General features: G+C 73.9%; 48 protein-coding genes (2 of these 48 running past the window's edge). 26 read left to right on the top strand and 22 right to left on the bottom strand.

Going from position 1 to position 57,388, the window contains the following annotated elements; genetic code table 11:
• The 6 genes from ABD948_RS00260 to ABD948_RS00285 form a co-directional block, all read left to right on the top strand.
• A protein-coding gene (locus ABD948_RS00260) for a TSUP family transporter (RefSeq protein ID WP_345262030.1) crosses the window boundary here: on the top strand, window positions 1–1,034 show its 3' portion. 184 nt of this gene lie to the left of the window's left edge; the window shows 1,034 of its 1,218 coding nt (coding positions 185–1,218); its start codon lies beyond the left edge, outside the window; the stop codon is at window positions 1,032–1,034.
• Between the two features lie 224 nt (window positions 1,035–1,258).
• Window positions 1,259–1,921: a class I SAM-dependent methyltransferase gene (locus ABD948_RS00265; protein ID WP_345262031.1), complete on the top strand. Its 663-nt coding sequence runs from the start codon at window positions 1,259–1,261 to the stop codon at window positions 1,919–1,921.
• A 40-nt stretch (window positions 1,922–1,961) separates the two neighbouring features.
• Window positions 1,962–3,008, top strand: a complete 1,047-nt coding sequence (locus tag ABD948_RS00270) for a WD40 repeat domain-containing protein (RefSeq protein WP_345262032.1) — start codon at window positions 1,962–1,964, stop codon at window positions 3,006–3,008.
• 221 nt (window positions 3,009–3,229) lie between these two features.
• Window positions 3,230–3,895 (top strand): SDR family NAD(P)-dependent oxidoreductase, encoded by a 666-nt coding sequence (locus ABD948_RS00275; protein WP_345262033.1) that lies wholly within the window; start codon window positions 3,230–3,232, stop codon window positions 3,893–3,895.
• A gap of 218 nt (window positions 3,896–4,113) precedes the next feature.
• Window positions 4,114–15,051 (top strand): calcium-binding protein, encoded by a 10,938-nt coding sequence (locus ABD948_RS00280; protein WP_345262034.1) that lies wholly within the window; start codon window positions 4,114–4,116, stop codon window positions 15,049–15,051.
• On the top strand, window positions 15,048–16,592 hold the full coding sequence (locus ABD948_RS00285) for an Ig-like domain-containing protein (RefSeq protein ID WP_345262035.1): 1,545 nt from the start codon (window positions 15,048–15,050) through the stop codon (window positions 16,590–16,592). Before ABD948_RS00280 ends, ABD948_RS00285 begins: the two co-directional genes overlap by 4 nt.
• A 128-nt stretch (window positions 16,593–16,720) precedes the next feature.
• Here ABD948_RS00285 and ABD948_RS00290 read toward each other — a convergent pair whose 3' ends face one another.
• From ABD948_RS00290 to ABD948_RS00305, 4 genes are all read right to left on the bottom strand, one after another.
• Complete coding sequence (locus ABD948_RS00290; protein WP_345262036.1) at window positions 16,721–17,476, bottom strand: hypothetical protein; 756 nt, start codon at window positions 17,474–17,476, stop codon at window positions 16,721–16,723.
• Between the two features lies 1 nt (window position 17,477).
• Window positions 17,478–18,542, bottom strand: coding sequence for a GSCFA domain-containing protein (locus ABD948_RS00295; RefSeq protein WP_345262037.1), 1,065 nt, complete (start codon window positions 18,540–18,542; stop codon window positions 17,478–17,480).
• 46 nt (window positions 18,543–18,588) lie between these two features.
• Window positions 18,589–19,290 carry a hypothetical protein gene (locus ABD948_RS00300; protein WP_345262038.1) on the bottom strand — a complete coding sequence of 234 codons (702 nt, stop codon included), beginning with the start codon at window positions 19,288–19,290 and terminating at the stop codon, window positions 18,589–18,591.
• 79 nt (window positions 19,291–19,369) lie between these two features.
• Window positions 19,370–20,311, bottom strand: coding sequence for an NAD(P)-dependent alcohol dehydrogenase (locus ABD948_RS00305; protein ID WP_345262039.1), 942 nt, complete (start codon window positions 20,309–20,311; stop codon window positions 19,370–19,372).
• Between the two features lie 74 nt (window positions 20,312–20,385).
• On the opposite strand from ABD948_RS00305, the gene ABD948_RS00310 reads away from it, so the two are divergent.
• Complete coding sequence (locus ABD948_RS00310) at window positions 20,386–21,048, top strand: TetR/AcrR family transcriptional regulator (RefSeq protein WP_345262040.1); 663 nt, start codon at window positions 20,386–20,388, stop codon at window positions 21,046–21,048.
• Between the two features lie 29 nt (window positions 21,049–21,077).
• Window positions 21,078–21,992, top strand: a complete 915-nt coding sequence (locus ABD948_RS00315) for an alpha/beta fold hydrolase (RefSeq protein WP_345262041.1) — start codon at window positions 21,078–21,080, stop codon at window positions 21,990–21,992.
• On the opposite strand, the gene ABD948_RS00320 is transcribed toward ABD948_RS00315, so the two are convergent.
• Window positions 21,968–22,828, bottom strand: coding sequence for a phospholipase A2 (locus ABD948_RS00320; RefSeq protein WP_345262042.1), 861 nt, complete (start codon window positions 22,826–22,828; stop codon window positions 21,968–21,970). The genes ABD948_RS00315 and ABD948_RS00320 overlap by 25 nt on opposite strands.
• Window positions 22,829–23,036: 208 nt before the next feature.
• Between ABD948_RS00320 and ABD948_RS00325 the strand changes: the two genes are divergently transcribed.
• Window positions 23,037–23,813, top strand: a complete 777-nt coding sequence (locus ABD948_RS00325; protein WP_345262043.1) for a hypothetical protein — start codon at window positions 23,037–23,039, stop codon at window positions 23,811–23,813.
• 273 nt (window positions 23,814–24,086) lie between these two features.
• On the opposite strand, the gene ABD948_RS00330 is transcribed toward ABD948_RS00325, so the two are convergent.
• Window positions 24,087–25,193 (bottom strand): DNA glycosylase AlkZ-like family protein, encoded by a 1,107-nt coding sequence (locus tag ABD948_RS00330; RefSeq protein WP_345262044.1) that lies wholly within the window; start codon window positions 25,191–25,193, stop codon window positions 24,087–24,089.
• A 129-nt stretch (window positions 25,194–25,322) separates the two neighbouring features.
• Here ABD948_RS00330 and ABD948_RS00335 point away from each other — a divergent pair, with 129 nt between their 5' ends.
• Window positions 25,323–28,544 carry a M14 family metallopeptidase gene (locus tag ABD948_RS00335; protein WP_345262045.1) on the top strand — a complete coding sequence of 1,074 codons (3,222 nt, stop codon included), beginning with the start codon at window positions 25,323–25,325 and terminating at the stop codon, window positions 28,542–28,544.
• A gap of 116 nt (window positions 28,545–28,660) precedes the next feature.
• Window positions 28,661–29,185, top strand: coding sequence for a hypothetical protein (locus tag ABD948_RS00340; protein ID WP_345262046.1), 525 nt, complete (start codon window positions 28,661–28,663; stop codon window positions 29,183–29,185).
• Window positions 29,186–29,188: 3 nt separating this feature from the next.
• On the opposite strand, the gene ABD948_RS00345 is transcribed toward ABD948_RS00340, so the two are convergent.
• The gene (locus ABD948_RS00345) at window positions 29,189–30,568 is read right to left on the bottom strand and encodes an FAD-binding oxidoreductase (RefSeq protein WP_345262047.1); all 1,380 of its coding nucleotides are present in this window, start codon (window positions 30,566–30,568) and stop codon (window positions 29,189–29,191) included.
• 53 nt (window positions 30,569–30,621) lie between these two features.
• A complete protein-coding gene (locus ABD948_RS00350; protein ID WP_345262048.1) occupies window positions 30,622–31,473 on the bottom strand; it encodes an IclR family transcriptional regulator in 852 nt (283 codons plus the stop codon).
• Window positions 31,474–31,553: 80 nt separating this feature from the next.
• Here ABD948_RS00350 and ABD948_RS00355 point away from each other — a divergent pair, with 80 nt between their 5' ends.
• From ABD948_RS00355 to ABD948_RS00370, 4 genes are all read left to right on the top strand, one after another.
• A complete protein-coding gene (locus ABD948_RS00355) occupies window positions 31,554–33,728 on the top strand; it encodes a malate synthase G (protein ID WP_345262049.1) in 2,175 nt (724 codons plus the stop codon).
• Between the two features lie 54 nt (window positions 33,729–33,782).
• A complete protein-coding gene (locus ABD948_RS00360) occupies window positions 33,783–34,211 on the top strand; it encodes a GlcG/HbpS family heme-binding protein (RefSeq protein WP_345262050.1) in 429 nt (142 codons plus the stop codon).
• Between the two features lie 128 nt (window positions 34,212–34,339).
• Window positions 34,340–35,734, top strand: coding sequence for an MFS transporter (locus ABD948_RS00365; protein ID WP_345262051.1), 1,395 nt, complete (start codon window positions 34,340–34,342; stop codon window positions 35,732–35,734).
• The gene (locus ABD948_RS00370) at window positions 35,731–36,333 is read left to right on the top strand and encodes a hypothetical protein (protein ID WP_345262052.1); all 603 of its coding nucleotides are present in this window, start codon (window positions 35,731–35,733) and stop codon (window positions 36,331–36,333) included. The genes ABD948_RS00365 and ABD948_RS00370 overlap by 4 nt, the downstream gene beginning before the upstream one ends.
• A 72-nt stretch (window positions 36,334–36,405) precedes the next feature.
• Here ABD948_RS00370 and ABD948_RS00375 read toward each other — a convergent pair whose 3' ends face one another.
• The 3 genes from ABD948_RS00375 to ABD948_RS00385 form a co-directional block, all read right to left on the bottom strand.
• A complete protein-coding gene (locus ABD948_RS00375) occupies window positions 36,406–37,155 on the bottom strand; it encodes a DinB family protein (protein ID WP_345262053.1) in 750 nt (249 codons plus the stop codon).
• Between the two features lie 65 nt (window positions 37,156–37,220).
• Complete coding sequence (locus ABD948_RS00380; protein WP_345262054.1) at window positions 37,221–37,712, bottom strand: DUF2510 domain-containing protein; 492 nt, start codon at window positions 37,710–37,712, stop codon at window positions 37,221–37,223.
• Between the two features lie 208 nt (window positions 37,713–37,920).
• Window positions 37,921–38,556, bottom strand: coding sequence for a maleylpyruvate isomerase family mycothiol-dependent enzyme (locus ABD948_RS00385; protein WP_345262055.1), 636 nt, complete (start codon window positions 38,554–38,556; stop codon window positions 37,921–37,923).
• Window positions 38,557–38,603: 47 nt separating this feature from the next.
• Between ABD948_RS00385 and ABD948_RS00390 the strand changes: the two genes are divergently transcribed.
• Window positions 38,604–39,512, top strand: coding sequence for a DNA polymerase beta superfamily protein (locus tag ABD948_RS00390; protein ID WP_345262056.1), 909 nt, complete (start codon window positions 38,604–38,606; stop codon window positions 39,510–39,512).
• 48 nt (window positions 39,513–39,560) lie between these two features.
• Window positions 39,561–40,100 carry a YaeQ family protein gene (locus ABD948_RS00395; RefSeq protein ID WP_345262057.1) on the top strand — a complete coding sequence of 180 codons (540 nt, stop codon included), beginning with the start codon at window positions 39,561–39,563 and terminating at the stop codon, window positions 40,098–40,100.
• Window positions 40,101–40,222: 122 nt separating this feature from the next.
• On the opposite strand, the gene arr is transcribed toward ABD948_RS00395, so the two are convergent.
• The 6 genes from arr to ABD948_RS00425 form a co-directional block, all read right to left on the bottom strand.
• On the bottom strand, window positions 40,223–40,687 hold the full coding sequence (gene arr, locus ABD948_RS00400; protein WP_345262058.1) for an NAD(+)--rifampin ADP-ribosyltransferase: 465 nt from the start codon (window positions 40,685–40,687) through the stop codon (window positions 40,223–40,225).
• A gap of 39 nt (window positions 40,688–40,726) precedes the next feature.
• Window positions 40,727–41,218, bottom strand: a complete 492-nt coding sequence (locus ABD948_RS00405) for an HNH endonuclease (RefSeq protein WP_345262059.1) — start codon at window positions 41,216–41,218, stop codon at window positions 40,727–40,729.
• 57 nt (window positions 41,219–41,275) lie between these two features.
• Window positions 41,276–42,532: an HNH endonuclease signature motif containing protein gene (locus tag ABD948_RS00410; RefSeq protein ID WP_345262060.1), complete on the bottom strand. Its 1,257-nt coding sequence runs from the start codon at window positions 42,530–42,532 to the stop codon at window positions 41,276–41,278.
• 595 nt (window positions 42,533–43,127) lie between these two features.
• Entirely contained in the window at window positions 43,128–43,586 is a 459-nt protein-coding gene (locus ABD948_RS00415; RefSeq protein ID WP_345262061.1) for a MarR family winged helix-turn-helix transcriptional regulator, read from the bottom strand.
• Window positions 43,587–43,791: 205 nt separating this feature from the next.
• Window positions 43,792–44,478 (bottom strand): response regulator, encoded by a 687-nt coding sequence (locus ABD948_RS00420; RefSeq protein WP_345262062.1) that lies wholly within the window; start codon window positions 44,476–44,478, stop codon window positions 43,792–43,794.
• Window positions 44,475–46,232 carry a sensor histidine kinase gene (locus tag ABD948_RS00425; RefSeq protein WP_345262063.1) on the bottom strand — a complete coding sequence of 586 codons (1,758 nt, stop codon included), beginning with the start codon at window positions 46,230–46,232 and terminating at the stop codon, window positions 44,475–44,477. Before ABD948_RS00425 ends, ABD948_RS00420 begins: the two co-directional genes overlap by 4 nt.
• Before the next feature lie 119 nt (window positions 46,233–46,351).
• Here ABD948_RS00425 and ABD948_RS00430 point away from each other — a divergent pair, with 119 nt between their 5' ends.
• The 7 genes from ABD948_RS00430 to ABD948_RS00460 all read left to right on the top strand — a co-directional run bounded on the left by ABD948_RS00430 (window position 46,352) and on the right by ABD948_RS00460 (window position 51,417).
• Window positions 46,352–47,332 carry a Bug family tripartite tricarboxylate transporter substrate binding protein gene (locus tag ABD948_RS00430; RefSeq protein ID WP_345262064.1) on the top strand — a complete coding sequence of 327 codons (981 nt, stop codon included), beginning with the start codon at window positions 46,352–46,354 and terminating at the stop codon, window positions 47,330–47,332.
• Window positions 47,329–47,856, top strand: a complete 528-nt coding sequence (locus tag ABD948_RS00435; protein ID WP_345262065.1) for a tripartite tricarboxylate transporter TctB family protein — start codon at window positions 47,329–47,331, stop codon at window positions 47,854–47,856. The genes ABD948_RS00430 and ABD948_RS00435 overlap by 4 nt, the downstream gene beginning before the upstream one ends.
• Window position 47,857: 1 nt before the next feature.
• Complete coding sequence (locus tag ABD948_RS00440; RefSeq protein WP_345262066.1) at window positions 47,858–49,402, top strand: tripartite tricarboxylate transporter permease; 1,545 nt, start codon at window positions 47,858–47,860, stop codon at window positions 49,400–49,402.
• Window positions 49,402–49,812: a universal stress protein gene (locus ABD948_RS00445; RefSeq protein WP_345262067.1), complete on the top strand. Its 411-nt coding sequence runs from the start codon at window positions 49,402–49,404 to the stop codon at window positions 49,810–49,812. Before ABD948_RS00440 ends, ABD948_RS00445 begins: the two co-directional genes overlap by 1 nt.
• A 79-nt stretch (window positions 49,813–49,891) precedes the next feature.
• Entirely contained in the window at window positions 49,892–50,290 is a 399-nt protein-coding gene (locus tag ABD948_RS00450; RefSeq protein ID WP_345262068.1) for a LapA family protein, read from the top strand.
• Between the two features lie 112 nt (window positions 50,291–50,402).
• A complete protein-coding gene (locus ABD948_RS00455; RefSeq protein WP_345262069.1) occupies window positions 50,403–50,933 on the top strand; it encodes a Dps family protein in 531 nt (176 codons plus the stop codon).
• 124 nt (window positions 50,934–51,057) lie between these two features.
• Window positions 51,058–51,417 carry a hypothetical protein gene (locus tag ABD948_RS00460; RefSeq protein ID WP_345262070.1) on the top strand — a complete coding sequence of 120 codons (360 nt, stop codon included), beginning with the start codon at window positions 51,058–51,060 and terminating at the stop codon, window positions 51,415–51,417.
• Between the two features lie 23 nt (window positions 51,418–51,440).
• On the opposite strand, the gene ABD948_RS00465 is transcribed toward ABD948_RS00460, so the two are convergent.
• Window positions 51,441–51,734: a putative quinol monooxygenase gene (locus tag ABD948_RS00465; protein WP_345262071.1), complete on the bottom strand. Its 294-nt coding sequence runs from the start codon at window positions 51,732–51,734 to the stop codon at window positions 51,441–51,443.
• A gap of 125 nt (window positions 51,735–51,859) precedes the next feature.
• Between ABD948_RS00465 and ABD948_RS00470 the strand changes: the two genes are divergently transcribed.
• Window positions 51,860–53,158: a cytochrome P450 gene (locus ABD948_RS00470; protein ID WP_345262072.1), complete on the top strand. Its 1,299-nt coding sequence runs from the start codon at window positions 51,860–51,862 to the stop codon at window positions 53,156–53,158.
• A 24-nt stretch (window positions 53,159–53,182) separates the two neighbouring features.
• Here ABD948_RS00470 and ABD948_RS00475 read toward each other — a convergent pair whose 3' ends face one another.
• The 3 genes from ABD948_RS00475 to ABD948_RS00485 are packed head-to-tail and all read right to left on the bottom strand — an operon-like array spanning window position 53,183 to window position 55,555.
• Window positions 53,183–54,076, bottom strand: coding sequence for a 5-oxoprolinase subunit C family protein (locus tag ABD948_RS00475; RefSeq protein WP_345262073.1), 894 nt, complete (start codon window positions 54,074–54,076; stop codon window positions 53,183–53,185).
• A 31-nt stretch (window positions 54,077–54,107) separates the two neighbouring features.
• Entirely contained in the window at window positions 54,108–54,776 is a 669-nt protein-coding gene (locus ABD948_RS00480; RefSeq protein WP_345262074.1) for a 5-oxoprolinase subunit B family protein, read from the bottom strand.
• On the bottom strand, window positions 54,773–55,555 hold the full coding sequence (locus ABD948_RS00485; RefSeq protein ID WP_345262075.1) for a LamB/YcsF family protein: 783 nt from the start codon (window positions 55,553–55,555) through the stop codon (window positions 54,773–54,775). The genes ABD948_RS00480 and ABD948_RS00485 overlap by 4 nt, the downstream gene beginning before the upstream one ends.
• Before the next feature lie 77 nt (window positions 55,556–55,632).
• On the opposite strand from ABD948_RS00485, the gene ABD948_RS00490 reads away from it, so the two are divergent.
• Window positions 55,633–56,847, top strand: coding sequence for a PQQ-dependent sugar dehydrogenase (locus ABD948_RS00490; RefSeq protein ID WP_345262076.1), 1,215 nt, complete (start codon window positions 55,633–55,635; stop codon window positions 56,845–56,847).
• A 7-nt stretch (window positions 56,848–56,854) separates the two neighbouring features.
• On the opposite strand, the gene ABD948_RS00495 is transcribed toward ABD948_RS00490, so the two are convergent.
• Window positions 56,855–57,388, bottom strand: partial view of an ABC transporter permease gene (locus tag ABD948_RS00495; protein WP_345262077.1) — the 3' portion only. It continues 273 nt past the right edge of the window; the window shows 534 of its 807 coding nt (coding positions 274–807); its start codon lies beyond the right edge, outside the window; its stop codon occupies window positions 56,855–56,857.

A 57,388-nucleotide genomic window follows, 5' to 3' on the forward strand; every position in this document is an offset into this window, starting at 1 on the left:
ACCTCGCCGCCGGCCGGGTGCGCCGGGGCACCGGCCTGGTCTTCGGGCTGGTCGGGCTGCCCGCCGCACTCCTGGGCAGCTGGGCCAACCACCGCGTCGACGCCGACCTGCTGCTGCTCGGCTTCGCGGCGCTGATGCTCGTGGCTGCCGCGGCGATGCTCGGTGGTCGCCCGACGCCCGCGGACGACGTGCCGGGCGGTGCCACCCCGGTCCCGCACCCGGCCGCCGGCGGTGCGGGTCCGCGTGGTGCCGTCGCCCCGGTCCTCGAGCGCACCGAGGTGCAGTCCGGGTCCCGGACCCGGGCCTCGCGGACCGCGGTCGTGGCCGCGGCGGCCGGCGTCGGCCTGCTCACCGGCTTCTTCGGCGTCGGCGGCGGTTTCGTGATCCTGCCCGCGCTCGTGCTGGTGCTCCGCCTGCCCATGCAGGTGGCGGTCGGCACCTCGCTCCTGGTGGTCGCCCTCAACTCCGCCAGCTCCCTGCTGGCGCGCGTCGGCGCGGGCATCCACCTGGACTGGGGCGTGGTCGTGCCGTTCACCCTGGCGGCCATGATCGCCACCCTGGTCGGCAAGCGGGTGGCCGACCGGCTGCCCGCCCGGCAGCTCACGCGCGGGTTCGCGGTGCTGCTGGTGCTGGTGGCCGCCTACACCACGTGGCAGAGCGCCTCCGGGCTGCTGGGTGGTGGCGACGAGGCGGGCACCGCCACGGCCAGCAGCCCCGCCGCCGACGGCGCGGCTGTCGTCGTCACGCCGGCGCAGGCCGCCGCGGCGGTGGCCGACGGCGCCGTGCTGCTCGACGTCCGCACCCCCGAGGAGTTCGCGGCGGGGCACCTGGCCGAAGCGGTGAACATCGACTCGGCCTCCACCGACCTCACGGTCCGGCTGGACGCCCTGGACCCCGAGGCCGCCTACGTCGTCTACTGCGCCTCCGGACGGCGCGCGGCAGGTGTGGTGCAGCAGCTGGCTGACCTCGGCGTCACCGACGTGGTCAACGGCGGCGGCTTCACCGACCTCGCGCCGGTGCTGCCCACCAGCTGACCCCACCCCGCCCTCATCAGCCCGCATCGCCGCGCACCGGCCGGGATGCGTCGTAGAAGTGGGGACACGTCTGCCTCCGGGGGACAGGAGCCAGGCGTGGCGCGGTGGCTCGCGGACCGAACGTGTCCCCACTTCTACGGACGACCGAGCCGACCGAGCCCAGCCTGCCGCCGACGCCGTGCGTGGCGATGACACCGGCGCCTGGTCCTGGGAGAGTGCCGGGCATGCCGTCCACGCCCCGGCGCCGACCGACACCGCGCCAGCTCTCCGAGGCGACCGAGAAACAGCGCGAGGTCTGGGACGCCGCGGCACCGCGCTACGACCGCTCGATGGCGCTCCTCGAGCGCCGCCTCTTCGACGGCGGCCGCCCGTGGCTGGCGCAGCGTGCTCGCGGCCGGGTGCTCGAGGTGGCCGTGGGCACCGGCGCCAACCTGCCGCTCTACCCCGGCGACGTGCAGCTGGTCGGCGTCGACCTCAGCCCACGGATGCTGGGGCTCGCGCGCGAGCGTGCCGCCGAGCTCGGCCGCGAGGTCGAGCTGCTCGAGGGTGACGCGGCTGCGCTGCCGCTGCCCGACGCCAGCGTCGACACCGCGGTGTGCGCGCTGGGCCTGTGCAGCATCCCCGACCCGGCGGCGGCCCTGGCCGAGATGCACCGGGTACTGCGCCCGGGCGGCAGCCTGCTGCTGCTCGACCACGTCGTCAGCACCTGGCCGCCGGTGCGCGCGGTGCAGTGGCTCGTGGAGCGGGTCACCGTGCGGGTGGCCGGCGAGTGGTTCACCCGCCGCCAGCTGCCGCTGGTGCGCGCCGCCGGCTTCGAGGTCGTGGAGACCGAGCGCCTGCGCCTGGGCATCGTCGAGCGCGTGCACGCCCGTCGTCCGGCACCCTGACGGCGTTTCCACCGGTCCGCTGACGGGCACACCAGGGGGCATGGCCACCCTGCGAGCACGGACCGCGTGCAGCGCCCTGCTGACGGCGCTGCTGACTGCGTGCAGCGGAGGACCCGACGCCACCACCACCGCCCCCGGTGAGGTTGCCGTGCCGACCCCCGGCGAGGTGCTGGACCCCGCCGGCGCCTCGGTCGACGCCGCAGGCTTCCGGGTGGCCGTGCCCTGCCACACCGAGTGGGTCTGCCTGTGGCGCAACGACGATCTCGAGGGCGTGCTGCCCGGCAGCACTGCCACGGCGTGGGTTCCACGCGGCGCCGACCACCTGCTGGTCACGCCCACGTCGCCCTCCGACGACGAGCAGGGCCTGCTGCTGCAGGACCCCGACACGGGTCGCGAGGTCGAGCGGCTGCGCACCGAGGCCCCCGTGGAGTCGCTCGCGACGTCCGCGGACGGCTCGACGCTCGTGGTCGTCACCGCCGACGCGACGCTGGTGCTGGAGGCCCGCACCCTGGCGCAGCGGCACGCGGTCGTCTCGCCGGGCGAGGTCCTCGACGTCGCGGTCTCCCCTGACGGCGCGCAACTGCTGGTCGCCGCCGAGGGGTCGGCCCCGACGCTGGTGGACGTGCGGACCGGGCGCACCGTGCTCGTGCTGGGCGAGGAGCCGGCCACCGAGGACGAGCAGGTGAGCCGGGTGGCGTGGTCACCGGCGGGCACGCGCGTGGTGACCGTGAGCGCGGAGCAGGTGCAGGTCCGGGAGGCGGGGGACGGGACGCTCTCGGCCGAGCGTCCCGTGCCGGCTCGGCCGACCGCGCTCACCTACGGGCCGGACGAGGTGAGGCTCGCGCTCGCCGCCGAGCCGGGCGAGGCCGTGCTGGTGTGGAGCTGGGCGGGCGACGGAGAGCTGGTCCTCGACGAGCACGCCACCTATCCGGCCGAGCGGTTGCTGTGGAACGACGGCGCCCCGGGGTGGCTGTACGCCGTCGGCTCCACCGAGCTGCGGCTGTTCGACCTCGACGTCCCCACCGAGCAGGCCGTGGACGACCCCCCGTTCCCCGAGGAGCTGCCCGACCTCGACCTGCGCCGCTGAGCCTGGATCCGCCGATTCTCGCCTGCTGCGCGCCACCATGAGGGCGCGCTGACGGCGTTGCCACCGCTTGAGAGACGCCCAGTCTGCCGAGCGCGATGGCGCCTTGCCATCACACCCTCCTGGCGGCGCTCGCGACGCCGACAATCGGTGGATCCCGGCTGAGTCGACGCCCACATCGATGGCGCGCGATGAATCACCGCCGCACCGGGTAACGGCCCACCATGACGACGATCGCGATCATCGGTGCCGGCAAGGGTCTGGGAGCCGCCGTGGCACGGCGCTTCGGAAAGGAGGGCTTCGCCGTGGCGCTGCTCTCGCGCCACCAGGGGCGACTCGACGCGCTGGCAGCCGACCTGGAGGCCGACGGCGTCCAGGCGCGCGGCTTCGCGGCCGACGTGCGCGACCCCGACTCGCTCGCGCGGGCGCTGGAGCGCGCCACCCAGGAGCTCGGCCCGATCGAGGTGCTGCAGTACAGCCCGCTCCCCCAGAAGGACTTCATGCGGCCGGTGCTGGAGACCACGCCCGCCGACCTGGTGGGCCCGGTGGAGTTCTCCATCTACGGCCCGGTTGCGGCCGTGCACGCCGTCGTGCCCGGCATGCGCTTCCTGGGCGAGAACCGCGGGACCATCCTGTTCGTCAACGGCGGCTCGGCCGTCACGCCGGGCCGCAACGTCACCGGCACGTCGATCGCCTTCGCCGGCCAGGCCGCCTACGCCGAGCTGCTGCACGAGGTGCTGGGCGAGGAGGGCATCGCCGTCTCGCAGCTGATCATCGGCGGGCAGATCATCGAGGGCGACGACGAGAAGGACCCCGCCGTGCTGGCCGACCACCTGTGGGAGCTGCACGAGAAGCGCACCGAGTTCCGCCGCCAGATCTCTGCGGACTGAGCGCGGGCCGAGCCGAGGAACGGGCCGAGGAGCCTGACACCCGGGCACCCCGACAGACCAATCCACGAGGCTCCGGCGACGGATGGTCTAGCCCACCCTGATCATTTTGTGCCCCCCGGGTAGCCATTTCGCAAGATCTGGCGCGAAGCGTCGCGCGCCATGCACTAGACACCTGCCCCGGGGGGCATCGCGCCAGGCGAGGTCCGGGGAAGGAACTCGTGAGCAGCGGCATCGCCCGTCGTGGTCGTCGCGCCGTCATCGGCGCGCTCAGCGGAGCACTCGTGGTGGTCGGCGTGGTGGGCAGTGGCGGCACTGCGGCCGTCGCAGCCCCCGCCGCGGCCGCCGCCCCGGTGAGCGACGCGACCGCCATGCGGCAGGGCGTCATCGCCCTGGCCGGCGCCATCTCCGCGGTCGGCCAGACCCCGCAGCTGGCCTCGCGGCTGCCGCTCACCACCGTCTCGCCCGCCGACGTGCTCGACCTCGAGGGCACCCTCGTGGAGGGCGTCGACGCGGCGCTGAGCGGCACCGGCGACCTGCGCTCCGCGCTGGACCGGATCGAGGGCGTCACCGTCGCCCCCGGCAGCACCGCCCAGCGCATCAAGTTCTCCTTCGAGGCCGAGGGCGAGCGGGACCTGACCCTCACCCATGACGACGGCGACCTGCGCCTGGGCGGGGGCGCCTCGGCCGGGCGCCTCACGGTCTCGTTGCGCACCACGAAGCCCTTCGTCGTCTCGGTCGACCCCAGCCAGGACGACCCGCTGCTGCGCACCGCGCTCACCAGCCAGCCCGTCATGGAGCTCGTCGTCGACGTGCGCAAGCCCGAGGTGGACCCGTTCGGTGCCCGCAAGGGCTTCACCGAGCTCGAGGTCACGGGCGGCACCTACGCGGTGCACCGCGAGCAGACGATCACGATGCGCGACCCCGATGGCCGCAGCCTGCTGACCCTCGAGGACCTGCGCTACTCCACGCTCCCCGACCTCTTCCGCGTCGAGACCGACGCCGACGCCGACCGTCTGGACGTCGACCTCGACGTCGAGCTGCCGGACTCCCTCCCGAGCCCCGACAGCCCGGACGCCGCCCGCACCGGCACCCTGACCACCGAGACCGACCCGGCCGACCCCGGCCAGGCGTGGCCCGCCAAGCCCGTGCTCGAGGACGCCGGCGCTGCGCTGACCCAGGCGACGAGCCTGACCGTCGTGGACGGTATCTCGGCGCTGGCGCAGTACACCGGCACCGTGCTGGCCCTCCAAGACGCTGCCGACGTGCCCTTCCCCTCGGTCTCGGGCGGCACCTCGGACGTGTTCGCCCCCGGCGACCGGCTGCTCGAGGTGCTGACGTCGGCCGCGGCCGCCCAGGTGACCTGCGGTGTCTCGCCCGGAAGCCCGCCCAGCGGCGTGGCCGCGCCCGGCGACACCGTCTACTGCCAGGCCGTCACCGCGCCGGGTACCTCACCCACCAACGTCGACTGGACGCTGCTCGACGGCGGCGACCTCGCCTCCACCCCGGCCGGCGCGATCGGCCCCGAGCCCACCGACTCGGTCGTGGTCACGGGCGGCGACGGCGAGCCGGACCTGCAGGTCACCTTCGACCTCAAGAGGCAGCCGATGGCCGGGCGCACGCTGCCCCGCACGGTCCAGGACGTGGTGCGCCGCCTCGACGGCCTGGCCGACTCCGAGGCCTCCGCCTCGCTCGAGACCGGTCAGCTGCGGGTCGCCGTCGACATCTCCGACGACTCCGCCACCGCCCGGCTCCCGATCGGCAACCCCGGCACCGTGGGCGCGCTCGTGGGCCTCACCGGCCTGGACGCCGAGCCCCCGACCGCGCCGGGTGCCCCCGAGCCCGAGCCGGTGCGCGCCGAGGTCGAGGCCACCGACGCCTCCTTCGACGTCGGCTTCGGCATCAGCACCGACACCCCCGCGCCCGGCGAGCCGCGCGAGACCGTGCTGCTGCCCGCCGACGCCTCCCTGCTGCGCATCGGCGGCCTGGGCGCCACGCCCCCTGCCACCGTCACCGACCTGCCCGCCCGCGTGGGCTTCCTCGGCGTCGAGGCCGACCTCACCGAGCTGGACCTGGGCGTTGCCTCCGGCGGCCCCGCCGTCGAGCTGACCCGCGTCGTGCCCGGCGGCGGCTCGCCCACCGCGGCGTTGCCGCTGGGCGACCTGGTGGCCGAGGACGGCACCGTCGACGCCGACCAGCTGAGCCTGGACTCCCGCGTCACCGGCGCCCTGGGCCTGGAGGCCACCGAGCAGCCGCTGCCCGACGGCGGCTTCGCCGTCAGCACGGGCACCGAGGGGGCCTCCGGCACCGTCAGCGTGCGCTGGGGACCCGCCGGCCTGCCCACCGTGGAGGCCGACGCCGGCTACACCGCGCTGCGCGTCTTCGACCCCGTGCCCGCGGGCTTCGTCTCCGGCACCGCGCGCGTCACCGGCAGCGGCGACACCACCCAGGTGCACCTCGACGTCGCCGGGCTCGGCGGCACCACCCTCTACGAGCTCCTCAACGCCGCCGCCCCGCAGAACGCCGGCGACCCCGTCGAGGTGCTGCGCCAGGTCACCGGCCAGGGCGCCGCGTGCCCCTCGGTCGTGATCGAGGACACCGACACCCTCACCTGCACCGGCCTGGTGGCCGACGGCACGCCGATCTGGGCCGACGGCGAGCAGGTGCAGGCCGTCGTCGACGGCGACCCGTACGCCGTCCGCGACTCCGTGGTGGAGGGCTTCGCCTCCGCCCTCTCGCGCCTGGACCGCCAGGCCGACGACGGCCTCACCGGCCAGCGCGCGCTGGACGCCGACCAGCTGACCACCAGCCTGCCGCTGGTCGACCTCGTCCCCGCCCAGCTCTCGACCGAGCGCGAGGCGCTGCGCCAGGGCGTCGCCGCGCTCGACGCGGCGGCGACCGAGGACGAGCAGCTGCAGGGCGGCGGCACCCTGCCTCCCGTCTCGAGCGCGCAGGAGATGAGCCGCGCCGTCGGCTCCCTCGTCAAGACCGGCGACGGCCGCAGCTGGGCGCCCGCGCTGGGCTTCGAGCTGGGCGACCAGCTGGAGGTCTCGCTCGGTGCCACGAGGCCCGGCGGCACGCAGGAGGCCGGCCTGCGTCTCGACGACGACACCCGTGGCCTCGTCGCCAGCGGCACCAACGCCGCCGGCAAGCAGGACACCCTCGACGTCACCGTCGGGTCCACCACCGTCCTCGGCGTCGAGATCGACCCCGCCACCGCCCGCAGCGCGCTGGGCACCGACACCGGCACCACCTCCACCGCGACCCTCGACCTCGGCCCCGCCGGCGTCGAGAACCGCCCGCTGCAGGCCGGCGTCGCCGCGCTGCGCGTGCAGGCCGACGACGCCGGCGACCCCGCCACCACCAGCGAGGCCCGCCTGGGCGTCCAGGTCACCACGACCACGAACGACGACGGCACCCTCGAGACCATCCGCACCGGCACCCGCGGCCAGCAGAAGGCCGCCGTGGCCGTGCTCGCCGTCGGCACCGACGACGTCATCACCTACGAGGCCGACGCCACCGAGACCTCCGGCGGCGCGGGCACCGCCGCAGCCGCTCCGGACCCGATGCAAGTGCGCTTCCTGGCCGAGGGCCTCGACGGCCTGGCCGCGGCGATCGGCTCGGCGCAGGACGGCGCCGCGGTGCGCAACCTCGACCCGGTCGAGCGCACCCCGATCTCCGCCCCGCTCATCGGCACCGACCTCGACGCCGGCGCCGAGGTGCCCGAGACGCTCACCACCCTGACCAGCGAGCTGCGCACCAGCCTGCGCGCCATCCCCGCCACCGTGACCGAGGGCGACAAGCTGGACGAGGCGCTCCAGGGCGCCGTCGTGACCGCCGTGAACAAGACCGACGAGCTCGTGGATGTCGCGGTCGCCGACGTGACGGCCGAGGTCACCTGCAACGGCGTCGCGTGCGTGCCTTGCCCCGCCCCGGCCGCCGGCGCCCCGGCGACGCCCTGCCTCACCGACACCAGCACCGGCTGGGACCAGGTGCGCGTCGACGTCACCCTGACCGGCGAGCGCGTCGAGGGCTCCGTGCCCTTCCAGACCGGCCTGGCCGGCCTCGAGGTGCGCTCGGACAAGCCGATCGCGACGGTCGTCCCCGAGTGGACGCTGCCGATCAGCCTGCAGCTGACCCGCGGCGTCGGGCCGCAGGTCGTCGTCGAGGCCGGAGACACGCTCTCCACCACCGTCGAGGCCGAGATGCCCAGCGCCGGCATCGAGGCGATCGTCGGCTACCTGCCCGCGACCATCAAGCCCACCAGTGCCGCCGCGGGCTCGCTGAACACCACCATCGAGATCGCGCCCGCCGAGGGCACCTACGACCTCTTCCAGCTCTACGACGGGGAGCTCACCGCCACGCCGTCCTTCGCCGACACCCCCGGCCAGGACCCCGAGGAGGGCCTGGAGCTCACCTTCGAGACCCTCGACCTCGACGGCCTGCTCGGCCTCGACGGCGCCCTCGGCCTGCCCTGGACGCCCGGGGCCGACGGCGGTGGCGAGTTCGACACCGTCACCTACGGCGAGGTCCGGCTCGACGTCGGCAAGGTGCTCTCCACGATCGCCACGCCGTTCGCCGTCGTCGACCCCTACCTGGCGCCGGTGCGCGACGTCGTCGACGTGCTGCGCAGCCCGATCCCGGTGATCTCCGACCTCTCCGAGCTCGCGGGCGGGGGCGAGGTCTCGCTGCTGACCCTGCTCGAGACCGCCTCGAAGGCCACCAAGAAGCCCCAGCTGGAGCTGGCGCACCGCGTGATCGGCCTGATCGGCGGCGCCACCGACGTGATCTCCGGCGTCGCGGGCCTCGCCCAGCCCGAGGGCAAGGTCCCGCTCGAGGCGGTGGCCGGCGCGGCCTCGCTGATCGAGGTCGAGCCCGAGGACGTGGCGCTCTACGAGAAGTGCACCCAGGTCACCCGCACCACCACCTCGCGGCCCACCGGCTCCACCACCACGGTCGGCAAGCCGCAGCCGTGCGAGGACGAGGACGAGGCCGCCGGCGGCGGCGCCGCCGGCCAGACCGCGCAGGAGACCCAGCAGGGCAAGCGCAACAACAAGAAGTCGGTCAACATCAGCCAGACCACCAAGAGCGTGACCGGTCAGCTGCCGGGCTTCTCGCTGCCCTTCCTCACCGACACCGACCAGATCATGAACCTGCTGACCGGCGAGGGCGAGGCCTCCTACTTCCGGCTCGACCTCGGCACCCTGACCGCGTCGGTCTCCTACAGCCGCAAGTTCGGCCCGATCATGGCCGGCCCCGTGCCGATCGTCCCGTTCGTCGGCGGGTCCATCTCGCTCGAGGGCCGCCTGGCCATGGGCTTCGACTCCTACCCCCAGACCCTCGCCGCGCAGGGCGTCAACCCCGGCGACGTCAAGGCGCTCAAGACCGCCTACGGCGACTTCGACGGCGGCGTCATCACCGAGGGCTTCTACCTCGACGACCTCGACGCGGACGGCGAGGACGTGCCCGAGGTCCAGCTGGTCACCACCATCGAGGCCGGCGCGAGCGTCTCGATCGGCATCGTCTCGGCCGGGCTCAAGGGCGGCGTCACGCTCACGATCGGGCTCGACCTCAACGACCCCGACGACAGCGGGCGCCTGCGCACCGCCGAGATCCGCGACCGCCTCAACGGCGACGCCTCCTGCATCTTCGACGCCAGCGGCGACATCGAGGCCTTCATCGCGGTCTTCGTGGAGATCGAGCTGCTCTTCACCTCCCTCGAGTACGAGTTCGACATCCTGCGGCTGGGCCCCTACGCCCTGTTCCGCTACGGCTGCGAGGACGTCACCCCCGCGCTGGTGACGGCGAACGGCGACGGCTCGGTGCTCACGCTCACCAGCGGTGAGGCGGCCGGCAGCCGGTACGCCGGCGCGAGCGACGTGGCCGACGAGTACGAGGTGCGCCAGTTCAAGCGTGGCGGCACCACCCGCTACGAGGTGAGCGCCTTCGGCCGCGTGCAGAACGTCGACGTGACGCCGAGCGGCGGGAGCTGGCAGGTGCAGGTCTACGACTCCGCCACCGGTGCCTCCGCGACGCCGAAGGGTCTCCCGCTCTCCTCGCCGACGCGACCCGTCTTCCGGGCCGACGGCGGCGAGCTGGACGACACCCTCTCCTTCCTCACCGGCGAGGACTTCGCCGAGAACGCCCAGGGCGAGCTCGAGCTCGAGACGACGCCCTTCGACACCGACGTCGCCCTGCTCACCGGCGGCCCCGGCAAGGACGTGCTGGTCACCGGTGCCGGTGACGACTCCGGCGTCGACGGCGAGGGCGAGGCCGACAGCATCGACGTCGGCGCGGGCGACGACTCCGCCACCGGCGGAGCCGGCGACGACTCCGTGGTCGGAGGCAGCGGTAGCGACGACGTGCTCGGCGGCGAGGGTGCCGACGACGTCTCCGGTGGCGCGGGCCCCGACCGGGTGCGCGGGGAGGGCGGCGCCGACCGGTTGGCCGGCGGCCCCGGGATCGACGTCCGCAAGCTGCTGGTGCAGACCAGGGCGGGCGGCGAGGCCGACGTCCTGCGCCAGGCGCGCGAGGGCTTCGACAGCGGCGACGTCGTGATCGGCGGCGCCGACGCCGACCTGGTCGACGGCGGCGACGGCTCCGACACCGTCGTGGGCGGTGAGCCCACCGCAGCGCTCACCGGCCCCATGGCCGACCTGTTCGTCGACGGCACCCGCACGGTGGACGTCCTCGTCCAGGGCGACGCCGTCGGCCAGGCGCCCACGTTCGTGACGCGCGACCTGACGCTGCCCACGGCCCGGGTGCCCGGCGAGGCGCAGCTCGACGCGCTGTGCACCTCCGGCACCGAGCTCACCGGTGCCGCGCAGACCGACGTCGTGACCGGCGGCCCCGAGGCCGACGTGGTCGTGGGCAGCAACGGTGCCGACGTCCTGGACGGCGGCGCCGGCCCGGACGAGGTCTGCGGCCGCGCGGGCGACGACGCCATCTCCGGCGACGGCCCGGGCGCCGAGCTGCTCGGCGAGGACCAGACCGCACCGGTCGAGCCCGTGGACGGCGCCGAGAACGCCGACGTGGTGCGCGGCGGCAGCGGCGACGACCAGGTCGACGCGGGCCTGGGCGACGACGTCGTCTTCGGTGACGACGTCGACCTCGCGGCGGCGAGCGGACCGCGGGTCCTCGACGGCTCGCTGCGCGGCTCCGGCAGCACCGCTGCCGAGGGTGCCGGCGACGACTTCCTCGACGGCGCCGAGGGCGACGACGTGCTCGCCGGCGGCGACGGCTCGGACCTGCTCGTGGGCAGCGAGGGCGACGACCTGGCCTACGGCGAGGGCCGCGACACCCCGGCCTCCGGCGGCACCGCCCCCTCGGTCTCCGAGCGGCTGCTGGCCTGCAACCCCACCACGCGTGCGGTGCGCGGCCTGGTCGACCTCAACGGCGACCTCGCCGTGGCCGACACCACCACCACCGAGGCGCTCGACCCCGACACCGGCCAGCTGGCCGGCCTGCGGGTGGTCGAGGGTCGGGTGCGGGCGCTCGGCTCGAGCGACTTCTTCACCGGCCTCGTGGCGGGCGAGGTCGTCGTCAAGGACGGCTACCTCGACCTCGACCGCGACGGCGTGGTGGGCGGCGACGCCGACGACACCGGCCCGGTGCCGCTGGCCTCGATGATCGACGACGCGGGCAACGCCGACGGCGACTGCGTGTTGGCCGGCGACGGCGACGACGACGTGCGCGGCGGCAACGGCTCGGACCACCTGGCGCTGGGCGACGGCGTCGACCTGGCCGACGGCGGCGACGGCAACGACCTGGTGCTGGGCGACGGCGGCACCGACGTGCTGCTCGGCGGCCCGCACCACGACGTGCTGGTGGGCGGCCTGGGCGCCGACCACCTGGCCGGGGGCGACGGCGACGACCGCCTGCGCGGCAACGAGGGCGCCGACGACCTGGTCGGCGGCGGCGAGACCCCGGGTGCCACCGACGGGCAGGACGTGCTTCTCGGTGGCCCCTCCTCCGACGTGCTGGTCGCCGAGAACGGCGTGGCGGTCTCCACGGAGGTCGTCGGTGCCGTGGCCGGCGCGACGCCCTCGTGGGCGGGCGACCCCGTGCTGCCGCAGGCCGTCGAGGCCGGCACGGGCAGCACGTGGCGCTTCGCCGGCAGCGCGATGCTGTGCGGCGTCGCCGCCGGTGCGGAGCCCACCCGCTGGGTGACCCTGGCCCGCGAGGACGGCGCCCCGGGCACCCCCGTGGCCTCGCCCGGCACCCCCCTCGCCTACGACGAGCTCTACGGTGGCGCGGACTGCGACCTGGTGCTCGGCTCCCAGGGTGACGACGTGGTGCGCGGCGGGCCGGACGACGACCTGGTGGAGGGCGGCCCCGGTGCCGACCTCGGCTGGGGCGACGACGGCGACGACGTCGTGGTCGGTGGCTCCAGCTACGACCGCACGGCGCGGCTCGTGCCGTTCACGACCACCCGCACCGGCGGCGCCGGGCAGCCCGACGGCGCCGACGCGCTGCGCGGTGACGGGGGTCCGGACGCCGTCGACGGCGACGACCTGGTGTCGGGCGACAACGCGCTGCCCACCTACGTCCCCGCTCGCGGGGACTACGAGCTGACCCTCCACGACGTCGCGAGTGCCACCTCGACGCCCGCGGCCGGCACCAGCGCCGGCGACACGATCAGCGGCGACGGCGGCGACGACCTCCTCTTCGGGCAGGGCGGCGGCGACGTGGTCGGCGGCGGCACGGGTGAGGACTACCTCGAGGGCGGCAGCGGCGCGGACCGGATGGCCGGCTCCGACGGCGACGACGACCTCGTCGGCGGCTCCTCCTCGCAGGGGCGCCCGCAGGGCACCGACGGCCTGCGTCTCACCCAGACGCTGGCTGCCGGCCCGGTGGACTCCTCGGCAGCCGGTCTGCTCGACGGTGCCGACGAGATCGACGGCGGCAGCGGCGCGGACTGGGCGCTCGGCGACAACGGCCGGATCACCCGGCCCACGGGCCAGCGGCACCTCGCGCGGGCCGCGGAGGCGACCGCCAGCGGCGCCGGGGTCTTCGGCGACGACGACCTCACGGGCGGCAGCGGTGAGGACCGACTCCTCGGCCAGCTGGGCGAGGACGACCTCGCCGGTGACGCCGGCGCGGACCACCTCGAGGGCAACGAGGGCGACGACGACCTGGTCGGCGGCTCCGCGGCCGACGTCGTCATCGGCGGATCCTCGCTGAGCCCCGACGGTCGTGGCACGCTCGCGGGCCTGCTCGACCTCGGCCGCACGCAGCCCGACGGCGACGACGTCATCGACGGTGACGACGCCTCCGCCTCCTCGGCGTCGCCCGACCTGCTGCTGGGCGACAACGCCACCGTGCTGGTGGTCGCGGGCCGACCGGTCGTGCAGCTGCACGACCTGGCCACGACCCTGGGCGACCCGGCGGCCGGCACGAGCGGTGACGACGAGATCGTCGGTGGCCCCGCCACCGGCAGCGCCGAGGGCACCGGCGACCGGGTCTTCGGCCAGGGCGGCGACGACGAGGTCGTGACCGGTCCCGGCGAGGACCACCTCGAGGGCGGCGCGGGTGGCGACACCCTGACCGCGGGCGGGGGCGACGACGACGTGCTGGGCGGCGGCTCCGCGGTCGACGGCCGGCCCCTGGGTGCCGACGGCACCCGCCTGGTCGGTTCCGGCCAGCTGGTGTTCTCCCTCGGGGTGCGCCTGCTCGACGGCACCGACCGGATCGAGGGCGCCGAGGGCGACGACGTCCTGCTCGGCGACAACGGCGTGCTGACCCGGCCGGCCGATGCGCCGGACGAGCGTGCCGACGGCACCACCCTGCGCACGGTGCGCCTGCTCGACCCGGTCACCGGGGAGGGCCAGGTGCCCGTCACGGTGGGCGCCGGCGACACGATCCTGGCCGGCGAGGGCCGCGACCTGGCGTTCGGCCAGGCCGGCGACGACGAGCTGCAGGGTCAGGACGGCGAGGACTACCTCGAGGGCAACGTGGGCGCCGACCTGCTCGACGGCGGCGCCGACGAGGACGACCTCGTGGGTGGCGGCTCGGTGGCCGACGGCGTCGTGGTCTCCAGCTCGGGCGGCGGCACGGTCACCGACCGGATCTCCACCCCGCTCGCCGGGATGCTCGACCGCAGCGCGGCGGGCCTGCTCGACGGCGGCGACACGCTGCGCGGCGGAGACGCCCGCGACGTCGTGCTCGGCGACAACGGCCGGATCACCCGCGAGGGGATCGGCCGCGTGCTCGACGGCGGCGCCTCCGGCCCGCACCGGGTGCGCCAGGTGGCGATGGCCGACGAGGTGCCCGGCCCCTGGGCCGGCAGCGACGCGATCTCCGGCGGCGCCGGCGACGACGACCTGTACGGGCAGCTCGACAGCACCCTGAGCAGGCGCCCCCAGCAGCTGTGGCAGGGCACCCGCGTGCCCGGCGACGTGCTCGAGGGCGGCGCCGGCGACGACGCGCTGGTGGGCGACCAGGGCCGCAGCGTCCCGACCCCGGTGGCGCTGCTCGGTGCCCCCGACCGGGTGGTGCGCGCCGACGGCGGCTTCTTCGCCGAGCGGGTGCGCCCGCGGGGCACGCTGGTGCGCGTGGTCACCCTGACCCAGTCGGGCGTGGGCGGCGACGACCTGCTGCTGGCCGGCGACGGCCTCGACGCCGTCCACGCCGGTGCCGGCAAGGACGTCGTCGACGCCGGTGCCGGTGACGACGCCGTCTTCGGCGGCGACGGCAGCGACGCCCTGTGGGGCGGGGTCGGTCACGACCGCGTCTTCGGTGGTGCGGGGGCGGACTCCCTCGACACCAAGCGCCGCCGGACCGACCCGGCGCTGTGGCAGCTGGCCGCTCCCCGGGTCGACACCGACGGGCTGCGCCGCACCCTCAACGGGCGCGACCTGCTCTACGGCGGCTCGGGCACCGACGCCCTGCAGGCCGACCAGGGCGACCGCGGTGGCCAGCGCCGGGTGCAGGGCGACCGGCTGGTCGACTGGACCGCGCGGACCAGCTACTTCAAGGTCTGCTCCTCCGGCTACGGGCCCGGCCGGGTGCGCGACCGCGTCACCTCGCCGATGGTCGCGGCGCTGCGCGAGCTGGCCCGGGCCAGCGGCTCGGTGGGCTCCGCGGAGCTGGCGATCCCCGTGAACGAGCGCCTCACCTCCTACCCGGGGCCGCGCAGCCTCGTCTGCGAGTCGCGATGAGCGGCCGCCGGCAGCACTGCTCGCACCTGTTCCACTCCACCACCCGCTCCATCCGGAAGGACCCCATGACCACCATCCCGACGCCGCGCTACCTGCCCCTGGCGGTCGCTGCCACGCTCTCCCTCGGCCTGGCCGGCGCGGTGCTGCCCGCCGTGGCGGCCGGCGCCGCCGAGCCGCCTGCCGGCACCACCGTGACGGTCACCGGTCTCGGCACCGGCACGCCGGGCGTGCTGCAGACGGCCACCGTGCTGGTCGAGGCGCCCGACGGCGACGACGCCGGCTCGGCACCGGACCCGGTGGCCGGCCAGGAGGTCGTGCTGAGCCTCGACCACGGCTTCTTCTCCACCGGCGCGCCCGCCGAGGCGCCGGTGGTCGGCGAGCAGGCCGGCGTGTGGGAGCAGCAGGGTGCCGAGCTGACCGTCACCACCGACGCGCAGGGCCGGGCCACCGCCCTGGTGGGCATCGAGCGCGACGAGGAGTTCGACGACGACGGCGCGGCCACCGCCCTGCTCACGGCCACCGCCGGGTCCACCACCCCGGTGAGCGGTGAGGACGAGGCGAGCTGGAGCACCGCGAACCCGCTCAACGGCGGCGTACGGGTCGAGCTGTCCCCGGCCGGCGAGCAGGTGGGCCCCACCTCGCCGTCCCTGGCCGGCAACCGCACCTACTTCGAGGTGCTCGCCACCGACCAGTTCGGCAACCCCGTGGACGGCCAGACCCTCGACCTGGCCTACGACGGCGACCTCGACGACTGGGACTACAGCGACGACGTCGTCGACCCGAGCGACCTCGACGACAACGGCGACATCTGGGTGGTCTCCTTCGAGCCCGGCACGATCGAGGTCTCGGCGGCCTGGACCGACGCCCCCACCTACCTCTACACCGACACCGCGGGCACGGCGGTCGCCGGCACCGCGGAGGCCACCGGACGTGCGGATGCGGAGTTCTACGCCGTCGACTTCGCCCGCTCCCGGGTCACCATGGCGTCCTCGGCCACCGACACCGTGCTCGCCGGTTCCACGGTGACGCAGACGGTGACCGTCGTCGACCAGCTCGGCAACCCCGTGCCCGGCCTGCAGGTGCAGTTCCTGCGGTTCGGCCCGGACAGCGGAGGCGGCGAGGCCCGGGTCACGCGCACCACCAGCGCGCGCGGCCAGGCCAGCTACACGTTCGTGGGCTCCCAGGTGGGCACGGCGCGGGTCACCGCCCGGGTGAGCGACGCCGTCGACGGCCGCTCGGTCGCCGGTGTGGTCCGCTTCGGCTCCCGGGTGACCTCCCGGCTCACCGAGGCCGAGGGCGGCGCCCGCAACGACACCCTCCAGGTGCGCGCGCAGAAGGCCGCCGCCGGCGCGAAGGTCGTGCTCTACAAGGTGAAGGGCGAGCGCCGCGTGGCTGTCTCCACCCGCCGCCTGGACAAGACCGGCACCGCCACGCTCTCGGTGCGCGACCGCAACCGCGACAAGCGCACCAGCTACGTGGCCCTCGTCCGCTCCACCGCCACCACGGTCGCGGACGAGACCCCCGTGGTGCGCGTCCGCTAGTCCTCGGCTGAGAGCACTGCTCCCGGAGCAGTGCTCTCAGCAAGGTCCGCTGGTTGAGCCGTGGGGAGCGCCAGCGACGAGCGTGTCGACACCCCCGCACCGGCTCGCCCGTCGGTGACCACCACGGCTCACCCGAGCGGCGCAGCCCCGCCGATCGTCCGCGCCAGCTCGGCGAGCGCCAGCGCACCGTAGGCCTCGTTGGCGTGGTGGTGGTCGGGGGTGCCGCGCGGGGTCGTGCGCGCCGCCAGCTCGGGCAGCAGGAAGCCCTCGTCGTCGGCGGTGCCGGCGGGCCGCGGCACGAGCGGCACGCCCTCGGCCGCGAGCCACCGCTCCCAGAGCCGGTAGGCGGTCGTGTCGAGGTGCGCGACGACGGCGGCGGGGGTGCCGTCGGTGATCGCCCGGTGGTCGCGGCGCGGCGGTGGCGCGCTGAGCGCGACGACCTGCAGGCCCGCGGCCAGGGCGTCGCGGTAGAGCGCGCGCAGCCCGCGCTGGTCGCGCTCGAGCAGTGCGGTGAGCAGGCCGTCGCTCACCGGCTCGACCCCGGGCAGGCGCAGGGCCGCCGGTGCGTGGGTGCGCCAGGTGGGGTCGCGGAAGGTGCGGGCGGCGTGACCCGGGCCGAGCACGACCCAGTGCCGGTCGGGGCGCAGGTGCGGGTGGCCGGTGTGGCGTTCGGTGGCCGTGGCGTACTGCGGCACGGTGAGCGCAACGCCGTCGCCCTCACGACGGGTGAACACCTCGCTCTCGTGCCGCCCGTTGCCCCAGGGGTACACCAGCACCTCACCCAGCGCCTGGGTGAGCGCGGCCGGCCGCTCGGCGCGGGCCAGCGCGATCACGTGCGAGTTGCCGGTGATCGTCACCGGGGCGTGGTCGGGGAGGTCGGCCACCTCAGGCACCGAACGTGTCGAGGATGGCCTCGTCGCAGACGACGTCGTCCTCGTGCGGCACGGGGACCTGTGCCGGGCGGCCAGTCGACGCAGGCGTCGGCGCCGCGGTCGCCGTCCCCTCGTGGGCCTCGAAGAACGTGCTCATCACGTGGGCGACGCCGCGCGGCGCGACGGTGCGCAGGTTGGGGTCGAAGAACATCGCGCGCATCGGGTGGGAGGTGACCAGCTCGTAGGAGGGGAAGTAGTCCACGTGCTCGTGGCGGGCCACCAGCTCGGCGCACACCGCGCGCAGGATCGACTTCGACGCCACCGAGGCGGTGAGCACGTGCTGGCCGGAGGCGGTCGCCGTCAGGGGCACGGGGGAGACGGTCACCAGGAAGCGCATGGTCGGGTTGACCTCGCGCGCCAGCCGCATGAACTCCTCGAAGTCGCCCATCACCTCGGGCCAGGAGAAGTTGTGGAACGCGTGCTGCTCGGGGTCGAAGGTGCCGTGCGCGGTGCCGGGGCACAGTGGCAGCACGGCGCCGTCGCGGGTGTCGATCCACGCCTCGGTCAGGCCGAAGGTGAAGACGAAGACGTCGGCCTGCTCCAGCAGCGAGCGGACGGCGCCCAGGTGGTGCTCGCGCACGGCCCGCAGCTCCTCCAGCGAGGCGAACCCGTCGGGCTCGATCGTGGGCCGGAACGGGTCGAACCAGCGCCCGCCCTCCTCCCAGGCCTCGTCGAGCGGGGTGAAGGTTCCTTGGGCGCGCTGCACCAGCTGCAGCAGCTGCCGCGCGCTGTACAGGTTGCCGTAACGCGCCGAGTACATGTCGTAGCCGAAGCGCCCGCGCTCACCGGCCTCGAGCAGCGGCGGCGCCGGCTCGGCGTCCAGGAAGGCGTAGCCGCGCTCCTTGAACTGGCGCCCGATGTGCTGCGCGAAGCAGCTGCCGGCCGCGGCGATCCGGGTCTCGCGGCCCAGCGGGAACCGTGGCCGGTAGAGGTGCTCGAGGTGCAGCGGGCTGCGCTCGGCGACGGCGCGCCGCCACAGCGCCTCCGGGGGCAGGTCGCGGTAGGGGTGGTCGGCCACCGACGCACGCTAGCAAGCGAGCCGGTGGCCAGCGGCACGCGCGCCGCTACATCCTCCGGCAGCCGGGCGTGGGGCCCTGCTGCCGGAACGCGAAGGTGTCGGCCGCTGGACGGGTCAGGCTGCGACCGAGCACCGAGTACGTCACCCGGGGCCACCCGCGGACGCTGAAGGTCCCGCCCCCGCCTCCGCTGCAGCCCTCGGGGTGGTGCTCGAGCTCGATCGCGAAGGTGCGCGTGGCGCCAGGCTCCACCACCTGGTCGAGCAGGTCGATCCGCACGTCCAGCTGGAAGCCGGACGTGTCGTCGGGGCCCGGACCGGTCGTCGGTTCCTCGCCCGGGCTGGTCATCTCGGGCCTCATCGCCACGACCGTCCCGGTGTCCTGGCCGACGAACGAGGCATCCGCGTGCTGCAGCGTGAGAGTGCGCTCGGAGCCGTTGACCACCTCGACGGTCACGGTGCACTGCATCCCCTCCCGGGCGACGATGCGCGCCGGCAGCCACTCGTCGCTGCCGTCCGGGTCCGGCGCCGCCGGCAGCACCTCGGTGCCGCGACACGCACGGTCGCCCGCGAACCGGATGAGCACCTCGTTCGAGGCGGCCTCGCTCGCCGTCCACCACCAGCCGCCGCCGAGGACCGCAGCCAGGGCGAGCACACCGGCGATCCGCCACCACCATTCCCGCGGTCGGCCGCGAGGCGCATCGGCCTCCTGGGGCACCTCCTGCGGGGAGGCATCGGCGATCTGGGTCATGCGCGTGCCTCCGAGAAGCGGGACGGGGCGTCAGGCCAAGCGACGCGATGGGTCGGCGGAACCAGATCGCCCGACCGGGTCAGGTCGGTCGCAGCACCAGGTTGCCGACCTTGCGGCCGGAGTCGACGCGCGCGTGGGCGGCCACCACGTCGTCCAGGCCGTAGGTCTGCTCGACGATGGCGCGCAGGTGTCCGGCGGCCACCAGGCCCAGCAGCTCGGCTACGTCGGCGGGTCTCTCGGGCGCAGGCCCGGCCTGCACCCGACCCCGGGCACCCAGGGTCTGCCCCAGGCTGGCGACGGCCAGCAGCAGCCGTCCCTCGGGCGTCAGGAGCACGCGCCCCGAGGCGGGCGTGAGCACGCCGACGGCGTCCAGCACCACGTCGTAGGCGCCGCTGCCGGGCACCTGGTGGATCACCTCGGTCGCACCCAGGCCCGCTACCAGGTCGGCGTTGCGGGGGCTGCAGACCCCGGTGACCTCGGCCCCGAGGTGCCGCGCCAGCTGCACCGCGTTGGTGCCGACCGCGCCGGAGGCGCCGATCACCAGCACCCGGTGACCGGCCACCAGCCGACCCTTGTCGCGCAGGTAGGGCAGCGCGGTGGTGCCGCCGAAGAGCATGGCCGCGGCGTCGTCGTGGCTCACACCGGCCGGCACCGGGACGGCGTGGTCGGTCCTCACGACCACCTGCTCGGCGTGCGCGCCCATGCGCACCCCGGTCATGCCGCAGACGGCCTGGCCCACGGCCGGTGCCGTGCTGTCGGTGCCGGGGCCGACGGCGTCGACGACGCCGGAGAAGCAGACGCCCAGCACCGGGCGTCGGGGTGCGCGCAGGCCGAGCGCGAGCCGGGCGGGCACGGCGAAGCCGGGAGGGAAGCGTGCGCCGCGGATGCGGGCGTCGCCGGAGGTGACCGGGGTGGCGTGCACCCGCACGCGCAGCTGGCCCCGTCTGGGCTCCGGCGCCGGTACCTCCTGCACCGCGACCACCTCGGGCGGCCCGTACCGCTGCACCACTGCTGCGCGCATCCGCGTCTCCTTACACCTGTAAGCCTGGGCGTGCAGCGTAGCCTTACGGGCGTAAGAAAGCGAGGGGGATCCGAGTGAGCGACAGCAGACGCCCGGCCTTGAGCGCCCACGCGGTCGTCGAGGCGGCGGTGCGCGTGGCCGACGCGGGCGGCCTCGGCGCCGTCAGCATGCGCGGGGTGGGCCGCGAGCTCGGCGTCGAGGCGATGTCGCTCTACCACCACGTGCGCAACAAGGAGCACCTGCTCGACGCCCTCACCGACTGGATCTTCACCCAGGTGGAGCTGCCCCTGCCCGAGGAGGCGTGGCGCCCCGCCATGGAGCGCCGCGCCACCTCGGCGCGCGCGGCGCTGGCTGCCCACCCGTGGGCGCTGGGCCTGGTGGAGTCGCGGCGCACCCCGGGCCCCGCACTGCTGCGCCACCACGACGCCGTCCTGGGGTGCCTGCGCACGCAGGGCTTCGGCGCGCGCCTCGCCGCCCACGCGTTCTCGGCCATCGACGCCTACGTCTACGGCTTCGTGCTCGTCGAGCAGACCCTCCCCTTCGAGGCGGGCGAGAGCGCCGGCGACTTCGCGGCGGCACTCGAGCTGCCCGACGGGGAGTACCCCCACCTCGCCGAGAGCGCCCGCACGCTGACCGCCGAGGGCGACTACGACTACGCCGACGAGTTCGGCTACGGGCTCGACCTGCTGCTCGAGGGTCTCGCCGGGCGTCTCGACGCCGAGCGGTCGCGCCGATGAGTACGGCGGCCGGCGGCGGTCGGAGCAGCATGACCAGCACACACACCCACACCCTCGAGCGCGACGGCGCCCTCCTGGCCTACGACGTCCACGATCCGGCGGGACCCCTCGCGCCCGACCCCGGCCGGCCTCCGCTGCTGCTGGTGGGCTCGCCGATGAGCGCGGAGGGCTTCACCTCGCTGCGTGCGCACTTCCCCGACCGCGTCGTGGTCACCTACGACCCGCGCGGAGCCGGACGCAGCACCCTGGACCCCGCGGTCACCGCGACCACGCCGCAGGACCACGCGGCCGACGTCGCCGCCGTCCTCGACGCCCTCGGGCTGGCGCAGGTGCAGGCCTTCGGCAGCAGCGGCGGCGCCGTCAACCTGCTGGCGCTGGTGACGGCCCGCCCCGAGCTGGTGAGCACCCTGGTGGCGCACGAGCCCCCGATGGCGGCGTTCCTGCCCGACCGGGAGCTCTGGTTGGAGGTCAACACCGAGCTGGGTGCCACCTACCGGCGCGAGGGCTTCGGCCCGGCGACGGCCGCGTTCATCACCTACGTCTCGATCCAGGGCCCGATCACGGCCGAGCACCTGGCGGCGCCGGCCCCCGACCCCGCCGCCTTCGGCCTCGGCACCGACGACGACGGCACCCGTCGTGACCCGCTGTTCGGTCTCAACAACGCCAGCTGCGTGCCCTACGAGCCCGACCTCGAGGCCCTGCGCGCCGCGCCCACCCGAGTCCTCGTGGCGTGCGGGGTGGAGTCACGCCAGGGGTTCACCGGCCGCGCCGCCGCCGGGCTGGCCGAGGCGATGGGCAGCGAGCTGGTGGTATTTCCCAGCCACCACGCCGGGTTCCTCGGCGGCGAGTTCGGTCAGCAGGGTGAGCCGGAGGCGTTCGCGGCCCGGCTGCGCGAGGTGCTGGAGGGATCGGCTGCGGATCAGGGGCAGCCGGAGCCGGTGTAGCGGCGCGCCGAGCTGGTCTTGTCGCCGAAGTCGAACTCGTCGAGGTTCGTGGAGAAGCCGTTGCGCACCACGCACACGCTGCGGTCGGAGTAGCCGGCGTCGTCGTAGATGCGCCAGGCCACGCCGGAGGTGTTGCGCACCGAGGAGGTCTTGTCGCCGAAGCTGATGTCCTTCATGTCGTCCTCGGAGGCGGTCAGCCGCACGCGACGGTCCTGGTAGTTGTCGTCGTCGAACAGGCAGAGGTAGCCGGGCTGGCACTCGCCCTTGTAGAACGACGTCTGCGCCTGCCCGGCCTTGCGCACGGCGGCGTAGAACACCTGGGCGGCGCTCAGGCACCCGCTCGAGGTGCCGCAGGTGCGCCGCATGTCGGCCAGGAAGATCGAGTCGATCCGGTCCTTGGTGGCCGACGTCGAGGAGAGCGCCAGGTTCTTGGACGTGTAGTAGCCCCAGCCCATGTTGCGGTACCCGAAGTCGTGGCGCTCGCACGCGTTGCGGAAGCGGTCGGAGTAGCCGGCGCCGCCCGCGGGGGCGCTGCATCCGTCGTCGGACCAGTTGAACGTAGCGTCGATGCCGGTCTTGGTCCGGTTCTTGGCAGCCTGGAAGGTGGCCTGGGTGGTGTTCAGCAGCGCGTTGGCCCGGGTGGTGCGCTGGGTGCGGGTGTAGGCGCGCCGCTCGACGGTGGCGGGGGAGACGGCGACGGTCTGCTGCGGGGCGGCGGCGGTGGTGCCGACGTCGGGGGTGGGCGCGGAGGCGACTGCTCCGGGCGCCCAGGTGGCGGCGAGGAGGGCGGCGGTGGCGGCGGTGACGGCGAGCAGCCGTCGGGGGGAGGGAGTCATGTCCAGGTTCTTTCCCCGCCGGGCTGTGACCCACACCACGCGGTCGCGGGCGGACTGGTCCACCCGGTGTCGCGTTCTCCACCGCGCGCGAGCGTCGGGCACTAGCGTGCCGGTGACGCGGGGCCACGGCGGCCGGCGAGGCTGGGGGGCCGAGATGGATCAGCGACGGACGACCTCGACGAGTCGGTGGGCGGGTGCCATGGCGGGCGTGACGTGCCTTGCGCTGGGCCTGGGACTCGCGCCTGCCGGTGCGACGACGCCCGCGGGCCGGTCGGACGACGGTGCGGTCGCCCCCGGCGGCGAGCGCAGTGAGGCCGGCGCCCTGCGCGTCGTCGTCCTGGACGATCCGCTGTACCTGAACCGCCGGGCCCGCGTGCGCGTCCAGGTGACCAACCTGGGCGAGTCGACGGTGCGCAGCGTGGAGCTGCTCGCCCGGGGCCCCCGGATCGCCCAGCTGCGCACGGCGCCGATCGACGCCCTCGAGCCCGGTGAGACCACGCAGACGGCGATCGTGCTGCGCGCCGGAGGTGACGCCGTCGACCGGCGGATGACGGGCGCGCGCACCTACCTCCGGGTCACCGCGGTCGCGTTCGACGGATCCGACGCCTCCGGGTCGCGGACCCGCGGCATCGCGCTGCGGGTGCCGGGCGTCGTCGCTCCGGGCCGGTTCGCCGGCACCGGGCCCCGCGTCTCGCTGGTGGTGCGTGAGGGCCAGGTGCGGCGCTTCCGGATGCGGTTGCCCGGCGAGTGCTTCAGCGGCCCCGGCGGGGTCCAGTACCTCGACATGCGCCTGCCGGCGACCGACATCAACCGTTACGGCTGGGTCGACCGGACGATCGTCGACCCCGACGGCGGGTGGCGCACGGACGTCGTCACGAGCGTCGCGATGCGGCTCCAGCGTGACCGCATCATCGAGGGCAGCTTCGAGTACGACCAGGGCAACTGTCGCGGGACCACCGGGTTCACCCTGCGGAGGGTCAGGTGAGGCGCCGGCTGGTCGCGACGTGCGCTCGGCGTCCTTCCGCTTCGCGGGCGGCACCGGCACCGCGGTCGTGCAGCTGAGAGCCCGATGCCGGGAGCGCCGCGACCGTGCGCGTGCACCACGGCGCGTGGCAGCAGGGCATGTGCGTGCCCGAGGTGGCCTCGGTCCAGACCCTGGAGAGAGCCGGCTCCCGCGCATGTTACTGACTCCGGGGAGTAGTACACGGGGTCTCCACGACCGCTCCTACTAGTCCTGACAGTCAGTAACATGCGTCCGCTACAGCCCATCCACCTCCAGCCCTAGCCAGGCGGCGAGGTGGGCGACCTCGCGGCGGACGCGGGACTCCCGGGCGGCCGACCAGTCGCCGTCGCGGTGCAGTGCGTGCACGCGCAGGACGCCGTCGCGGCGGTCGGCGGTGGCGTCGAGCTTGCCGACCAGCTGGTCGCCGTCGAGCACGGGCAGCGCGTAGTAGCCCCAGCGACGCTTGGCGGCCGGCTTGTACATCTCCAGCACGTAGTCGAAGTCGAGCAGCTCGGCCATCCGCTTGCGGTCGTAGACCAGGCGGTCGAACGGCGAGAGCAGCGCGCAACGGCCGGGGAACGGCTCGTCGACCCTCTCGGCGAGCACAGGGTCCACGCGCCAACCGCCGATGCCGTCGACCTCCGCCGGGAGCCCGACATCGCCCACCGCCATCCGCTGCCCGTTCGCGACCGGCGCTCTCTCGTGCGCCACACCCAGCGAGGCGAGTCGACGGCGGTCGCGCTCGCGGGCCGCCTCCTCGAAGGGGACGGGTGCAACGTCGGGGTAGACCCGCTCGGCGAGGTCGTAGCGGCGGTCGCGGCCCCATCCGTCGGCGACGGCGACCTCGCCGCGCTGCACCAGCAGGTCGAGCATCCGGTTGAGGTTGCGGTCGTTGTTCCACCCCGAGGAGGCCCACGGCTCCACGCAGGTGTCCGGCAGCTCCGCGGCCGGCAGCGGGCCGTCCGAGCGCAGCGCGGCCAGCACGTCGTGGCGGAACGGTGCGTTGACCTCGACCCAGGCCACCAGCTGCTCCTGCCAGGGCCGCCACGGCTCGGGCCCGGGCCACAGCGCCATCTCGGCACGGAACAGCACCAGGTCCTCGGCCGGGCGCACGTCGCCCCGCAGCTGCACGAGCTGCTGGGTGTCCAGCGCCTCGCGCAGCTCCGCGGGGTCGTAGCCCGGGCCGAGCCGCGAGAAGAGCACCAGGTCGGCGCTCGGTGCGACGGCGTCGGTGGGGTCGTGCTGCAGCAGGGTCAGGTGCCGGACGACGGCGAGCAGGTCCGTGGGCCGGGGGCGGTCGAGCAGCTGGGCCCGCACACAGAGCCGCCGCGCCTGGCGGGTGGTCAGGCGCACCGGTGGCATGCCGGCAACCTACGCGTCCGCGCGGCGGACCGCGCCGGACCCAGCTCGGCAACGGATCGGCCACGACCCTTGACACCGCCACGCGAGAGGTCGAGATTGCGCACACCCCACTCGGAGAAGAGAGCGCCCATGCGTCGAGCCTCACCCCTGTTCGCCCTGTCCACGGCCGGAGCCCTCACCGCGGGCATCCTCACGGCCTTCACCCCTGGTTCCGTGGCCGCTCCGGCGGCTCCCGCCGCCGCGTTGGCGCCGGCCGGAGACCGGCTGGAGGTGTACACCGGCCAGGTCACCGCCAGCCAGGTGGAAGACCTCGTGGCCACCGGCATCGACCGTCACGAGCTCCAGCTGGAGCCCACCGAGGCGGAGGGTGGCACCAAGCAGGTCGAGGTCGAGGTGGTGCTCAGCGGCGAGCAGGCCGACGAGCTCGCCAAGCAGGGTGTCGACCTCGAGCTCAAGCGCATCGAGGGTCAGACGATCACCCAGCGCGCCGACGCCGCCGCGGCTGCGGGCTACGAGGTCTGGCAGAAGTACGCCGGCCCCGGCGGGCTCCAGGCCGAGCTGCGGGCGACCGCCAAGAAGTACCCGCGCTACACGAAGCTGGTCAGCATCGGCAAGAGCCTCAACGGCCAGGACATCTCGGCGATCAAGGTCACCAAGGACGCCCGCAAGGTGCGCGACGGTCGCCGTCCCTCGGTCCTCTACTTCTCCGCCCAGCACGCGCGCGAGTGGATCACCCCCGAGATGACCACGCGCCTGCTCCAGCACGTGCTCAAGGAGCTGCGCACCAAGCCCGCCATGCGCAAGCTGGTCAGCGACAACGAGCTGTGGTTCCTGCCGGTGGCCAACCCCGACGGCTACGACTTCACCTTCACCGAGGGCAACCGCCTGTGGCGCAAGAACCTGCGCGACAACAACGGCGACGGCCAGACGACGCCCGGCGACGGCGTCGACATCAACCGCAACTTCCCCGAGAAGTGGGGCTACGACAACGAGGGCTCCTCGCCGGTCCCGTCGGGCGAGACGTTCCGCGGCCGCGGGCCGGCTTCGGAGCCCGAGACCAAGGCCCTCGTCCGGTTCGCCAAGCGCGTGAAGTTCGACTTCGCCCTCAACTACCACTCGGCCGCCGAGCTGCTGCTCTACGGCACCGGCTTCCAGGTGGCCACGCCCAGCCCCGACGACCTCATCTACGAGGCGCTGGCGGGCAACGACGCCAAGCCGGCGGTGCCGGGCTACGACCCCGACCTCTCCGCCGAGCTCTACACCACCAACGGCGACACCAACGACACGCTCGCCGACCAGGCCGGCGTGCTCGCCTTCACCCCCGAGATGGCCACCTGCGAGTCGGCGTCGGACTCGGTGGAGGGTGACGAGTGGGAGCGCACCGACTGCGGCAGCGTCTTCGAGTTCCCCGACGACGAGCGCCTCGTGGAGGCGGAGTTCCGCAAGAACATCCCGTTCGCGCTCTCGCTCGCACGGTCGGCCGGTGACCCGGACGACCCGCGGTCGAGCGTCGGCAGGAACGTGCCCAACTTCAAGACCGACCCGTTCACCGTCTCGCTCGGCTCGCCCCAGACCGTCGCGGTGACCGCCAAGCGGGCGCTGAAGAAGCTCAAGCTCAAGTACCGCATCGGCGGCGCCAAGGCCAAGACCGTGCCCGCCAGAATCTGGCGCGGCGGTGAGCGCTACGGGCGCGAGAACGTCAACTACCTCGCCGAGTACCGCGGCGTCGTCCGCGGCGCCCGGGCGGGTCAGAACGTCCGCGTCTGGTTCACCGGCGAGAAGCGCATCCCCCGCAAGGGCAAGAAGGCGAAGTTCCGCACCGTCACCAGCAAGCCCTTCACCTACCGGGTGCAGGGGGGCACCGGTGGCGACGTGCTGATCGTGGCCAACGAGGACTACACCGGCGTCAACCCCACCTACCCGGAGGGCACGGACGCGCCCAAGTACCTCGACGCCCACGTCGCCGCCGTCGAGGCGGCCGGCTACGACGCCGACACCTGGGACGTCGACCAGAAGGGCGTGCCGCACCACCTCGGCGCTCTCTCGCACTACGACGCGGTGCTCTGGTACCTCGGTGACAACCGCATCACCCAGGACCCCGAGGACGAGCTGACCTCGACGCCGTTCGGCGACCTCCCCGACGTCTCGGTCGCCGAGCGTCAGCAGTACCTGACGATCGCGGTCCGCGACTACCTCAACGAGGGCGGCAAGCTGGTGCACGCCGGCGAGACCGCGCAGTACGAGGGCCTGCCCGGGATCAGCGACTCGGTCGGTGGTCTGTACTACGGTCTCAACGGCGACCCGACCGCCGAGTGCACGGTGGCCGAGCGGCCCGGCGGCGACTCCTCGGGCTTCTTCGAGGACTGCCTGATCATGGCCGACGACTTCCGCCAGTACTACCTCGGCGCGTTCAGCCGGGTCAGCACCGGCGGCCCCTCGGCCGTCGAGGGCACCGGCTCCCCGCTGGACGGCTACACCGGCGAGCTCGGCGGCCCCGTCGTCGAGGGTGCCAACCCGCTCGACGAGGTCGGCGTCTTCACGCCCACCAGCGAGGTGCTGCCGCGCGAGCAGTTCCCGCTGTTCGCCAGCAACGAGGCGGCGCAGTACGCCGTCGAGCCGGGCGGTCCGTACTCGCCGATCGAGGGCGAGCGGTACGCGGGGGTCCTGCACCAGGACAGCTCGTACTCGCGGCTGACCCGCACCGTGGACGTCCCCGCGGACGCCACCGCGGCGCAGCTGCAGTTCCAGGCCTCGTGGGTGATCGAGCCCGACTACGACTTCATGGTCGTGGAGGCCCGGACCGCCGGCGGCGAGGACTGGGTGACCCTGCCCGAGGCGGGCGGTGCCACCAGCACCGCGACTCCCGCCGAGTGCGAGGCCGGCAGCTTCCTGCTCACGCTGCACCCCTTCCTGGAGACCTACCTGGGCCAGGACTGCAGCAACCCCGAGCAGAAGTGGAACGCGCTCACCGGTGACAGCGACGGCTGGCAGCAGCTGGCCTTCGACCTCTCCGGCTTCGCGGGCAGCGAGGTGGAGCTCTCGATCACCTACGTCAGCGACCCCGGCACCGGCGGCATCGGTGCCTTCGTCGACGACACCCGCGTGGTGATCGACGGCGTCGAGGACGCCGACGGCTTCGAGGGCGAGACCAGCCAGTGGGCTCCGGGCGAGGCTCCGGCCTCGAGCCCCGCCGGTGGTGCGGAGTGGCAGATCGGGCCCAACCTGATCGAGAACATCGCCGCCACCTCCACCGACGACACGCTGCTGCTGGGCTTCGGCCTGGAGCAGCTGGCCTCCGACGCCGCCCGGGCCACGCTGCTCGAGCGGGCGCTGGACGACCTGATCGGCTGAGGACCAGCACGACCCAGCACGACCCAGCACGACCCAGGCGACGCCGCGTCGTCCAGGCTCCGGCCCGGACGGCGCGGCGTCGTCGCGTCCAGGGGTGGTGGACCTAGGTTCCGCTGGTGACCACCACCTCGCGCCGCGCGACGGCGACCTCGGCCCTGCTCGCCTCCCTGACCTCGCTCGCCCTGCTGGTGCCGGGGGCCGCACACGCCGAGCGAGCCGACCTGGCCGAGCCGCCGGGCGACACCGCCCCCGAGCTGGACATCCGCTACGTCACGATCGACAACCGTCCGACCCGCTTGAACGTGGCGGTCGACCTGGGGCGCTTCGACCGGCAGCGCACCTCGGTCTACGCGTTCGTGGGCGGCACCGGCGCCCGCCGCGACGACCTGTTCGTCGTCGGCTGGAGCTCGGTGCGCGGGGAGCGCCCGGGTCGGCTGCTCGGCCGGCTGACCGAGGACGGCGTGGAGAGGCGCACCTGCGAGGGTCTGCGGATCGACGTGGGTCGCCGCGGGCTCGACGTCTCGGTGCCCCAGCGCTGCCTGGGCCCCACCGCCGGCACCGTGAAGGTCGGCGTCCTCACCGAGAGGCGCACCGGCCGCGACGCCGACGAGGTCGGACCCACGCGCGTGCGCCGCGGCTGACGCTCAGCCCTCGAACATCGTCCCCGGGTTGAAGATGCCGGTCGGGTCGAGGGCGTCCTTGATGCGCTGGTTGAGCGCCATGGCGTCGTCGCCGAGCTGCGCACCGAGCCAGGGCTTCTTCAGCCGGCCGACGCCGTGCTCGCCGGTGATGGTGCCGCCGAGCTCGATCGCCAGGCTCATCACCTCGCCGTAGGCCTGCTGGGCGCGGGCGGCGTGGTCGGCGTCGGAGGGGTCGAAGACGATCAGCGGGTGGGTGTTGCCGTCGCCGGCGTGCGCCACCACGGCGATCTCCACCTGCCGGTTCGCGGCGATCGCGGCGATGCCGTCGACCAGCGCCGAGAGCTGGGGAAGCGGCACGCCGACGTCCTCGAGCAGCAGCGAGCCCTTGGCCTCGACGGCGGGGATCGCCATGCGACGGGCGGTCACGAACGCCTCGCCCTCCTCGGGGTCCTCGGTGGTGAAGACCTCGGTGGCGTGGTGCTTCTGGCAGATCGCCTCGATCGTGGCGAGCTCCTCGACGGCGGCCGCGGTGGACTCGTCGGACTGGATCACCAGCAGCGCCTCGGCCTCGCGGTCCAGGCCCATCTTGGTGAGGTCCTCGACGGCGTTGATGCATGCCTTGTCCATGAACTCCAGCATCGAGGGGCGCAGTCCGCGCTGGATCTCCGCGACGGCGTCGGTGGCGTTGTCGAGCTTGCCGAAGGTGGCGACCATCGTGCAGGGGGTGCGCTGCGCGGGGAGCAGCTTGAGCACGGCCTCGGTGACGATGCCCAGCGTGCCCTCGCTGCCCACGAACAGCTTGACCAGCGGCAGGCCGGCCTTGTCCTTGATGCGCGGGCCGCCCAGGGTCACGGCGGTGCCGTCGGCCAGCACCACGGTGAGGCCGAGCACGTAGTCGGTGGTGACGCCGTACTTGACGCAGCACAGGCCGCCGGCGTTGGTGGCCACGTTGCCGCCGATGGAGCAGATCTCGTAGGAGGAGGGGTCCGGCGGGTACCACAGACCCTCCTTGGCCACCTCGGCTTTGACCTCGGCGTTCATCAGGCCCGGCTGGACCCGCACGGTGCGGGTGCGGGGGTCGATGTCGATCTCGCGCATCCGCTCGGTGCTCACCATCAGGCAGCCCTCCAGCGCGGTCGCGCCGCCGGAGAGCCCGCTGCCGGCGCCGCGGGTGACGACCTTGAGGCCGTTCGCGACGGCGAACCGCACCGCGGCCTGCACGTCCTCGGTGCAGGTGGCGCGCACGACCGCGGCGGGCGTGCCGCCGTCGGGCGCGTTGGCGCGGTCCAGCAGGTAGCTGGCCATCCGGTCGGGGTCGGTGATCACCGCGTCCTGCGGCAGGGCGTCGAGCAGCGCGGTGAGGTCCAGCTGGGTGAGGGTCATCGATCCACCAATCTCCGAGGTTCTGGTGTGCAGGGTCGTGCGCGGGTGGTTGGTCAGGGGTCGGTCTGGGTGCTGGACGTCGGGTCGAGCGCGGCGGCGAGCCGGTCGGCGGCGGCCTGCAGCAGCGGCACCGCGCGAGCCACCACGTCCTCGCCCATCCGGGTGAGCGGGCCCGAGACCGAGAGAGCCATGCCGAGGCCGGGCGGATTGAGCGCGACGGCGACGCAGCGCACGCCGAGCTCCTGCTCCTGCTCGTCGAGGGCGTAGCCCTGCGCACGCACCTCGCGCAGCCGGGCCAGCAGGTCCTCGGGCGTGGTGAGGGTGTGCTCGGTGCGCCGCGTCATGCCGGCGCGGCGCACGGCTGCGCGGACGGCGTCGTCGTCGAGCTGGGCCAGCAGGGCCTTGCCGACGCCGGTGCTGTGCAGGTCGACGCGGCGGCCCACCTCGGTGAACATCCGCATGGCGAAGCGCGCCGGCGCCTGGGCGACGTACTCGGCCTGGTGCCCGGCCAGCACGGCCAGGTTGGCCGACTCGCCGAGCTCGGCGACCAGGTCGGCCAGGACCTGGTCGGCCTCGGCGCCCACCTGCAGCTGGGCCGTGGCGCCCAGCGGGACGAGCCGGAACCCCAACCCGTAGCGCCGGTCGGCCAGGCGGCGCAGGTAGCCGCGCTCCACCAGGGTGCCGGCGAGGCGGTGGATCGTGGGGGCCGGCAGCGCGGTGGCCTCGGCGATCTCCGCCAGGGAGCACCCCCGGCCTCCGGCCTGGGTGAGCGCGGCGACCGCCTCGACGACGTCGAGCGCCCGGTGCAGCGACTGCACACCGCCAGCGGCCGTCGAGGTGGCGGCCGGTGCGCTCGTCGGTGCGCTCGTCGGGGTACCGGGTGGTGCGGCGACCTCCGTTGACACGGTTCGTCTCCTCGCCCTAGGTTCGTTCCGTCAGGTGACATCGTCATTCCAGGATGCGAAAGAGTCAAGGGGTCAAACTGATGGAGTCCCGCGTCAACGTGGCCGGTCTGAGCGTCGCTCCCGAGCTGCACGCCTTCGTCCGCGAGGAGGCCCTGCCCGGCACCGGTCTCACCGAGGAGGCGTTCTGGGGCGGTGCGGCCGCCCTGATCGGCGACCTCGCACCCCGGGTGCGCGCCGCCGTCACCCGCCGCGAGGAGCTGCAGGCCGCGATCGACGGCTACCACGCGAACCCCGCGCACAGCCCGCTCGACCCCGAGCACTACGAGGAGTTCCTGCGCGAGATCGGCTACCTGGTGGAGGAGCCGGCGCAGGTCGCGATCACCACCGAGGGCACCGACGACGAGATCGCCCGGGTGCCCGGCCCGCAGCTGGTGGTGCCGCTGCTCAACGCGCGCTTCGCCGCCAACGCGGCCAACGCACGCTGGGGCTCGCTCTACGACGCGCTCTACGGCAGCGACGTCATCCCCGAGACCGAGGGTCGCGAGCAGGGCAGCTCCTACAACCCCACCCGCGGCGACGCCGTCATCGCCCACGCCCGGCAGCTGCTCGACGAGCACGCGCCGCTGGCGCAGGGCTCCCACGCCGATGCCACCGGCTACGCCGTCGACGACCAGGGCCTGGTGGTCACCCTCGCCGGCACCACCGCCCGGCTGGCCGACCCCGCGCAGTACGTGGGGCACCAGGGCCCGGCCGACGAGCCCACCGCGGTGCTGCTGCGCCACCACGGTCTGCACCTGGAGATCCAGGTCGACCCCACGCACCAGATCGGGCGCACCGACCGCGCCGGCGTCAAGGACGTCGTGCTCGAGGCCGCACTGACCTCGATCATGGACCTCGAGGACTCCGTCGCCGCCGTCGACGCCGCCGACAAGGTGCAGGGCTACCGCAACTGGCTGCAGCTCATGCAGCGCACCCTCACCGCAGACGTCAGCAAGGGCGGCGAGACCTTCACCCGCGGCCTCGCCGAGGACCGCACCTACACCGGCCCCGACGGCGAGGTGACCCTGCCGGGCCGTGCGCTGATGCTGATCCGCCAGGTCGGCCACCTGATGACCAGCGACGCCGTGCTCGACGCCGAGGGCCAGGAGGTGCCCGAGGGCATCCTCGACGCCCTGTTCACCGGCCTCGGGTCGGTGCACGACCTGCGCGGCGAGCACGCCGGCGGCAACTCCCGCGCCGGTGCGATGTACGTCGTCAAGCCCAAGATGCACGGACCCGACGAGGTGGCGCTGGGCTGCGAGATCCTCGCCCGCGCCGAGCAGGTGCTCGAGCTGCCCGCGCGCAGCATGAAGATCGGGATCATGGACGAGGAGCGCCGCACCTCGGCCAACCTCAAGGCCTGCATCGCCGCGGCCGCGGACCGGGTCGCGTTCATCAACACCGGCTTCCTGGACCGCACCGGCGACGAGATCCACACCGACAACGCCGCCGGGCCCGTCGTCCGCAAGGCCGCGATGAAGAGCACCGACTGGATCGCCGCCTACGAGGACAACAACGTCGACGTCGGCCTCGAGTGCGGCTTCCAGGGCCGCGCCCAGATCGGCAAGGGCATGTGGGCCGCGCCCGACGACCTCGCCGACATGGTGGAGCAGAAGATCGGCCACCCGAAGGCGGGCGCCAACTGCGCCTGGGTGCCCTCGCCCACCGCGGCCACGCTGCACGCCGTCCACTACCACCAGGTCGACGTGCTCGCGCGCCAGGACGAGCTGAAGGCCGGCGGGCGTCGCACCTCGCTGCGCCAGCTGCTCACGCTCCCGCTGGGCGACCCGGCCGCGTGGAGCGAGGAGGACCTGCGCGCCGAGCTCGACAACAACGTGCAGTCCACGCTCGGGTACGTGGTGCGCTGGGTCGACGCCGGCGTCGGCTGCTCGAAGGTGCCCGACCTCTCCGGCACCCCGCTGATGGAGGACCGCGCCACCTGCCGGATCTCCAGCCAGCACGTGGGCAACTGGCTGCGCCACGGCGTCGTCACCACCGACCAGGTGGAGGAGGCGCTGCGCCGCATGGCCGCCGTCGTCGACGAGCAGAACGCCGGCGACCCCACCTACGTGGCGATGGCGCCCGCCTTCGACGGCGAGGCGTTCCTGGCCGCACGCGACCTGCTGCTGCACGGCGCCGAGCAGCCCTCGGGCTACACCGAGCCGATCCTGCACCGGCGCCGCGCCGCCCGGAAGGCGCAGCTCGCCGGCGCCTGAACCGCGAGCACTGCTCTGCACCCCACACACCCGCATCCCGCCAGGAGGCACCGCATGACCCTCGACCTCGAGACCGCCCGCACCATCGTCTCGGCCGCCCGCGCCCACGGTCGCGACAACGGCTTCAAGCCGCTCACCGTCGTCGTCCTCGACGCCGGTGGCCACGTCGTCGCCGTCGAGCGCGAGGACGGCTCCAGCACCCGCCGGTTCGAGATCGCCCACGGCAAGGCGCACGGTGCGATCTCGCTGGGTCTCGGCTCCCGCGCGCTGATGGCGCGCGCCGAGCAGCAGCCCTACTTCATCGCTGCGGCCACCTCGGCCGTCGGCGGCTCGCTCGTGCCCGTGCCGGGTGGCGTGCTGGTGCGCGACCCCTCGGGCGCGCTGCTGGGCGCCGTCGGCGTCTCGGGCGAGACCTCCGACAACGACGAGGCCGCAGCGGTCGCCGGCGTCGAGGCCGCCGGCCTGACCCCGCAGGTCGACTGACGCACCCCCGCTGATCGAGTATCGCTGTCCCGAGCTCGCGAGGGACAGCGCGTGCTCGATCCGAGATCCCGTGACCCGACCGCCGACCTGAGCCCAGGGGCTCACGCACCGCCGGGCAGGATGGCGGCGTGCGCCGCGCCGTCGTCCCCCTGCTCGCCGTCACGGTCGGGCTGGTGCTGGCCGACTCGGCCATCGTGACGCTGGCGCTGCCCGAGATCCTGCTGGAGCTCGACACCACCGTCACCGCGGTGGCGTGGGTGCTGATCGCCTTCAACCTGGTGCTGGGTCTGGCCGCCGTGCCCGCAGCCGCGCTGTTCCGGCTGCGCGGCGGCAGCCCGCGGGTGCTGACGGCGATCGGCATCGCCGTCTTCGCCGCCACCTCGGCCTGGTGCGCGGTCGCCGGCTCGATCGACGTGCTCATCGCGGCGCGCTGCCTGCAGGCGCTGGGCGGCGCGCTGGCGCTCGTCGGTGCCCTCGAGCTGCTGGTGGCCGAGCGCGGTGAGCGCCGCGGTGTGGCCACCTGGGTCGTGGCCGGCGTCGTCGGCACGGCCACGGGCCCGGTGGCGGGCGGCCTGCTCACCGAGGCCATCTCGTGGGAGGCGATCTTCGTGGTGCAGGTGCCGTTCGCGGTGCTGGCGGTGCCCGCCGCGCTCGCCGTCCACGCCCTTCCCGAGATCCCGGAGACGGCGGCCGACCGCAGCCCGGTGGCGGTGCGCCCGAACCTGACGCTCGCGCTGCTCTCGGCGGCGCTGACGGCCGCGCTGTTCCTGCTGGTGCTGCTGCTGGTCAACGGCTGGCGGCAGTCGCCCGCCACGGCCGCCATCACCGTCTCGGTGGTGCCGCTGGCCGCGCTGGCGGCCGCTCCTCTGGCCAGGCTGACCCGGGCACCCCATGGCGTCCAGGTGGTGGCCGGCAGCGTGCTGATAGCCGGTGGGCTGGCCGCGCTGGCGCTGCTGCCCGCGGCGCACCTGGGCTGGACGGTGGCGCCGCAGGCGCTCGTGGGCCTGGGTCTCGGGCTGACCGTCGACCGGTTGACCGCGCAGGCGATGGACCTGCGGCTGCCGCGGGTGCGGCACGCCGGCTGGACGATCGGTGCGCGGCACCTCGGCGTCGTCGTCGGGCTGGCGATCCTGACGCCGATCTTCACCGCGGACCTGCGCGACGCCGAGCAGCCTGCCACCGAGGCGATCACGGCGCTGGTGCTCGACGCCCCGCTGGAGCCGCAGCTGCGCATCGACCTCGCGGAGGCCCTGGGCCGCGAGCTCGAGGGTCAGCGCGACCAGATCCCCGACCTCGGTCGTGCCTTCGACGCCCTCGACCTCACCGCCGCCGAGCAGCCGGTGGCCGACCAGCTGGAGCGCGACCTCGACGCGCAGCTGGAGCGCGCCGCCACCCGTGCGTTCCGCGACTCCTTCCTCGCCGGCGCCGGTCTGGCGCTGCTGGGGCTGCTGTCGGTGGCGCTCCCGGGCCGGCGTCAGCAGGCTCAGGTCCAGCAGGCGCGGCGGCAGGAGGCGGAGGCGTGAGGCGCGTGCTGCTGCCGGTGGTGGCGCTGCTCCTGGTGGCCGGCGTGCTAGCGGTCCAGCTGGCCAACGGGGGCGGCCGCTACGAGCCGCTGCAGCCGGCCGACCCGTGCCAGGAGCGAGCCGTGGACTCCCAGGCCGAAGGCATCGAGGCGCTCACCGAGCGACTCGTGCTGATCGGCGTCGACGACGCCGCGTGCCGCCTCGAGGTCACGCGGGAGGCGCTCGTGCTGCAGCTGGCCCAGCAGCAGGAGCCGACCGACGCCCAGGTGGAGGCGCTGCGCGCGGGGCTGCTCCAGGCGGTGCAGGAGATGGACGACGACGGCACCCTGCCGCCGGTCTCGGAGCTGCTCGACGAGGCCCTCGACCAGGCGGACCTCAACGGGTTCGTGGAGTCCCTGGTCCGCGCTCTGCCGGCCTCGGTGGTCGACGGCGCGCTGAGCACCGACGACGTCCTGACCCGCGCCATCGAGGACCTGGACCTGCGCGACCTGCTCGCCGACCTCACCGACCAGGGCGCGCTCGAGGCGCAGGTGGAGGCCGCCGTCACCCAGGCCGTCCGCGACGCCCTCACCGACCGGGTCCGCGACCTGCTCCCGTGAGTGTTACCGCTGGTTGAGCCGTGAGGAGCGCCAGCGACGAGCGTGCCGAAACCGCCGCACCCGACCGACGCCTCAGCCCCTCGCCGTGCTGAGCAGCGCCAGGTCCCGCTGGATGTAGCGCAGGTGCGCCCACTCCTCCTCGAGGATCACGCGCACGCAGTCGCCCACGGTGGGGCTCCAGTCCCCATCCGGTCCGCCCCAGGGGTCGGCCCGTTCCTCCGCGAGCTGCTCGGGTGCCACACCCGCCAGGAAGTCGGTGACCATCTGCTGCCGCTCGGCTCGCACCTCGAGCACTTCGGCGTACGGGATCGGCCCCGTCCGGAAGATCGAGCAGTCGAACCCCGCCTCCTCGGCGCCGTCGAAGATCTGGCCGATCTCGTGGAACGGCTGGTCGACGTCGAGGATGCTCTTGCGCAGCCAGGTGTCGGTGGCCAGCACCAGGTGGCGCAGGGTCTGTGCGAGCGACCACTCGTCGCGCACGTGCTCGTCGGCCCGCTCGGGCGGCGTGCTGGCCATCATCTCGGCCCACGCATCTTGCACGGCCATCCACGCCTCGTGCAGACCCTCGGGCGTCTGGGCGCTGCGCAGTTCCCGGCCCGGGTAGCGCCGGTCCAGCTCTGCCTCCACCAGCGGCACGACGTCGACGCCGTTGACGAGCAGCGTGCCGAACGCCAGGTCGTGGCTGTCGACGTCGAGCCCGTCGAGGAACACGCCGCGCATGGTCATGCCCCGGACGTCGGCCTGGCGGATGGCCGCGCCCCGCATGCTGAGGTCGAAGAAGGTGGCGCCCTGGAAGTCGTCGGTGTCCGAGTAGGTGGTCACGCACCCATCCTCACCCCGGTTCTCCCGGAGGGCCAGGGCCTCCGGGGGGCGGCAATGCGTTACCCCTACCTCGTGTCGGCGCTCCTCCTCGTGGTGGCGCCGTACAGACCCATGCCCGCAGCTGCGCCCAACAGCCCGATCAGAAGCATCACATCTCGGCGGTCATCCGACTCCTGCTGCTGAACGGACAGCAGATGTAAGTACTCGTTAGCCGTCCACCCATTGACCACTGCCTGCTGAGGTGCGCCATCGGTCATTGCGTTGTTCTGGTCGTCTGTGCTCTCGATCCCGGACCGCATCTCCTCGTAGGCGGTATCAGGTGCCATGCCGAACCAGATCGACAGAAGAGTCACTGCGACGACTGCTGCGAGCACCGGCAAGATCCACGGTATCGGCGCGGTGACCCGTGCAGGGGTATGCCGTGGCGGCTGCTGCATCGGAGCGCGCCAGTCCAGCCACTTGTCTCCGCTCCAGTAGCGCAGCGTGCCCGGCGTAGCGGGATCGGGATACCAGCCAGGGGCTGCCTTGCTTCCTGGCTGCGGTGCCGTTTGGGTCACTGTTGGGCTCCTCGAGCTTCGAGAACCTTGCGAAGGTGTCTCGCAAAAGTACGCACCGCGGACCGGCCTGTCTGCGATTCAGTCGACGACAGTGGCGGTGCAGCCGCACGTGCCTTTCGTGACCAGGGCGTCAGAGGCCCAACATCAGTGGCCAGCGTTTAGCACCAGGCGCGGAGCCGCTTCTTGAGATCCGTGAAGAGCACCGCTCTCAGCCCGGGCTCACCCGTGACCGCAGCGTCGCGAGACCCTCGCCCGAGAGCTCGTCGATCGCGATGCTCCGACCGGCGACCGCCATCAGCAGGGCCTCGCCTGGGCCGTGCACCTCGGGCCCGGAACCGTGGCGCCAGTCCATGTCGTCGGCGACGAGCGTGAGACCGCGCGCGTGCCCCTTGGCCGGCAGGGTGGGTGCGCCGAGGGCGACGTCGAGCGCGGGGCGCAGGCGCTCGGCGGGGATGGCGCGCGGCAGGCCGAGCGCACGGCGGATGTCCTGCTGGTGGATGGTGCCGTCGGTGAGCGCGATGGCGCCGCCCATCGCCGCCGTCAGGCCGGTGGGGTGCACGTGTCGCTCGACGAGCGTGAGCACGCCGTCGGCGTCGAGGTTGGCGTGCTGGTCGACGAGAGCCTGGTTGGCCCGCGAGACGCTGCCCCGCGCCCGCACCATGACGGCTCCGAGCTGACCCCACCCGAGCGCGTCGTAGCTGACGACGTGCACGGCGACGTCGCGGACGCTCCAGCCGTCGCAGAGCGACGGCGCGTGCCACTGCTGGGGATCGAGGCCGCGCAGCAGCTCGAGGAGCTCGCGTCGCTCCTGCCCGGCGAGCGGCATCAGGTCGGGCTTGGCCATAGGAAACACCCTCGCACGAGAGGCGTCCCTCTCCGTACCGTGCGTGCGTGACCAGCGCGAGAGTGATCGACGGCGACCGCACCCTGCCACCGGGCTTCGCGCACCCGCACGCGTCGGAGGAGGCCCGCCGGATCGCGGAGGAGGGGTTGATCCTGCGGGTGCAGGTGGGGTCGGGTGTGCACGGCACCTCGATCTCGGGCCAGGACGACCGCGACGAGATGGGTATCTGCCTGGAGCCGCCCGAGTTCGTGACGGGCCTGGCGCGCGTGCCGCGGGGCATCGACGGCGGCGACCGGCCCGACGGCTCGGGTGCGTGGGTCGATTTCGAGCAGTACCAGCGCCACACCGTGTGGGACCAGCCCGGAGGGCTGGCCAACCGTTCGGGCGCGGGCGACCTCGATGTCGTCGTGTACTCGGCGCGCAAGTGGTGCCGGCTGGCGCTCGAGGGCAACCCGACGGTGCTGCTGGCCCTGTTCGTGCCGGACGAGGAGGTGGTGTTCCGCAACGCGGTCGGCGCCGAGCTGGTGGACAACGCGCACCGCTTCGTCTCGAAGCTCGCGGCGGCACGGTTCCTCGGCTACCTGCAGTCGCAGCGCGCGGCGATGACCGGCGAGGTGGGTGCCCACACCAACCGCCCCGAGCTGGTGGCCGAGCACGGTTACGACACCAAGTTCGCCATGCACGCCCTGCGCCTGGGCGGGCAGGGCGTCGAGCTGCTCACCACTGGGCGCATCACCCTGCCCGTCCCCGAGCCCGACCGTGGCTACCTGCGCTCGGTGCGCCGTGGCGAGGTGCCGTTGGCCGACGTCATCATGGCCGTTGATGACGCCGAAGCGCGGCTGACGGGGCTGCGGGACTCCTCGGTGCTGCCCGACCAACCCGATCGGCCGTGGGTGGACGAGTGGCTGCACCGGTCGCACGTGGCGTACTGGCGTGAGAGGTCGACGTCAGGCTGACCTCGTGCACGGCTCGGGAGGCCCCGTTACCGGACTAGGCTGAGCTGCATGGCGGCCGGCGCGACGATGCACACGTTCGACGTCGAGTTGGCCGACACGGATCGTGGCGTCTACGAGGAGTTCACGCTGCGCGCGGCACGGCATCCCTCGGAGACCGAGGCATACCTCATGACGCGCGTGCTCGCCTATTGCCTCGAGCACGAAGAGGGCATCACCTTCAGCGAGGGCATCTCGGCGACCGACGCCCCGGCGGTGCTGGTGCGTGACCTGAGCGGGAAGCTGCTCGCCTGGATCGAGGTCGGCGCACCGGATGCCGCACGGCTCCACGCAGGCAGCAAGGCTGCCGAGCGCACGACGATCTACACGCACCGCGACCCGGCCAAGGTGCTCGCGCAGTGGGCAGGGGTGAGGATCCACGGCGCCGCCGAGATCGTGCTGCACAGCTTCGACCCCGGGTTCATCGATGCAGCGGTGGACACGATGGAGCGCCGCAACACGATCACGCTGACCGTGACGGAGCGGCAGCTCTACCTGGAGCTGAACGGCGTGCACCTCTCATCGGTGGTGCACGACCACCCGATCAGCTAGCGGGAGCGACGTTCCGTTGCCGATCCTGGTGCGCGACGTCCAGCTCGCGCCACTGCGATGCGCATGACGCACGGCGTGCGAGCGAGACGGGCGACCGACGACGACGTCGGCGAGACCGCCACCTAGTCCTCGATGACGTCCCGGCCCTCGGCACGCAGGTTCTCGAGGCTGGCCAGCATGGCCTGCACCTGCTCTGCCGGCAGCCGCTCCCAGTCGTCGAGCTCGGCGACGATGCGCAGGGGATGCTGGCTGCGGAACGACCTCGTCGGGTTGCCGGGGAACCGCTTGTTCGTGACGTTCGGATCGTCCTCGAAGGGACCGAGCGGCTCGACCTCGTAGACGTGACCGTCACCCTCCAACCCCGATAGCGCCATCGCCAGCTGGGCGCCGAGCGCTGCGGCGGGCACGACCTGCGAGGTGAAGTAGATGTGGTTCATCACCCGCCCCGACTGGAAGTTGGACACCTGCCCGGGCACGAGCTCGTCACCTGGTCGCAGGTGTGCCTTGGTGCCATGGAAGAACGGCCCGGCGAGCCGGTCGCAGTTCTCGTACGTCACCGGCGCCTGGTCGTCGCTGTGGCTCTCCACGCCGGGATCATCGCCGATCCGGCGTCCTGACGACAGGCCTCAGGCAGCCGGTCGGCGAGAGCGCACCTGACGGGCAGCGCGCTCCTCGGCGCTCATCCGGGCGACGACCCGGCGGTCGACGTCGGCAGGGAAGTACGCCGCGCGGCGACGCTCGAGCCCCCGGAGGTACCACCACGGCGGGCGCAGGTTCGACTTGGACCGGTTGTGGCTGCGGCACAGTGCCTGCCCGTTGCTGAGCACCGTCGGGCCGCTGCGCGACCACGGGTAGACGTGGTCGGCCTCGGTCGCAGGTGAGGGGCAGCGACCCCACACGATGAAGCGGGCGCCCTCGCAGCGGCCCTGGGCGCGCGCGAACACCGCCCGTCGCGGGGCGTACTTGAAGCCGCGCCACGGGTCGCGGCGCTGGAGTGGCCGAGGGCCACGGCCGGGCATCGGCATGGCGAGCACCAACATGAGCACCGCGATCGGGACGACGATCGGTGCCAGGGCGAGTGTCTGGCGGATCAGCTCGTCGGCGAGGTCGCTCGGCATCCGACAAGTGTGAGCGGCGCACGCGATCTGCGCGGCAGGAACAGACAAACAGGCGGCCTATTGGCGTCGGTGGAACCTGATCTGGTGGTCGGGGAGGCGGGTGTGGTCGTAGCCGGGGTGGTGGATGAGGTGGTGGTGGCGGGGGCAGAGGAGGTCGCCGTCCTTGTCGGTGCCGCCACCCTGGCTCCACGGGGTGGGGTGGTGGGCGTGGCACATGCCAGGTGGCCAGTCGCAGCCCTCGGCGCGGCACCCGCCCTGCTCGATGCCCATCGCGAGGCGTTGGGCGGGAGTGTGGAACCGGCGGCGTCGGCCGAGGTCCAGGACGCAGCTGGTGCCCGCCATGACGGCGGGCAGCACCCCGTGGCGACACGCGAGGCGGCGTGCGACCGAGGGGGCCAGGGGCTCGCCGGTGTCGAGGTGCCCGGCCTTGGCGAGGCCCTCGAGGATGACGGCCTGGTCGATGGTGAGCACGATGCTGGCGCTGGTGCCGCCGGCGTGGGGGAGGAGGTCGGTGGGGTAGTTCTCGATGTACTCGCAGAACGCCTCACCCATCCGCTTGTCGCTGGGGCGCCCCGGGACGGGTGCCTGGCCGTCGACGGCGGTCCGGTGCTTCGGCGCCATGATCGCCCGCAGAGCTTTGCGGAGCATCGCGGCGTACTCGGTGGGGATCGCGAAGGTGCCGCGGGTCAGGCCGTGGCCGTCGTCGCGCATGTTCATCCGGGTCTTCTCGCGTGCGGTGGCGTTCTCCTGCTCCAGCAGGTCGGCCTCGTGGGCGTCGGCGTGGGCGGGGTCGACGACGTGCAGGATCCTCTTGCCCAGGATCCGCAGCTCCTTCGCGTCGTGCTCGGCGGCGAGCTCGAGCAAGGCGGCCTCGGCGGCGGGCTTGACCCAGGGTTCGGCCTCCTGGGGCAGGGCGTCGACTGCGCGGACGATGACCTGGGCCTGGTCGGGGAGGATCTGGCCCCGGGCGAGGGCGCTTCGGGTGGGTTCGTGAGCGTCGAGATCGGTAGCGAGGCGGATCCTGCGGTGGGCCTCGGTGCGGGTTTGGCGGGTGGTGTGGGCCCACCAGGCGGCGGCGCTGGTGTGGCCGTGCTGGTCACCGACCCGGGCGGTGTGGACGTGGGCGGCGACGCGGAGCTCGAGCTCGGCCACGCGGGCGGCGAGGGTGGTGAGCTGGGTCAGGACGGTGCGGGTCTGCGCGGCGTCCAGGGACCAGGCGGGGGTGTGGAGGAGCGCGTCGAGGCGGGCGTGCATCTGGGCGGCCGCGACCTGGATCGGGTGGCCCGATCCGTGGGTGGTGGCGGTGCTGCTCATGGGTCCACCCAAGCAGGGACCACCGACATCTGATGGCCCGATCCCGGGGTTCTCCACAGGGCTTCGATCAACAGGTTGGTAACAGTTCAAACTCTCTGTTGATGGGTCTTGCTAGATGCGGTGGTGCTGCCGCCGAGACGATGGTGGGAGGGGTGGGTGGTGGGGGAGGGCGTTCGGCCTGCGGTGGTTTCGACGCGGCCGTCGCGGGTTCGTGCCTCACCCGCGGGCCAAGCTCGCCGCGTCTCGCTCCTGCCTGACCTCGTTCCTCGGTCAGCCAGGGCTCGCTCGATCGCTGGTGCTCCTCACGGCTCGACCAGCGGTCGTGACGGTGTGGTGGTGGGGTGCGGGGATCTCGGTACGCGCCGTCCCTCGCGAGCTCGGGATGGCGCTACTCGATCACCGGGGGGTGGCCGGTGGTGAGGAGGGCGGTCGGCTGGCGGGGATCTCGGTACGCGCCGTCCCTCGCGAGCTCGGGACGGTGCTACTCGATCAGCGGGGGTGAGCGGTGGTGCGGGTGGGCGGTCGGCTGGCGGAGGTTTCGACACGCTCGTCGCTGGCGCTCCTCACGGCTCAACCAGCGGTGAGGGGCCGAGGCTCAGGCGTGCTCGGGCTCGGAGTCGCGCAGGTTGCCGGTGAGCTCGTTGAGCTGGTCCTTGAGCTCCATCAGGTCGCCGCGGGTCATGCCCGAGCAGCGCTGGACCTCCACCTGCAGGCGGCCGAGCTCGGTACGCATGCTGCGACCCTGCGGGGTGAGCTGGACGAGGACCACCCGCTCGTCCTCGACGCTGCGGGTGCGGGTGACCAGGCCCTGGCTCTCCATGCGCTTGAGCAGCGGGGAGAGGGTGGCGCTGTCGAGGTGCAGCCGGCGGCCGACCTCGTGCATGGGCAGCAGGTGGTGCTCGAGGAGCAGGAGCACCACGATGTACTGCGTGTAGGTGAGGCCGAGCTCGGAGAGCCGGTCGCGATAGGCCGACGTCATCGCGCGGGAGGCGGCGTAGAGAGAGAAGCAGAGCTGCTCGTCGAGCTGCATCTCCTGGTCGTTGCGCGTTGCCATACCACTCAGCGTAGACGTCTTGGCGTCACGTTGCTGGCAGTGTGTCGACCGAGCGGTGGACACGCGTTGACTGAACCGGTGCCCTCGGGCAGTATCGAATTGGCCGCAGCCGGGGCAGGAGGGGGAAGTCCCGGGTGCTCTCTCGGGGCCACCCAGCTCTCCCGCGAGCCCCTGCGACGGGCTTCCCCGCACTCCGGAGCGCCGGCTAGCGCACCCGGTAACGCCTCTCGGGGCGACCCGCGGAACCGTACTGCAGCCGCACCCCCAGCCGCCCCAGGGTCACGTAGTGCTCCAGGTAGCGGCGCGCGGTCACCCGAGCGAGTCCCACGACCTCGCCGGCCTCGCTCGCCGAGACCTCACCGCGCTCGGTGACGACGGCCAGCACGAGGTCGGCCGTCTCCGGGCTGAGGCCCTTGGGCACCGACGCCGCCGGCGCGCCGCTGCTGGGGGTGCGCCCGAAGGCGCGGTCGATCGTGTGCTGGTCGGCCTCCTCGGCGTCGAGCAGGCCGACGGCGCGGGCCACCTCGCGCAGCCGCGCGGCCAGGTCGTCGTACTCGAACGGCTTGACCAGGTACTGCAACGCCCCACCGTGCCGCGCCGCGCGCACGGCGTCGGCCCCCCGCTCGGCCGTCACCATGACGACGGCGACCTCCGCGCCCGGGCCCTCGGAGGCGCGCAGCCGGGCGAGCACCTCGAGCCCGCCCAGGTCGGGCAGGTGCACGTCGAGCAGCAGCAGGTCGGGCGCCAGCTCGGCCACCTGCTCCAGCGCCGCGGCGCCGGTGTGCACGACACCCGCCACCTCGAAGCCCTCGGTGCGCTCCACGAACCGCGCGTGGATGCGCGCGACCATGAAGTCGTCGTCGACGACCAGCACCCGGATGCTCCGACTCACCGCGCCACCCCCTGCTGCTCCTGGTCCTGCTCCTGCCGCTCAGCGGCCCTACTCTGCCGCTCCTCGGCCGTCAGCGGGAGCACCACCTCGAACTCGGCCCCGCCGCCGGGGGCCTCGCCCACCGCGACCGAGCCCCCGCGCTGGGTGCTGATCAGCCGCACCAGCGGCAACCCGATGCCGCGTCCGCCCAGCGCGCCCGGCTTGGTGGAGTAGCCACGCACGAAGACCTCCTCGCGCAGGTGCGGCGCCACGCCGGGGCCGTGGTCACCCACCTGCAGGCTCACCTCGCCTCCGTCGTCGCGCACCAGCACCTCGACCCACGGGTCGGGCCGACCGGCGACGGCGTCGACGGCGTTGTCGACCAGGTTGCCGAGCACGGTGGTGACGTCGGCACCCAGCGACGCCGGCAGCGGGCCGAGCCGCGAGGCGTCGTCGATGCGCAGGGCGACGCCGCGCTCGGCGGCCACGCTGTGCTTGGCCACCAGCAGCGCCGCGACGGCGCGGTCGCCCACGCGGGCCGAGACCAGGCCCTCCACCTCGCTGCGCTGCCGGGTGATGTCGCCGATGACGGCGCGCACCTCGTCGTACTCACCCAGCTGGACCAGCCCCGAGATCACGTGCAGCTTGTTGTCGAACTCGTGGGTCTGGGCGCGCAGCGTGTCGGTGATGGTCAGGTTGGTGCTCAGCTGCTCCTGCACCGAGACCAGCTCGGTGCGGTCGCGCATCGTCGTGACGCTGCCGATGCCCGTGCCGCCGGCCTCCGCGCTGCGCCGGTTGAGCACCAGCACCCGGGTGCCCACCAGCGCGACGGCGTCGCGCGCCCGCTGCTGGGAGGCGCCGGTCAGCAGCTCGACGACGTGGGGCTCCAGGCCCAGCTCGTCCACCGGGCGGCCCAGCACCGCTGCTCCGCCACCGAGGCCGTCGAGACCGAGCAGGTCGAGCGCGGCGTCGTTGACCATGCTCACCCGCCCCTCGGTGTCGACGGCGACGACGCCCTCGCGGATGCTGTGCAGCAGCGCCTCGCGGTGGTCGGCCAGCCGGGCCAGCTCCGCGGCGCCGAGGCCCTGGGTGCGGCGTGCCAGCACGCGCGAGACCACCACGCTGCCCACGATGCCCAGCAGGGCGCCCAGGCCGAGGAACAGCGCGAGCTCGCTGCCGGCGTCACCCAGCTGGGCGCCGACGCTCGGGTAGGCCTGCTCGGCCACGACGATCCCGAGCAGCCGCACCGGCTCGCCGGTGCTCGTACCGTCCCGGCGGGTGGGCGGCACCGACAGCACCGGTGCGTGCGCGGCCAGCACCCGGCCCTCGGCGGTCTCCACCTCGCCGGTCCAGCGTCGTCCGCGCTCGAGCGCGTCGCTGGCGCCGAGCAGCGCCGGCTCGCCCAGGAGCGCGGGGTCGGAGGCCGAGAGCACCGATCCGTCCAGGCCGACCAGCAGGATCTCGTCGGCGCCGGAGAGGCTGAGGCCGCGGTCGACCGAGGGGGCGAGCAGCGCGTTGGCGGCGAGCGGGGACCCACCGGGCTCCTGGGCCTCCTCCAGGCCGTCGCGCACCGTCGCGAGGTTGGCCACGTACTCCGCGGTGGCACCCAGCTGCGAGCCGCGCTCGGTGGTGAAGGTGGCGTTGGACTGGCGCACGCTGACCACGCCGACGATGAGCAGCAGGACCGCGACGACGACGAGCTGGAGCACCAGGAACTGACGTGCCAGCGTCGGCTCCGAGCGCCGCTCGGCACGACGCGCCTCACGTGACCACAACGACCACAACCTCCTTTGCATCCGCAACGGTGACCCGCGCCACACGTGGACCCCATGCTCCTCGTGGCGGTGGTCACAGACGACCAGCGTCCCAGATCCACCGGAGGTGCCTCGTGCCCATGTTCCCCCGTCGAGCGGTCGCCGCGCTCGCGACGCTGCTGCTGGCCACCTCCGTGGCCGGTTGCGGTGTCACCCGCGGCGCCGACGACCCCGACAACCGCCGGCTGCGGATGATGATCCCCAACAGCCCCGGCGGTGGCTACGACCTCACCGGTCGCGCCGCGGCGAAGGCCCTGGAGGACAACGGCCTCACCGGCCGCTTCGAGGTCAACAACGTCCTCGGGGCCAGCGGCACCGTGGCCATGCAGCGCCTGATCAACGAGGAGGGCGCCGACGACGTCGTCATGACGATGGGCCTCGGCGTCGTCGGCGCGGTCTACACCAACGAGTCCGACGCCACCCCCACCGCCATGACGCCGATCGCGCGCCTCGTCGAGGAGCAGGAGGGCATCCTGGTGCCCGCCGACAGCCCCTTCGAGGACGTGCAGGACCTCGTGGACGCGTGGAAGGCCGACCCGGGCTCGGTCACCGTCGGCGGGGGCTCCTCGCCCGGCGGCCCCGACCACCTCTTCCCGATGCAGCTGGCCGCCGAGATCGGGATCGACCCCACCGAGGTCAACTTCATCACCTACGACGGCGGCGGCCCGCTCACCACCGCCCTGCTGGGCGAGAAGATCGACGTCGGCATGTCGGGCCTCGGCGAGTTCGAGGGCCAGATCGAGGAGGGCGCGCTGCGCGTGCTCGCCGTCTCGGGCGAGGAGCGCCTCGAGACCGTCGACGCGCCCACCCTCACCGAGGAGGGCGTGGACCTGGTCTTCACGAACTGGCGCGGCGTGCTGGCTCCGCCGGACATCTCCGAGGAGCAGCGCCAGTACCTGATCGACATCTTCACCGAGATGCACGCCACGCAGGAGTGGCAGGACGCGCTGGAGCGCAACGGCTGGAGCGACAACTTCGCCACCGGCGAGGAGTTCGCGACCTTCCTGCAGGAGCAGGACGAGCGCGTGGAGACGACCCTGAAGGAGCTGGGACTCGCATGACCGACCTGGACACCCGGCCCACCGAGGCCGGCACACCCCGACGGGCGGTCGACGTCGCCCAGTACGGCCTGGCCGCCTTCGTCGGCCTCGTCGGGGCCTACGTGCTCTACGACGCCTCCGGCCTGGAGGACGGCTTCGCCGACCAGCCCGTGCAGCCCTACGCGCTGCCCTACGTGGTGGGCGCCGTGCTGGTCGCGCTCGGCATCGCGCTGGCCGTGGCCACCGCCCGCGGCGACCGCCCCGAGGCCGAGGAGGGTGAGGACGTCGACCTCACCGAGCCCGCGGACTGGAAGACCGTCGGCGGCCTGGCCGGCGTCATGGTGGTCAACATCGCGCTGATCGACTGGCTCGGCTGGGCGATCACCGGAGCACTGCTCTTCACCGGCTGCGCCTACTTCCTGGGCGCCCGCTCGATCCTGCGCGCGGCCGCCATCGGCGTCGTGCTCTCGATCGGCACCTTCTACGGCTTCTACTCCGGCCTGGGCATCCCCATGCCCGCCGGCATCCTGGACGGGATCCTCTGAGATGGAACTGCTGCTCGAGGGCTTCCAGACAGCCCTGACACCCACCAACCTGCTCTTCGCCGTGCTCGGCGTGATGCTCGGCACCGCCGTCGGTGTGCTGCCCGGCATCGGCCCGGCCATGACCGTGGCGCTGCTGCTGCCGGTCACCTACAACGTCTCGCCCTCCAGCGCGATCATCCTGTTCGCCGGCATCTACTACGGCGGCATGTACGGCGGCTCCACCACCTCGATCCTGCTGAACACCCCGGGGGAGTCCTCCTCGGTGATCACCGCCATCGAGGGCAACAAGATGGCCAAGGCCGGGCGTGCCAGCCAGGCGCTGGCCACCGCCGCCATCGGCTCGTTCGTCGCCGGCACCATCGGCACGATCCTGCTGGTGCTGCTGGCGCCGAGCGTGGCCGAGGTCGTCGTCAAGCTCGGTGCGCCCTCGTACTTCGCGATCATGCTGGTGGCCCTCGCCGCCGTCACGCTCGTGCTCGGCGCCTCCAAGCTGCGCGGCATGATCGCGCTGTTCCTCGGCCTCACCGTGGGCCTCGTGGGCACCCAGACCGGCCAGGCCCGGATGACCTTCGACCAGCCGCTGCTCGCCGACGGCATCGACATCGTCGTGGTGGCCGTGGCCATCTTCGCCATCGGTGAGGCGCTCTGGGTGGCCGCGCACCTGCGCCGCCGTCCGCTCGACATCATCCCCGTGGGCCAGCCCTGGATGAGCAGGAGCGACCTGCGCCGCTCGTGGGGCCCGTGGCTGCGCGGCACCGCTTACGGCTTCCCGTTCGGCGCCCTGCCCGCCGGCGGCGCCGAGGTGCCGACCTTCCTCAGCTACGCCACCGAGCGCAAGCTCACCAAGCACCCCGAGGAGTTCGGCCACGGCGCCATCGAGGGCGTCGCCGGCCCCGAGGCCGCCAACAACGCCTCCGCCGCCGGCACCCTGGTGCCGCTGCTCGCCATCGGCCTGCCCACCACCGCCACCGCCGCGGTGATCCTGCTGGCCATGCAGAGCTACGGCATCCAGCCCGGCCCGCAGCTCTTCGACAACGAGCCGGAGCTGGTGTGGGGCCTGCTGGCCAGCCTCTTCATCGCCAACACCCTGCTGCTGGTCATCAACCTGCCGATGGCGCCGCTGTGGGCCAAGCTGCTGCAGATCCCGCGGCCCTACCTCTACGCGGGCATCCTGTTCTTCGCCTCGCTCGGCGCCTACAGCGTCAACTTCCAGGCCTTCGACCTCGCGCTGCTGCTCGGCTTCGGCGTCCTCGGACTGGCGATGCGACGCTTCGGCATCCCGGTGCTGCCGCTGATCATCGGCGTCATCCTCGGCCCCCGGCTCGAGGAGCAGCTGACCCAGGCGCTCGCACTCTCGCAGGGCGAGGTCTCCACGCTGTGGAGCGAGCCCGTGGCCGTGCTCTGCTACCTGCTGGTGGCCGTCGGCCTGGTCGGCTCGATCCTCGCCGGCGTGCGTCGTCGCCGCGGTGGCGACGGGGACGACGACGGTGGCCCGCACTACCCGAACCGGCCGCACGCCGGTGCCGAAGCGATGGAGGTGGGCTGATGAGCACGGAGACCGTTCCCACCATCGTGGTGGCCTACAGCGCCGACGAGTTCGGCCGTGCCGCGCTGCGGCAGGCCGCCGAGGAGGCCCGCCACCGCGGTGCCCGCCTGGTGGTCGTCAACGCCACCCGCGGCGACGCGCTGGTCGACCGGCGGTTCGCCGCCGACGACGAGGTGGTCGCGCTCGAGCAGCAGCTGACCGGCGAGGGCCTGGAGGTGGACGTGCGCCACGAGGTGGTGCGCGACGTCGCCGACGCCGTCGTCGAGGTGGCCACCCAGGAGCACGCGGCCCTGCTGGTCGTCGGGGTGCGGCACCGCACGCCCGTCGGCAAGGTGCTGCTGGGCAGCGTGGCGCAGCGGGTGATCCTCGACGCGCCGTGCCCGGTGCTCTCGGTCAAGCCTCCGCGCTGACCGCGAGGCGCCACGCCCGACCCACGAGCCCCGTCGTGCCGATCGGCACGGCGGGGCTCGTCGTGGGTACCGGGGGTGCATGAGCCAGAGCACGCCGACGCCTTCCCCCGCCGACCCCACGGGCACGCCCGCCGGGTCGACCGCCGCAGCGACCGAGCCCGGGTCGAAGGCTGCTCCCACGCCGGCCCCGTCCTCACGCCGTGGCGCTGCCGAGAAGGACCCGCTGCGCGGCTCGCGCACCGGCGGCATCTACGCCGCGCTGATCGCCTTCGGGCTGGTGCTGATCCTGCTGGTCATCTTCATCGCGCAGAACACCGAGAGCGTGCCCGTGCGCTTCCTGGGCTGGGAGGGGTCGGCGCCGCTCGCCGTCTCGTTGCTGATCGCCGTCGCGGCCGGGCTGCTGCTGGCCGGTGCGGCCGCCAGCGCGCGCATCGTGCAGCTGCGCCGCCGGGTCAAGCACGAGCGCAAGCACGCCTGATCCGCCGCTGAGGCGGGGCTAACTGAGGCTAGCCTCGCTTTCCTGGAATCATTCAAGAAAACGTGGTTGAGTCGGTGTCATCACGCACGACGACGACGGGAAGGACCCCTCGATGACCACCACGCACCACGCCACCACCCACTCCGCCCACCCCGCCTTCCGGGCCTCCGAGCAGCTCGGTGCCCACCTGCAGCAGCTCAGCGTCGACCTGATCGAGCTGCACCTGCAGGGCAAGCAGGCGCACTGGAACGTCGTCGGCAAGAACTTCCGCGACCTGCACCTGCAGCTCGACGAGATCGTCGACGCCGCCCGCGAGTTCTCCGACGAGGTCGCCGAGCGGATGCGTGCCCTCTACGTGGTGCCGGACGGCCGCTCCGCGAGCGTCGCGCACCAGACCTCGCTCGCCCCCTTCCCGCACGGCGAGGTCGACACCGCCGCCTGCGTGGACCTGATCGTGGCCGCCATGTACGGCGTGTCCGAGACCGCGCGCCGCATCCACGACGACGTCGACGCCGAGGACCCCACCACGGCCGACCTGCTCCACACGATCATCGAGCGCATCGAGCAGCTGGCCTGGATGGTCGACGCCGAGAACCGCGTCGCCGGCGCCTCGCTGCCCGCCAACGTGGTGCCCGGCGCCTGAGCCTGGATCCACCGCGCGTCACACGCCGGGCCGCCGACGAGGGAATGTCGGCGGCCCGGCGTTGTTGTGGGTGCATCCTGGTCGCGGGGCAGCCGCACCGCAGGAGCGACCCGAGGAGGGCCACATGAGCACCACGTTCGACGTCTACGAGCACTACCGGCGCTCCGAGCGCCTCTTCGAGCTGCGCGACTACACGGGAGCCGCCGACCTGCTCGAGCGCCTGCTCGCCGAGACCGCGCTCGACCCCGCGCTGGCCGGCCACGGCGTGCTCGAGGCCCGGCTGCTGCTGGCCCGCGCCTACTTCCACGCCGCCCGGCTGCACCGCGCCGAGGAGGCGGCCCGCGCCGTCCTGGCCGAGGACCCCACCGAGGCCTACGCCGCGCTGCTGCTGGCCCGCACGCTGCAACGCCTCTCGCGCCCCGAGGAGGCCGCCCGCGCGATGGCGCTCGCCACCGCCTTGGGCGCTCCGGGCACCGGCGACTGACCCCGGCCGGGCCCGACCGGACCTCAGACCACGGGCACCAGCGGGTGGATCGCCACCTCGCCGGCCAGCTGGTCGCCGACGGCGGCGAACGCGGCGGCCAGGTGCGGCGTCGTCATGTGGGCGTCCATCGCCGCCTGGTCGGCCCAGCGCTCGACGGTCACGAAGGTGCCGGGCGCGGCGGCCGACTCGAACAGGTCGTAGGAGACGCAGCCGGGCTCCTCGCGGGTGGCGGCCACCAGCGTCTGGAGGGCCTCGCGGACGGCCGGTGCGGACCCCCCGGCGGCGGGGATGGTGGCGACGACGTGCAGCTCGCTCATGGGACTCCTCGGTACGGGTGGATGGTGCTGGGAGCCTCCCACCGAGAGGGTGGGCGGGAGGCTGGTCGGGGAGCCGATCGGCCCCGGATCCGGCGAACGGAGCGCTGATCTGTTGGAATGGGGCCGTGGCCCTGAGCTCCCTCAAGCGCCGCTTGGGCTCGTACCTGCTGGCGCGGTCGACCCGGGGCGGCCTCGACCTGCGCAAGCTGAAGTACCTCCCCGACGCGGTGACGATGCCGTTGAAGCGCACCGGGCTGGACCCGCTGCCCGCGATGGCGACCACCCGCGAGACCGAGCCGGTGCACAAGCTGGCCGACGCGTTCGGGATGGGGATCTGGCTGGTCAGCGGCTACGAGGAGGCCCGCGCGGTGCTCGCCGCCGGCGCCGACTACAGCAACGACCTGGGGCGCTTCGTCTCCCAGGAGGGGCGCGACGCCAAGGACCAGATCGGCGGGCTCGGCATGACCGACCCGCCCGGCCACACCAAGCTGCGCAAGCTGCTCACCCCCGAGTTCACGATGCGCCGCCTGGCCCGGCTGGAGCCCCGCATCGAGCAGATCGTGGAGGCGCGCCTGGACGCCATGGAGGCCGCCGGACCCGAGGTCGACCTCGTGGAGCAGTTCGCGTTCCCGGTGCCGTTCGAGGTGATCTGCGAGCTGCTGGACCTGCCGGTCGAGGACCGCGCCCGCTTCCACAGCCTGGGCGCCGCACGCTTCGACCTCTCCCAGGGTGGGGCCGGCGTCTTCGGCGCCGCCGCCCACACCCGCGAGTTCCTCATCGAGGCCGTCGCCAAGCAGCGCGCCAACCCGGGCCAGGGGCTGATCGGTGGCCTGCTGGCCGAGCACGGCGACGAGCTCGACGACGTGGTGCTCGGCGGCCTGGCCGACGGCGTCTTCCTGGGCGGCTACGAGACCAGCGCCAGCATGCTGGCCCTGGGCGGCTTCCTGCTGGCCGAGCACCCCGAGGCGGTGCGGATGCTGCGCGAGCAGCCCGAGTCGGTCGACAAGGTCGTGGAGGAGCTGCTGCGCCACCTCACCGTCGTCCAGCTGGCCTTCCTGCGGTTCGCCCGCCGCGACCTCGAGGTGGGCGGCAAGCTGATCCGCGAGGGCGACTGCGTGGGCATCTCGCTCCTGGGCGCCAACCGGGACCCCGCGCTCACCGGCGACGGCAGCCACCCCGACACCTTCGACCCCACCCGTGAGCCCACCCGTCACCTGGCCTTCGGCCACGGCCTGCACCGGTGCGTGGGCTCCGAGCTGGCCCGCATGGAGCTGCGCATCGCGCTGCGCGGCCTGGCCCGCCGCTTCCCCGACCTCGCCGTCGCGGCCCCCGCCGACAAGCTCTCCTGGCGCCCGCTCTCGGCGGTCTACGGCGTGGAGTCCCTCCCGGTGCGGCTGCACGACGAGCAGCTCGCCACGCACTGAGCCCCCCCGGCCCGACGCGACCGGTCAGGGCAGGCGCGGCCCGGTGACGACGCGCAGCCGCAGGTACGTGCCAGGAGCGGCCTGGGCGGCCAGCCGCAGGTCCGCACGCACCACCGTGGCGATCACGGGGTAGCCGCCGGTGACCGGGTGGTCGGCCAGGAACAGCACCGGCTGCCCGTCGGCGGGCACCTGCAACGCGCCGGCCACGACGCCCTCGCTGGGCAGCTCGCGCACGCCGTCGGGCGCGCGCACCAGGTCGGGCCCGCGCAGCCGCAGCCCGACGCGGTCGCTGCTCGACGTCACCGCCCACGGTCCTGCGAGCGCCCGCAGCGCGACGGGGGCGAACCAGTCCGCGCGCGGCCCGGCCACCACCCGCAGCACCGGCAGGTCGACGACGGCGAGCGCCTGCGGTGCCTGGCCCACGGCAGGCACGGGGTGCAGCGGGGCCGGGCCCACGGGCAGCTCGTCGCCGTTGCGCAGCGCACGACCCAGCCCGCTCAGCACGTCGGTGCTGCGCGAGCCCAGCAGCGACGAGGTGGCCACGCCGCCACGCACCGCCAGCCACGTGCGCAGCCCACGGGCGGGCGCGTCGACCCGCACGAGCCCGCCATCCGGCACGGCGACGGCGACCCCGGGTCCGGCGTGGCGGGCGTCGCGATGTTCCACGTGCAACATCGCCGGCGCGCCGGCCAGCGCCACCGTGACGGCGCCGTGGGCGCGCAGCGCCAGACCGCCGAGCAGCACCTCGAGCCCGGCCAGGTGCTCGGGGTTGCCGACCAGCCGGTTGGCCAACCGCAGCGCGTCCGGGTCGAGCGCCCCCGAGGCAGGCACCCCCAGGTGGGCGTGCCCCGGGCGGCCGAGGTCCTGCACCAGCGTCAGGGGCCCGGGTTCCTCGACGACCAGGGCGCTGCCGCTCACGGTGCTCTCACCAGGCCTCTCACCGCGCCTCTCACCGGGCCTCCTCGAAGCGCACCAGCACGCCCGGCGCGAGCAGTGCCGGAGGCTCGGCGTCGGGCCGCCACACCGGTGTCCCGGTGCGCCCCACGAGCTGCCAGCCCCCGGGCGAGGCGCGCGGGTAGACCCCCGTGAACTCCGCGGCCAAGCCGACGGCGCCCGCCGGCACGCGGGTGCGCGGCTCACGCCGGCGCGGCACCGCGAGCGACCCGGGGCCGGCTTCTCCGGACGCGGCCACGAGGTAGCCGAAGCCGGGCGCGAAGCCGGTGAAGGCCACCTGCCACCGCGTGCCCGTGTGCCGGCGCACCACCTCGGCGGCGTCGACGTCGAGGAGCCGCGCGACCTCGGCGAGGTCCTCGCCGTCGTAGACGACCGGGATCCGCACCGGCTCGCCGCCGGGAGGCACACCCGGCGTGGTCGCTCCTGCTGCCGGGTCGTCGAGCGGCAGGGCCGCCACGTGCGCGGCTGCGTGCTCGAGCGCCGCCGCGTCGGTGCAGCGCAGCAGCAGGGTGCGCGCGGCCGGGACGATGTCGAGCACGCCCGGTAGCTCGCCGCGCTCGCGAGCAGCCTCCACCGCGGCCAGCAGCCGCTGCGCCGCGGCCAGGTCGGGCACCTCGGCGAGCGCGGCGGCATCGCCGCACGGCCGCCACCGGGCGGCCGTCACGACGCGGAACGGCCCGGCGGCGGCGCGAACGGGACCACGCTGACGCCCGCGATCTCCAGGCGCGCACGCACCGCCCGGCCCATCGCGACGGCGCCCGGCGTGTCGCCGTGCAGGCACACCGAGTCGGCACGCACCGCCACCTCGGTGCCGTCGACGGCCTCGACGACCCCCTCTGTCACCAGCCGCAGCACCCGCGCGGCCACCTGCTCGGCGTCCTCCAGCAGCGCCCCCGGCTGCCCGCGCGGCACCAGCCGGCCCTCCGGCGTGTAGCTGCGGTCGGCGAAGGCCTCGGTGCAGGTGCGCAGTCCTGCCTCCGCAGCCAGCGCCAGCCAGCGCGACCCCGGTGCCCCCAGCACCGCGAGGCCCGCGTCGTGGGCGAGCACCGCCTCCACCAGTGCCGCCGCCTGGGCCGGGTGCTCGGCGACCGCGTGGTAGAGCGCGCCGTGCGGCTTCACGTAGGTGACGTCGGTGCCGGCCGCGCGGGCCATCGCCCGCAGGGCGCCGAGCTGGTAGAGCACGTCGGCGGCCAGCTCGTCCGGGTCGGCGTCGAGGAACCTGCGGCCGAAGCCGGCGAGGTCGCGGTAGGAGACCTGCGCGCCCACCGCGACGCCGTGCTCCGCGGCGAGCTCGCAGGTGCGGCGCAGCGTCAGCGGGTCACCGGCGTGGAAGCCGCACGCCACGTTGGCGCTGCTGACCAGCGCGAGCATCGCGGCGTCGTCGCCCAGGCGCCACACCCCGAAGCTCTCGCCCAGGTCGGCGTTCAGGTCCACGCGCGGCATCCCCCGATCCTCGCAGGTGGGGGCAGGCGCTCGATGGATCCGGCACGGGATGTGGTCCGGCTTGTCACCATGGGGGCATGAGGCCCTCCCTGCGACGCTCCGCCCTCGCCTCGGCCGCGCTCGGCATGGCCGCCGCGCTCAGCAGCTGCTCCGAGGACGCCGAGAACAGCCCGAGCGAGGCGACGGTGACCGGCGACGCCGAGCCGGCGCCGGCCGCGCCCGAGGAGCCCGCGAGCACCCCCGCCCCTGCGAGCCCGGCGACGCCGGAGCCCGCGACCGGCACCCCGGTGAGCGCCAGCGACCTGGTGACCGGCCTGACCAGCCCGTGGGGCCTGCTCGTGATGCGCGACGGCACCATGCTCGTGAGCGAGCGCGACACCACCGAGATCAAGCGGGTCCCCGCCGACGGCGGCACCGCCGAGGTGGTGGCCACCGTGAGCGACGCCCGCCCCGCCGGCGAAGGTGGCCTGCTCGGCCTCGCGACCACCCCCGACGAGTCGCGGGTCTTCGTCTACTACACCTCCGAGACCGACAACCGGATCGTCTCGATGAGCTGGGACGGCCGCCGCCTCGGCGAGCCGGAGGTCGTCTTCGACGGCATCCCGCACGGCGACGGCGATCGGCACGAGGGTGGGCGGATGGTGGTCGGACCCGACGACCTGCTCTACGTGACCACCGGCGAGACCGGCGACACCCCCGAGATGGCCCAGGACCCCGACCAGCTCGGCGGCAAGATCCTGCGGCTCACCCTCGACGGCGAGCCGGCGCCCGGCAACCCGTTCGGCGACGCCATCTACAGCCTGGGCCACCGCAACATCGAGGGCCTCGCCTTCGACGACCGCGGCCGGCTGTGGGCCTCGGAGTTCGGCGACCAGACCTGGGACGAGCTCAACCTGATCACCCCCGGCGGCAACTACGGCTGGCCCGAGGTCGAGGGCTCCAGCGACCGCGACGAGTTCGTGGACCCCGCCGTCGTCTGGCGCACCGAGAACGCCTCGCCCGCCGGCGTCGCGTTCTGGGAGGGCTCGCTGTGGATGGCGGGCCTGCGCGGCGAGACGCTGTGGGAGGTCCCGCTCGCCCCCGGCGAGGCCGGCAGCCCCGAGGACCCGGGCGCCGCCGTCGAGCAGCCGGTGCCGCACCTGCAGGGTGAGCTGGGCCGACTGCGCACCGTCGAGGTGGCCGCGGACGGCGAGGGCCTGCTGCTGGCCACCTCGAACACCGACGGGCGTGGCGACCCCGCCGCGGACGACGACCGCATCCTGCGGGTCGCCCGCGACGGGGACGCGGGCTAGTGGTCCCTCAGCGGCTGGAGGAGCGGCGGTACTGCCGCACCGAGAGCGGCACGAAGATCACGAGGATGATCACCACCCAGATCAGGGTGTAGAGCACCGGGTTCTGGATCGACCAGTCGTCGGGCACCGGCACCGCCGGCGAGGTGTTGCCGAACAGCTCTCGCGAGGCCTGGGTGACCGTCGAGACCGGGTTCCACAGCACGATCGTCTCGAGCACGCCGCTGAAGGACTCCTGCGGGACGAACGCGTTGGAGAGGAAGGTGGCCGGGAAGATGACGATGAACGAGGCGTTGTTGACCACCTCGGGGCTCGGCACCAGCAGTCCCACGTAGGCCATGATCCAGCTGACGGCGTAGGCGAAGAGCAGCAGCAGCCCGAAGCCGAGCAGCATGTCGCCCAGCCCCTCGCGCACGCGCCAGCCCACCAGCAGGCCCGTGAGGGCCATGATGATCAGCGAGAGGACGTTGTAGATGACGTCCGAGGCCGTGCGTCCCACCAGCACCGCCGAGGGGGACATCGGCAGTGACCGGAACCGGTCGAT

Source organism: Nocardioides nanhaiensis (assembly GCF_039542785.1).
GTDB classification, from domain to species: Bacteria; Actinomycetota; Actinomycetes; order Propionibacteriales; family Nocardioidaceae; genus Nocardioides; species Nocardioides nanhaiensis.

Excerpts from the sequence above, each read along its gene's own strand:
- ABD948_RS00265 (WP_345262031.1), top strand. The coding sequence starts at position 1,259 with ATGCCGTCCACGCCCCGGCGCCGACCGACACCGCGCCAGCTCTCCGAG.
- ABD948_RS00270 (WP_345262032.1), top strand. The coding sequence starts at position 1,962 with ATGGCCACCCTGCGAGCACGGACCGCGTGCAGCGCCCTGCTGACGGCG.
- ABD948_RS00275 (WP_345262033.1), top strand. The coding sequence starts at position 3,230 with ATGACGACGATCGCGATCATCGGTGCCGGCAAGGGTCTGGGAGCCGCC.
- ABD948_RS00285 (WP_345262035.1), top strand. The coding sequence starts at position 15,048 with ATGAGCGGCCGCCGGCAGCACTGCTCGCACCTGTTCCACTCCACCACC.
- ABD948_RS00300 (WP_345262038.1), bottom strand. The coding sequence starts at position 19,290 with ATGACCCAGATCGCCGATGCCTCCCCGCAGGAGGTGCCCCAGGAGGCC.
- ABD948_RS00305 (WP_345262039.1), bottom strand. The coding sequence starts at position 20,311 with ATGCGCGCAGCAGTGGTGCAGCGGTACGGGCCGCCCGAGGTGGTCGCG.
- ABD948_RS00315 (WP_345262041.1), top strand. The coding sequence starts at position 21,078 with ATGACCAGCACACACACCCACACCCTCGAGCGCGACGGCGCCCTCCTG.
- ABD948_RS00320 (WP_345262042.1), bottom strand. The coding sequence starts at position 22,828 with ATGACTCCCTCCCCCCGACGGCTGCTCGCCGTCACCGCCGCCACCGCC.
- ABD948_RS00330 (WP_345262044.1), bottom strand. The coding sequence starts at position 25,193 with ATGCCACCGGTGCGCCTGACCACCCGCCAGGCGCGGCGGCTCTGTGTG.
- ABD948_RS00335 (WP_345262045.1), top strand. The coding sequence starts at position 25,323 with ATGCGTCGAGCCTCACCCCTGTTCGCCCTGTCCACGGCCGGAGCCCTC.
- ABD948_RS00345 (WP_345262047.1), bottom strand. The coding sequence starts at position 30,568 with ATGACCCTCACCCAGCTGGACCTCACCGCGCTGCTCGACGCCCTGCCG.
- ABD948_RS00355 (WP_345262049.1), top strand. The coding sequence starts at position 31,554 with ATGGAGTCCCGCGTCAACGTGGCCGGTCTGAGCGTCGCTCCCGAGCTG.
- ABD948_RS00360 (WP_345262050.1), top strand. The coding sequence starts at position 33,783 with ATGACCCTCGACCTCGAGACCGCCCGCACCATCGTCTCGGCCGCCCGC.
- ABD948_RS00385 (WP_345262055.1), bottom strand. The coding sequence starts at position 38,556 with ATGGCCAAGCCCGACCTGATGCCGCTCGCCGGGCAGGAGCGACGCGAG.
- ABD948_RS00395 (WP_345262057.1), top strand. The coding sequence starts at position 39,561 with ATGGCGGCCGGCGCGACGATGCACACGTTCGACGTCGAGTTGGCCGAC.
- ABD948_RS00405 (WP_345262059.1), bottom strand. The coding sequence starts at position 41,218 with ATGCCGAGCGACCTCGCCGACGAGCTGATCCGCCAGACACTCGCCCTG.
- ABD948_RS00410 (WP_345262060.1), bottom strand. The coding sequence starts at position 42,532 with ATGAGCAGCACCGCCACCACCCACGGATCGGGCCACCCGATCCAGGTC.
- ABD948_RS00415 (WP_345262061.1), bottom strand. The coding sequence starts at position 43,586 with ATGGCAACGCGCAACGACCAGGAGATGCAGCTCGACGAGCAGCTCTGC.
- ABD948_RS00430 (WP_345262064.1), top strand. The coding sequence starts at position 46,352 with ATGTTCCCCCGTCGAGCGGTCGCCGCGCTCGCGACGCTGCTGCTGGCC.
- ABD948_RS00435 (WP_345262065.1), top strand. The coding sequence starts at position 47,329 with ATGACCGACCTGGACACCCGGCCCACCGAGGCCGGCACACCCCGACGG.
- ABD948_RS00440 (WP_345262066.1), top strand. The coding sequence starts at position 47,858 with ATGGAACTGCTGCTCGAGGGCTTCCAGACAGCCCTGACACCCACCAAC.
- ABD948_RS00445 (WP_345262067.1), top strand. The coding sequence starts at position 49,402 with ATGAGCACGGAGACCGTTCCCACCATCGTGGTGGCCTACAGCGCCGAC.
- ABD948_RS00450 (WP_345262068.1), top strand. The coding sequence starts at position 49,892 with ATGAGCCAGAGCACGCCGACGCCTTCCCCCGCCGACCCCACGGGCACG.
- ABD948_RS00455 (WP_345262069.1), top strand. The coding sequence starts at position 50,403 with ATGACCACCACGCACCACGCCACCACCCACTCCGCCCACCCCGCCTTC.
- ABD948_RS00460 (WP_345262070.1), top strand. The coding sequence starts at position 51,058 with ATGAGCACCACGTTCGACGTCTACGAGCACTACCGGCGCTCCGAGCGC.
- ABD948_RS00465 (WP_345262071.1), bottom strand. The coding sequence starts at position 51,734 with ATGAGCGAGCTGCACGTCGTCGCCACCATCCCCGCCGCCGGGGGGTCC.
- ABD948_RS00485 (WP_345262075.1), bottom strand. The coding sequence starts at position 55,555 with ATGCCGCGCGTGGACCTGAACGCCGACCTGGGCGAGAGCTTCGGGGTG.
- ABD948_RS00490 (WP_345262076.1), top strand. The coding sequence starts at position 55,633 with ATGAGGCCCTCCCTGCGACGCTCCGCCCTCGCCTCGGCCGCGCTCGGC.